The organism is Streptomyces sp. NPDC031210 (assembly GCF_055570395.1).
This window is the reverse complement of sequence record NZ_JBVIHH010000024.1, coordinates 1-48,675: the sequence shown is the minus strand read 5'-3', so window position 1 is coordinate 48,675 and position 48,675 is coordinate 1. Positions and strand designations below refer to the sequence as shown.

The 48,675-nt window shown below is 72.4% G+C and carries 48 protein-coding genes; 29 read left to right on the top strand and 19 right to left on the bottom strand.

Annotated features, from left to right (window positions below; genetic code table 11):
* Window positions 1-101: 101 nt before the first annotated feature.
* Entirely contained in the window at window positions 102-317 is a 216-nt protein-coding gene (locus tag ACZ45Z_RS31130) for a hypothetical protein (RefSeq protein WP_468369560.1), read from the top strand.
* Window positions 318-368: 51 nt separating this feature from the next.
* Here the strand turns inward: ACZ45Z_RS31130 and ACZ45Z_RS31125 are convergent, their stop codons facing one another.
* From ACZ45Z_RS31125 to ACZ45Z_RS31115, 3 genes are all read right to left on the bottom strand, one after another.
* The gene (locus ACZ45Z_RS31125; protein ID WP_468369558.1) at window positions 369-1,886 is read right to left on the bottom strand and encodes a DUF2637 domain-containing protein; all 1,518 of its coding nucleotides are present in this window, start codon (window positions 1,884-1,886) and stop codon (window positions 369-371) included.
* A gap of 180 nt (window positions 1,887-2,066) precedes the next feature.
* Entirely contained in the window at window positions 2,067-2,774 is a 708-nt protein-coding gene (locus ACZ45Z_RS31120) for a DUF3558 domain-containing protein (protein ID WP_468369555.1), read from the bottom strand.
* Window positions 2,775-3,056: 282 nt separating this feature from the next.
* A complete protein-coding gene (locus tag ACZ45Z_RS31115) occupies window positions 3,057-3,935 on the bottom strand; it encodes a hypothetical protein (protein WP_468369552.1) in 879 nt (292 codons plus the stop codon).
* A 161-nt stretch (window positions 3,936-4,096) separates the two neighbouring features.
* Here ACZ45Z_RS31115 and ACZ45Z_RS31110 point away from each other — a divergent pair, with 161 nt between their 5' ends.
* Entirely contained in the window at window positions 4,097-5,290 is a 1,194-nt protein-coding gene (locus ACZ45Z_RS31110) for an RtcB family protein (RefSeq protein ID WP_468369549.1), read from the top strand.
* Window positions 5,291-5,362: 72 nt separating this feature from the next.
* Here ACZ45Z_RS31110 and ACZ45Z_RS31105 read toward each other — a convergent pair whose 3' ends face one another.
* From ACZ45Z_RS31105 to ACZ45Z_RS31095, 3 genes are read right to left on the bottom strand one after another with little or no spacing between them, the layout of a single operon-like run.
* A complete protein-coding gene (locus tag ACZ45Z_RS31105; protein ID WP_468369546.1) occupies window positions 5,363-6,145 on the bottom strand; it encodes an SDR family NAD(P)-dependent oxidoreductase in 783 nt (260 codons plus the stop codon).
* 46 nt (window positions 6,146-6,191) lie between these two features.
* Window positions 6,192-6,527: a YnfA family protein gene (locus ACZ45Z_RS31100; RefSeq protein ID WP_468369543.1), complete on the bottom strand. Its 336-nt coding sequence runs from the start codon at window positions 6,525-6,527 to the stop codon at window positions 6,192-6,194.
* A gap of 9 nt (window positions 6,528-6,536) precedes the next feature.
* Window positions 6,537-8,174, bottom strand: coding sequence for an FAD-dependent oxidoreductase (locus tag ACZ45Z_RS31095; protein ID WP_468369540.1), 1,638 nt, complete (start codon window positions 8,172-8,174; stop codon window positions 6,537-6,539).
* Window positions 8,175-8,273: 99 nt separating this feature from the next.
* On the opposite strand from ACZ45Z_RS31095, the gene ACZ45Z_RS31090 reads away from it, so the two are divergent.
* The 4 genes from ACZ45Z_RS31090 (at window position 8,274) to ACZ45Z_RS31075 (ending at window position 11,103) form a co-directional block, all read left to right on the top strand.
* Window positions 8,274-8,969, top strand: a complete 696-nt coding sequence (locus tag ACZ45Z_RS31090) for a TetR/AcrR family transcriptional regulator (protein WP_468369537.1) — start codon at window positions 8,274-8,276, stop codon at window positions 8,967-8,969.
* A gap of 90 nt (window positions 8,970-9,059) precedes the next feature.
* On the top strand, window positions 9,060-9,701 hold the full coding sequence (locus tag ACZ45Z_RS31085) for a TIGR03086 family metal-binding protein (RefSeq protein ID WP_468369534.1): 642 nt from the start codon (window positions 9,060-9,062) through the stop codon (window positions 9,699-9,701).
* A gap of 29 nt (window positions 9,702-9,730) precedes the next feature.
* Window positions 9,731-10,291 (top strand): cupin domain-containing protein, encoded by a 561-nt coding sequence (locus tag ACZ45Z_RS31080; protein ID WP_468369531.1) that lies wholly within the window; start codon window positions 9,731-9,733, stop codon window positions 10,289-10,291.
* Window positions 10,288-11,103, top strand: a complete 816-nt coding sequence (locus ACZ45Z_RS31075; protein WP_468369529.1) for an SDR family NAD(P)-dependent oxidoreductase — start codon at window positions 10,288-10,290, stop codon at window positions 11,101-11,103. Before ACZ45Z_RS31080 ends, ACZ45Z_RS31075 begins: the two co-directional genes overlap by 4 nt.
* 81 nt (window positions 11,104-11,184) lie before the next feature.
* On the opposite strand, the gene ACZ45Z_RS31070 is transcribed toward ACZ45Z_RS31075, so the two are convergent.
* Window positions 11,185-11,745, bottom strand: coding sequence for a hypothetical protein (locus tag ACZ45Z_RS31070; protein ID WP_468369526.1), 561 nt, complete (start codon window positions 11,743-11,745; stop codon window positions 11,185-11,187).
* Between the two features lie 325 nt (window positions 11,746-12,070).
* On the opposite strand from ACZ45Z_RS31070, the gene hemL reads away from it, so the two are divergent.
* The 7 genes from hemL to ccsB all read left to right on the top strand — a co-directional run bounded on the left by hemL (window position 12,071) and on the right by ccsB (window position 19,899).
* Window positions 12,071-13,396, top strand: coding sequence for a glutamate-1-semialdehyde 2,1-aminomutase (hemL, locus tag ACZ45Z_RS31065; RefSeq protein WP_468369523.1), 1,326 nt, complete (start codon window positions 12,071-12,073; stop codon window positions 13,394-13,396).
* 81 nt (window positions 13,397-13,477) lie between these two features.
* Complete coding sequence (locus tag ACZ45Z_RS31060; protein WP_468369520.1) at window positions 13,478-14,158, top strand: histidine phosphatase family protein; 681 nt, start codon at window positions 13,478-13,480, stop codon at window positions 14,156-14,158.
* Window positions 14,159-14,301: 143 nt separating this feature from the next.
* Complete coding sequence (locus ACZ45Z_RS31055) at window positions 14,302-15,522, top strand: polysaccharide deacetylase family protein (protein ID WP_468369518.1); 1,221 nt, start codon at window positions 14,302-14,304, stop codon at window positions 15,520-15,522.
* 66 nt (window positions 15,523-15,588) lie between these two features.
* The gene (locus ACZ45Z_RS31050) at window positions 15,589-16,203 is read left to right on the top strand and encodes a TlpA family protein disulfide reductase (RefSeq protein WP_468369514.1); all 615 of its coding nucleotides are present in this window, start codon (window positions 15,589-15,591) and stop codon (window positions 16,201-16,203) included.
* A gap of 4 nt (window positions 16,204-16,207) precedes the next feature.
* Window positions 16,208-16,966, top strand: a complete 759-nt coding sequence (locus ACZ45Z_RS31045) for a cytochrome c biogenesis CcdA family protein (RefSeq protein WP_468369512.1) — start codon at window positions 16,208-16,210, stop codon at window positions 16,964-16,966.
* 3 nt (window positions 16,967-16,969) lie between these two features.
* A complete protein-coding gene (resB, locus tag ACZ45Z_RS31040) occupies window positions 16,970-18,823 on the top strand; it encodes a cytochrome c biogenesis protein ResB (RefSeq protein WP_468369509.1) in 1,854 nt (617 codons plus the stop codon).
* Window positions 18,820-19,899: a c-type cytochrome biogenesis protein CcsB gene (gene ccsB / locus ACZ45Z_RS31035; RefSeq protein WP_468369507.1), complete on the top strand. Its 1,080-nt coding sequence runs from the start codon at window positions 18,820-18,822 to the stop codon at window positions 19,897-19,899. The genes resB and ccsB overlap by 4 nt, the downstream gene beginning before the upstream one ends.
* Window positions 19,900-19,943: 44 nt before the next feature.
* Here the strand turns inward: ccsB and ACZ45Z_RS31030 are convergent, their stop codons facing one another.
* The 4 genes from ACZ45Z_RS31030 to ACZ45Z_RS31015 all read right to left on the bottom strand — a co-directional run bounded on the left by ACZ45Z_RS31030 (window position 19,944) and on the right by ACZ45Z_RS31015 (window position 23,218).
* Window positions 19,944-21,371 carry an alkaline phosphatase family protein gene (locus ACZ45Z_RS31030; RefSeq protein ID WP_468369505.1) on the bottom strand — a complete coding sequence of 476 codons (1,428 nt, stop codon included), beginning with the start codon at window positions 21,369-21,371 and terminating at the stop codon, window positions 19,944-19,946.
* Window positions 21,372-21,479: 108 nt separating this feature from the next.
* Window positions 21,480-22,148: a DUF4291 domain-containing protein gene (locus tag ACZ45Z_RS31025; protein ID WP_468369502.1), complete on the bottom strand. Its 669-nt coding sequence runs from the start codon at window positions 22,146-22,148 to the stop codon at window positions 21,480-21,482.
* A 62-nt stretch (window positions 22,149-22,210) separates the two neighbouring features.
* A complete protein-coding gene (locus ACZ45Z_RS31020; protein ID WP_468369499.1) occupies window positions 22,211-22,663 on the bottom strand; it encodes a nucleoside deaminase in 453 nt (150 codons plus the stop codon).
* A gap of 81 nt (window positions 22,664-22,744) precedes the next feature.
* Entirely contained in the window at window positions 22,745-23,218 is a 474-nt protein-coding gene (locus ACZ45Z_RS31015) for a PLD nuclease N-terminal domain-containing protein (protein ID WP_468369496.1), read from the bottom strand.
* Window positions 23,219-23,305: 87 nt separating this feature from the next.
* Here ACZ45Z_RS31015 and ACZ45Z_RS31010 point away from each other — a divergent pair, with 87 nt between their 5' ends.
* Entirely contained in the window at window positions 23,306-24,763 is a 1,458-nt protein-coding gene (locus ACZ45Z_RS31010; RefSeq protein ID WP_468369493.1) for a menaquinone biosynthesis decarboxylase, read from the top strand.
* Window positions 24,760-25,662, top strand: a complete 903-nt coding sequence (mqnP, locus tag ACZ45Z_RS31005; RefSeq protein ID WP_468369491.1) for a menaquinone biosynthesis prenyltransferase MqnP — start codon at window positions 24,760-24,762, stop codon at window positions 25,660-25,662. The genes ACZ45Z_RS31010 and mqnP overlap by 4 nt, the downstream gene beginning before the upstream one ends.
* Window positions 25,663-25,691: 29 nt before the next feature.
* Here mqnP and ACZ45Z_RS31000 read toward each other — a convergent pair whose 3' ends face one another.
* Entirely contained in the window at window positions 25,692-26,288 is a 597-nt protein-coding gene (locus ACZ45Z_RS31000) for a rhomboid family intramembrane serine protease (protein WP_468369489.1), read from the bottom strand.
* A gap of 78 nt (window positions 26,289-26,366) precedes the next feature.
* On the opposite strand from ACZ45Z_RS31000, the gene ACZ45Z_RS30995 reads away from it, so the two are divergent.
* Window positions 26,367-27,089: a UbiX family flavin prenyltransferase gene (locus ACZ45Z_RS30995; protein WP_468369487.1), complete on the top strand. Its 723-nt coding sequence runs from the start codon at window positions 26,367-26,369 to the stop codon at window positions 27,087-27,089.
* Here the strand turns inward: ACZ45Z_RS30995 and ACZ45Z_RS30990 are convergent.
* The gene (locus ACZ45Z_RS30990) at window positions 27,086-27,223 is read right to left on the bottom strand and encodes a hypothetical protein (protein WP_468369484.1); all 138 of its coding nucleotides are present in this window, start codon (window positions 27,221-27,223) and stop codon (window positions 27,086-27,088) included. The genes ACZ45Z_RS30995 and ACZ45Z_RS30990 overlap by 4 nt on opposite strands.
* A 122-nt stretch (window positions 27,224-27,345) precedes the next feature.
* Between ACZ45Z_RS30990 and ACZ45Z_RS30985 the strand changes: the two genes are divergently transcribed.
* From ACZ45Z_RS30985 to ACZ45Z_RS30970, 4 genes are all read left to right on the top strand, one after another.
* Window positions 27,346-27,804 carry an Lrp/AsnC family transcriptional regulator gene (locus ACZ45Z_RS30985; RefSeq protein ID WP_381396365.1) on the top strand — a complete coding sequence of 153 codons (459 nt, stop codon included), beginning with the start codon at window positions 27,346-27,348 and terminating at the stop codon, window positions 27,802-27,804.
* A 189-nt stretch (window positions 27,805-27,993) separates the two neighbouring features.
* On the top strand, window positions 27,994-29,157 hold the full coding sequence (gene mqnE / locus ACZ45Z_RS30980) for an aminofutalosine synthase MqnE (protein WP_468369607.1): 1,164 nt from the start codon (window positions 27,994-27,996) through the stop codon (window positions 29,155-29,157).
* Between the two features lie 90 nt (window positions 29,158-29,247).
* Window positions 29,248-29,538 carry a DUF4229 domain-containing protein gene (locus ACZ45Z_RS30975; protein WP_468369481.1) on the top strand — a complete coding sequence of 97 codons (291 nt, stop codon included), beginning with the start codon at window positions 29,248-29,250 and terminating at the stop codon, window positions 29,536-29,538.
* A 384-nt stretch (window positions 29,539-29,922) separates the two neighbouring features.
* Window positions 29,923-31,302 carry a dicarboxylate/amino acid:cation symporter gene (locus ACZ45Z_RS30970; protein WP_468369479.1) on the top strand — a complete coding sequence of 460 codons (1,380 nt, stop codon included), beginning with the start codon at window positions 29,923-29,925 and terminating at the stop codon, window positions 31,300-31,302.
* A gap of 101 nt (window positions 31,303-31,403) precedes the next feature.
* Here the strand turns inward: ACZ45Z_RS30970 and ACZ45Z_RS30965 are convergent, their stop codons facing one another.
* Window positions 31,404-32,294 (bottom strand): alpha/beta fold hydrolase, encoded by an 891-nt coding sequence (locus ACZ45Z_RS30965; protein ID WP_468369476.1) that lies wholly within the window; start codon window positions 32,292-32,294, stop codon window positions 31,404-31,406.
* A 142-nt stretch (window positions 32,295-32,436) separates the two neighbouring features.
* Here ACZ45Z_RS30965 and ACZ45Z_RS30960 point away from each other — a divergent pair, with 142 nt between their 5' ends.
* Window positions 32,437-33,105, top strand: a complete 669-nt coding sequence (locus ACZ45Z_RS30960; protein WP_468369473.1) for a TetR/AcrR family transcriptional regulator — start codon at window positions 32,437-32,439, stop codon at window positions 33,103-33,105.
* A 54-nt stretch (window positions 33,106-33,159) separates the two neighbouring features.
* On the opposite strand, the gene ACZ45Z_RS30955 is transcribed toward ACZ45Z_RS30960, so the two are convergent.
* Both ACZ45Z_RS30955 and ACZ45Z_RS30950 read right to left on the bottom strand, forming a co-directional pair.
* On the bottom strand, window positions 33,160-34,044 hold the full coding sequence (locus tag ACZ45Z_RS30955; RefSeq protein WP_468369470.1) for a MaoC family dehydratase: 885 nt from the start codon (window positions 34,042-34,044) through the stop codon (window positions 33,160-33,162).
* The gene (locus ACZ45Z_RS30950; RefSeq protein WP_468369467.1) at window positions 34,044-35,369 is read right to left on the bottom strand and encodes a 3-oxoacyl-ACP reductase; all 1,326 of its coding nucleotides are present in this window, start codon (window positions 35,367-35,369) and stop codon (window positions 34,044-34,046) included. Before ACZ45Z_RS30950 ends, ACZ45Z_RS30955 begins: the two co-directional genes overlap by 1 nt.
* A 71-nt stretch (window positions 35,370-35,440) precedes the next feature.
* On the opposite strand from ACZ45Z_RS30950, the gene ACZ45Z_RS30945 reads away from it, so the two are divergent.
* Both ACZ45Z_RS30945 and ACZ45Z_RS30940 read left to right on the top strand, forming a co-directional pair.
* Window positions 35,441-36,727 (top strand): acetyl-CoA C-acetyltransferase, encoded by a 1,287-nt coding sequence (locus tag ACZ45Z_RS30945; protein ID WP_468369465.1) that lies wholly within the window; start codon window positions 35,441-35,443, stop codon window positions 36,725-36,727.
* Between the two features lie 162 nt (window positions 36,728-36,889).
* The gene (locus ACZ45Z_RS30940) at window positions 36,890-38,794 is read left to right on the top strand and encodes an AMP-dependent synthetase/ligase (RefSeq protein WP_468369463.1); all 1,905 of its coding nucleotides are present in this window, start codon (window positions 36,890-36,892) and stop codon (window positions 38,792-38,794) included.
* Between the two features lie 223 nt (window positions 38,795-39,017).
* On the opposite strand, the gene ACZ45Z_RS30935 is transcribed toward ACZ45Z_RS30940, so the two are convergent.
* The 3 genes from ACZ45Z_RS30935 to ACZ45Z_RS30925 all read right to left on the bottom strand — a co-directional run bounded on the left by ACZ45Z_RS30935 (window position 39,018) and on the right by ACZ45Z_RS30925 (window position 39,907).
* Window positions 39,018-39,329, bottom strand: a complete 312-nt coding sequence (locus ACZ45Z_RS30935; RefSeq protein ID WP_468369460.1) for a hypothetical protein — start codon at window positions 39,327-39,329, stop codon at window positions 39,018-39,020.
* 12 nt (window positions 39,330-39,341) lie between these two features.
* Entirely contained in the window at window positions 39,342-39,479 is a 138-nt protein-coding gene (locus ACZ45Z_RS30930; RefSeq protein WP_468369457.1) for a hypothetical protein, read from the bottom strand.
* Window positions 39,480-39,703: 224 nt separating this feature from the next.
* Entirely contained in the window at window positions 39,704-39,907 is a 204-nt protein-coding gene (locus tag ACZ45Z_RS30925) for a cold-shock protein (protein WP_003984261.1), read from the bottom strand.
* Window positions 39,908-40,280: 373 nt separating this feature from the next.
* Between ACZ45Z_RS30925 and ACZ45Z_RS30920 the strand changes: the two genes are divergently transcribed.
* From ACZ45Z_RS30920 to ACZ45Z_RS30895, 6 genes are all read left to right on the top strand, one after another.
* Window positions 40,281-41,111, top strand: coding sequence for a menaquinone biosynthetic enzyme MqnA/MqnD family protein (locus tag ACZ45Z_RS30920; protein ID WP_468369604.1), 831 nt, complete (start codon window positions 40,281-40,283; stop codon window positions 41,109-41,111).
* Window positions 41,112-41,262: 151 nt separating this feature from the next.
* Complete coding sequence (locus ACZ45Z_RS30915; RefSeq protein ID WP_468369454.1) at window positions 41,263-43,083, top strand: serine/threonine-protein kinase; 1,821 nt, start codon at window positions 41,263-41,265, stop codon at window positions 43,081-43,083.
* Between the two features lie 151 nt (window positions 43,084-43,234).
* Window positions 43,235-44,434: a cyclic dehypoxanthinyl futalosine synthase gene (gene mqnC / locus ACZ45Z_RS30910; RefSeq protein WP_468369451.1), complete on the top strand. Its 1,200-nt coding sequence runs from the start codon at window positions 43,235-43,237 to the stop codon at window positions 44,432-44,434.
* Window positions 44,435-44,473: 39 nt separating this feature from the next.
* Window positions 44,474-45,175, top strand: a complete 702-nt coding sequence (locus tag ACZ45Z_RS30905) for an imidazolonepropionase-like domain-containing protein (protein ID WP_468369449.1) — start codon at window positions 44,474-44,476, stop codon at window positions 45,173-45,175.
* Between the two features lie 43 nt (window positions 45,176-45,218).
* Entirely contained in the window at window positions 45,219-45,917 is a 699-nt protein-coding gene (locus ACZ45Z_RS30900) for a demethylmenaquinone methyltransferase (protein WP_468369446.1), read from the top strand.
* A gap of 204 nt (window positions 45,918-46,121) precedes the next feature.
* Window positions 46,122-48,572 (top strand): PT domain-containing protein, encoded by a 2,451-nt coding sequence (locus ACZ45Z_RS30895; protein WP_468369443.1) that lies wholly within the window; start codon window positions 46,122-46,124, stop codon window positions 48,570-48,572.
* Window positions 48,573-48,675: the final 103 nt, after the last annotated feature.

Sequence of the window (48,675 nt, the reverse complement as noted above, 5' to 3'; positions counted from 1 at the left end):
GCGTGCGAGACTACTATCGCGCAGAGGGCCAAAACAAGGGTATCCCCACCCCCCCCCCCCCCCCCCCCCCCCCCCCCCCCGGGCCCCGTCACGCTGGGGGCATGAGAGGAATCATCGGCTTCATCGCCATGCTCCAGGGAGCGCTCGGCTTCATCGGGCAGGTCTTCTTCGACGGCGCATGGGGGCTGCTGCCCCACTGGTTCGACCTGCCTACGGCCGCCTACGCCGGGGTGTTCGCGGCCGGCGCCGCGCTCGCCGTCTGGGGCGACCTGGACAAGAAGCGCGAGGAGAAGCGGGCGGGGGGCGGGGTGGGCTGAGCCCTGCCTGCCTGGCGCCGCCGGTGCCGGTGGGCGGCGGAGTGGCCGTTGTTACGGGATGTACTCGGTCTCCATCTCCATCCGCAGCCGCCGCCGGAAGTCCCGTACGAGGCCGCGCAGGGAATGCTCGCTCAGCGGGCCGCCGTCCGGGCCGGTCACGCCGTAGAAGTCCAGCAGGAAGCGCCCGAACTGCCGCGAGTCGGGGAAACCGTTCTTCTCCGCCACATAGGCCCGGAACGCCGTGAAGTACGCCTCGTCGTGCGGGATTTCGGCGGGGAGGGTGGTGATGGGCGGGAGGTGGCCGGGGTCGGGCTCGGGGGCGGTGTCGGGTTCGGGGGCGGTGTCGGGTTCGGTGGTGGGGCCGGGGGCGCCGGGCATGCCGTAGGCGGGCTGGGGGGCCTGCTGAGGGGACTGCTGGGGGAGGTACGCGGCGGCGGTCTCCCCGGGTGCCGGTTCCGGGGTGAGGGCTTCCGGGGCCGGGACGGCCTGTGGGTGCGTTTCCTCGTACGCCGCCCCCTGCCCGTCGGCGCGCCGGCCGGGGATCGGAAGCGGGCCGACGCCCGCACTGCCCAGCGGCCGGCTGCGGCCCGGGCCCACCGGGACGGTCAACCGGGGCGCGTCGTCGGCCGGTCCGCCGCTGGCCGCATGCTCCGCCGAGGAGAGGGAGTGGCTGATCTCCGGCTCGGCGGCGCCCGTACCGACGGCCTCGGGGCCTGCCGGGCGGGTGGCGGGTCCGTCCGTGGCGGGTCCGTGCGCCGCGTCCGGCCCGGCCGGGGCGTGTGCTCCGGACGCGGCGGGCGACCCGGCCGGGCCGTGCGGCTCCAGGGCCGCCCGGGTCTCCGCGAAGCCGCCCGCCGGCGTCAGCACCGGTGGCTCTATCCCCGCCGCCGCGAGCCCGGCCGGCGCGGTCTTCGCCAGCGGCACGCCGTAGCGCGCCAGCCGCAGCGGCATCAGCGCCTCGACCGGCGCCCGCCGCCGCCAGGCCCGCCCGTAGCGTGCCCGCAGCCGCGCCCGGTAGACCAGGCGGTCCTGTTCGAGCTGGATGACCTGCTCGTAGGAGCGCAGTTCCCACAGCTTCATCCGCCGCCACAGACGGAAGGTGGACGGGAACGCCAGCAGCCAGCGGGTGAGCCGGACGCCCTCCATGTGCTTGTCGGCGGTGATGTCGGCGATCCGGCCGACCGCGTGCCGGGCGGCCTCGACGGCGACGACGAACAGCAGCGGGATGACCGCGTGCATCCCCACACCGAGCGGGTCGGGCCACGCGGTCGCGCCGTTGAACGCGATGGTCGCGGCCGTCAGCAGCCAGGCGGTCTGCCGCAGCAGCGGGAACGGGATGCGGATCCAGGTGAGCAGCAGGTCCAGCGCGAGCAGGACGACGATCCCGGCGTCGATGCCTATCGGGAAGACGACGGAGAAGCCGCCGAACCCCTTCTTTTCGGCCAGGGTGCGCACCGCCGCGTAGGAGCCGGCGAAGCCGATGGCCGCGATCAGGGCCGCCCCGGCGATGACCACACCGATCAGAATGCGGTGCGTACGGGTCAACTGCGCCGTCTGCGTCGCGGACACGCGGTCCCTCCCAGGCTCGGCGAAATGGCGGGCCTAGCGTGGCACATCCCTTCCCGGCCACCGGCGGGAGGTGCCGTCAGCCGGGTCCGGAGGTGCTTTCGCCGGGCCGGGAGGGGCGCACGGTCAGGGCTGTGGTCAGTCGTCGGCCTCGCCGCGGTCAGTCGTCGGCCTTGGTCGCGGTCAGCCGTTGGCCTTGGTCGCGGCGGCGACGGCTTCCTTGGCGGCGGCCTTGGCGTCCTTGAGCAGGTCGTCCGAGTCGGGGGTGTCCCCGCCGGCCAGACCGGCGCCGTTGTAGTTGAGCGTGACGACGATGTTGGCGGTGCGGGCGATCACCGTCGTGTTCTTGAAGGGGGTGCCGTCCTTCTTCAGGTCGTAGGTGACCGAGGTCGCCTCCTCGCCGAGGCCGGGGGTGGTGGCGGTCTTGACCTTCTTGGCACCCTCGGTGCCCTTCGCGGAGTCGACCTGCTTGGCGAAGAACTCCGTGGCGCGCTGCTCGCCGGAGCCGATGCCCGCCTGCGAGTCGTAGCGCTGGTAGGCGACGTCCAGCCAGCGGAACTGCGTGCCGTCGACGCCCTTGTCGTCCGAGCTGGCCCACGAGCAGGTGCCGTGCGCCGAGGTGTCGTCGGACTTGCCCTGCTCCCCGGAGGCGTCCTTCACCTTGGGCAGCAGATCCTTGAGGGTGCCCTTGGAGAACGCCTCGCACGGGTTCGGCAGCTTCTTGTACTTCGCGGGCGCGACGGTCGGCGACGGGCTGCCCGACTTGCTGGGCGCGCCGGCGGAGGCGTCACCGGAGCCCTCGCTGTCCGAGTCGGAGCAGCCGGCGACGAGCATCACCGGTACTGCGGCGCAGGCGAGAAGGCTGGCGAGGCGCTTGGCTGAACGGTGCATGGTTCCTTCGCTGTTCGTCGTCGTGACTGTCGTCGTGGCTGTCGTCGTGACGGTGGTTGGGGCGGTGGTCGTCACCGCCGTCGTGACGGTGGTTGGGGCGGTGGTCGTCACCGCCGTCGTGACCCCCGTCCTGACTCGCATGAGTCGTCGGGGCCGGGGCAGGGCTAGACGGCACGGTACGCGGCGGAGCGGGGTGGGTGGCCGATTCGCGCCGTTTGAGATGCCGGACGATGCCGACTTTCCGGCCTTGGCGAATCATTCGGGCCAACCGCTCGAACCGGACTATTCGCTGAGGCTCTCGGCCAGCTCCTCGGCCAGCGCACGGGCCTTGTCCTGCAGTTCCTGGCTTTCGGGCACCATCGCCTTGTCCGTGGACCACTGGTCGTAGGCGATCGTCACGATGACGTTCGACGTGCGGAAGACCACAGTCACATCGCGGTGCACCCCGGAGTCGGCGGTGGCGAGCTTGTCGTTCAGGAACGCCGCGTCGCCGAGGGCGTCCAGCACGCGCGGGGCCGTGGCGCCGCCGGGATCGGTGCTCGCCTCGGCCGGCGCGGACGGGCTGCCCGACCCCGCGCCGGTTTCCTTGCCCTGGGCGCCCTTGCCCGCGGCGGTCTCGCCCTTGTCGGCACCGGGCTTCTTGCCCTTCGAGGCCGCCGGGGACGACGGGGGAGGGGAGGAGGGCGAGGCGGAACCGCCGGCCGGGATGTCCGCCGCCAGCTCCTTGTCGCCGTAGATCTCCTGCGCCTTGTCGTCGTCGCTGACGGCGGCGTCATAGGAGACGACGCGCTGGATGTCGAGCGTCAGGTGGCGGGTGCCGGCGGTGCTCTCACGCGTCCAGCGGCAGCCCACGCGGCGGTCGGTGTCGTACGTGACGTCCGCCTGGCCGCCGTAGATCTTCTCGGCCTCCGCGCTCGACAGGTGCTGGCCGTCGCCGGGCAGCATGCCGCGCACGGTGCCGGCGGCGGGCAGTCCGCACGCTTCCGGGAGCGTTTGGTAGCGGCCGGGCTCGGCGGCCTGGCTCGCCGAGGCGGGGTCGCCGCCCTTGGCGTCGTCGGCGCCGCCGTCGCCGGTGGAGCCGCCGGTGCAGCCGGTGAGGCCGGCGGCCAGTGCCGCGGCGGCCACCAGCGCGGTGCCGGGGACGAACGACTTGCGTGGCATCGCTCGCGGCTCCTTCCCTACGAAATCTGGTTGCCGCCGGGTGGCGGGCGGTGGACACAATGTCTACCGCACGTCTTACCGCGAACGCCGGTTCGGTGTCCCGTATCCAGGGCATTGTCCGTCTTTTGCTTTTTATGCTTTTTCGGGGGAATGAGGAAGTCATGCCGTACACCGAACTGCCCGGTGCCCAGGTACCGATCCGGATGTGGGCCGACCCGTCCACGGTCGAGGGCGTCGCGATGCAGCAACTGCGCAATGTCGCCACCCTGCCGTGGATCAAGGGCCTGGCCGTGATGCCGGACGTGCATTACGGCAAGGGCGCCACGGTCGGCTCGGTGATCGCCATGCACGGCGCGGTCTGCCCGGCGGCCGTCGGCGTCGACATCGGCTGCGGCATGAGCGCGGTGAAGACCTCGCTCACCGCCGACGACCTCCCCGGCGACCTCTCCCGCCTCCGCTCCAAGATCGAGCAGGCCATCCCGGTCGGCCGCGGCATGCACGACACCCCGGTCGACCCCGGCCGGATCCACGGCTACTCAACGAGCGGCTGGGACGACTTCTGGTCGCGCTTCGAGGGGGTCGCGGAGGCGGTCAAGTTCCGTCAGGACCGCGCCACGAAGCAGATGGGTTCGCTCGGGTCGGGCAACCACTTCATCGAGTTCTGCCTCGACGACACCGGTGCGGTGTGGCTGATGCTGCACTCCGGCTCCCGCAACATCGGCAAGGAGCTGGCCGACTTCCACATCGGCCAGGCGCAGAAGCTGCCGCACAACCAGGGACTGGTCGACCGGGACCTCGCCGTCTTCATCGCCGACACCCCGCAGATGGCCGCGTACCGCAACGACCTCTTCTGGGCCCAGGAGTACGCCAAGCACAACCGGGCCGTGATGATGGCGCTCTTCCAGGACGTCGTCCGCAAGGAGTTCGCGAAGGCCCGGCCGACGTTCGAGCCGGTGATCTCCTGCCACCACAACTACGTGGCGGAGGAGCGGTACGACGGGATGGACCTACTGGTGACCCGCAAGGGCGCGATCCGGGCGGGCAGCGGCGAGTACGGCATCATCCCGGGCTCCATGGGCACCGGCTCGTACATCGTCCGGGGCCTGGGCAACGCCGCTTCCTTCAACTCCGCCTCGCACGGCGCCGGCCGGAAGATGAGCCGGAACGCCGCCAAGAAGCGGTTCTCCACGCGCGACCTGGAGGAGCAGACGCGGGGCGTGGAATGCCGTAAGGACTCCGGCGTCGTCGACGAGATCCCCGGCGCCTACAAGCCGATCGAGAAGGTCATCGACCAGCAGCGGGACCTGGTAGAGGTCGTGGCCAAGCTCAAGCAGGTCGTCTGCGTGAAGGGGTGAGCGGTACCGCCCCTGGGTTGTTCCTGGGCGCGGGGCGGGCCGCCGATTGTGGTGGGTCGGGAGTCCCCGGGGTCAACTGGTGCGGTGCACCTTGGTGTTGGAGGCCTGGGCTCGGGGGCGGACTACCAGGAGGTCGATGTTGACGTGGGAGGGGCGGGTGACGGCCCAGGTGATGGTGTCGGCGACGTCTTCCGCGGTGAGGGGTGCGGCGACGCCTTCGTAGACCTTCGCGGCTTTTTCCTTGTCGCCGCGGAAGCGGGTGGTCGCGAACTCGTCGGTCTTGACCATGCCGGGGGCGATCTCTATGACGCGGACCGGGTCGCCGCACAGTTCGAGGCGGAGGGTTTCGGCGAGCACGTGGGCGCCGTGCTTGGCGGCGACATAGCCGCCGCCACCCTCGTAGGTGGCGTGGCCGGCCGTTGACGACAGCACGACGATCGTTCCGTCGCCCGAGGCCGTCAGGGCGGGCAGCAGTGCCTGGGTGGCGTGCAGGGCGCCGAGGACGTTGACCTCGTACATCGCGCGCCAGTCGGAGGGGTCGCTGGCGGCGACCGGTTCCGCGCCGAACGCCCCGCCGGCGTTGTTGACCAGGACATCGCAGCGGTCGAGGGAGGCCGCGAAGGCGTCGACGGCGACGCGGTCGGTGACGTCCAGCGCATACGCCTCGGCGTGCGGCAGCTCGGCGGCGAGTGCTTCGATGCGGTCCTTGCGGCGGGCGGTGAGGACGACGCGGTAGCCGGCCGCGGCCAGTGCGCGCGCGGTGGCGGCGCCGATGCCGCCGCTCGCTCCGGTGACGACGGCGGTAGGGGCGTCGGCGGTGCGGGCGTCGTCGGCGGTGTTCGCGTCGGCGGTCATGGCGCTCTCCTCGGGTGCGGCGTGAGGCCAGGATAGGCAGGCGGGGTCAGCGGGGCCGGGGGGCGTACATGATCACTGCCATGCCGGCCAGGCAGATCAGTGCGCCGATGACGTCCCAGCGGTCGGGGCGGTAGCGGTCCGCGACCATTCCCCAGGCGAGTGATCCGGCGACGAAGACGCCGCCGTACGCGGCGAGGATGCGCCCGAACGCGGCGTCCGGCTGGAGGGTGGCGGCGAAACCGTAGACGCCCAGGGCGATCACTCCGGCGCCGATCCACAGCCACCCCTTGTGCTCTCGCACGCCCTGCCAGACCAGCCAGGCGCCACCGATCTCGAAGAGGGCGGCGAGGAGGAAGAGGACGACGGAGCGGGCGATCAGCATGCGGACAGCCTAGGGAGCGGTGGCGGCCGTGCCGGTGACGGTGGCGGTCGTGGTGGTGGCGGAGGCCGTGGTGGTGCCGGTGCCGGTCCAGCGGGTGAGGGCGGTGTGGAGCGCTGCGGTGCGTTCGGCCGGGGTGGGGGCGTCGGTGGCCCAGGCGATGTAGCCGTCGGGGCGTACGAGCAGTGCCGTACGCCGGCTGTCCGCCGCCCAGGAGGTGCCGATGACGCGGTCGGCCGGCAGCCGCTGTCCGTCGGCCTCGCCGGTGGGGGCGATCAGGACGAACCTGCCGTGGCGCAGGAGTTCGTAGAGGCGGCTGCCGTCGGCCAGGCGGACGTCGGGGGCGCGGCGGCCGGTGAGGGGGTGGGCACCGCGCTCGGCAGCGTAGGCGATGCCGATGCCGGAGAGGGTGCGGATCGCGCGGCGGGACAGCGGCCGTATGCGGCGCAGGAGCTGGGCGGCGAGGGTGCGCGCCGCGCGGCCGGGGGCGGAGTGCAGCAGCGCGAGCCGGACGAGGGCGCCACTGGTGCGCAGGACGAGCTTGCCGACGGGATGACGCTCGGAGTGGTAGGTGTCCAGGAGGCTGTCGGGGGCGTGGCCGCGCAGCACCGCGGCGAGTTTCCAGCTCAGGTTGGCGGCGTCCTGGAGTCCGGTGTTCATGCCCTGGCCGCCGGCCGGGGAGTGGACGTGCGCGGCGTCACCGGCGAGGAAGACGCGGCCGACGCGGTAGTGGGGGACCTGGCGTTCGTCGCTGTGGAACCGGGAGATCCAGCGGGCGTCCCGCATGCCGTAGTCGGTGCCGAGGGCGAGCCGGGTGGCCTGGCGGACCTCTTCGAGGTCCGCGGGGGTGCTGTCGTCGACCTGGCGGTGGCGGTTCCAGCCGATGACGCGGTACCAGCCGTCACCGAACGAGCCGATCAGCGCCAGGGCGTCGTTGGCGGCGTTGGCAGCGAAGGGGGAGGCGGGCGGCCGGTCCAGCCGGACGTCGGCGAGGACCAGGGAGCGGACGACGGACCGGCCGGGGAAGGGCAGGCCGAGGGCCCGGCGGACGGTGCTGCGGACGCCGTCGGTGCCGACGGCGTAGGCGGCGCGGACGGTGCCCGGCCCAGAGCTTTCGCGGACGCGGACCGTCACGCCGGCGGCGTCCTGCTCCAGTCCGAGCACCTCGCACTCGTGGCGGAAGGTGACGCCGGCTTCACGGGCGCGTCGCGCCAGCAGCCGCTCGACCTCGAACTGGGGGGTGAAGAGCACGAACGGGAAGCGGGAGCGGAGCGTGGTGGGGTCGAGGACGGCGCTGCCCAAGAGGCCGAGGCGGGTGAGCCGGTGGCCGCCGTCGACGAGCTCGTCGGCGAGGCCGCGGGCGTCGAGTTGTTCGAGCGTGCGGGCGTGGACGGCGAAGGCGCGGGTGAGGTTGCCGATCGTGCCGTCGCGGCGCTCCAGGAGGGTGACGCGGAGACCGGCCTCGGCGAGATCCCCGGCGAGCAGCAGCCCGGTGGGACCGGCTCCGACGACGATCACGTCGGCATCGGCATCGGCACCCGCACCGGGGGCGGCACCGGCATGGGGGTCCGTCTCGGCTGCGGCATCGGCCGCGGACGAGCGGGGCGTCGTCGGGTCGGTGGTGCCGGGCTTGCGGTTGATGGCCTCCATGGCCGCCTCCTATGCCAACACGTGTTGGTCAACGCTTGTTGGCAAGCGTAGGGTCGCCGATTCTGGCGTGTCAACACCCGTTGGCCTACAGTTGTTGACATGGTCGATACCGCCGACTCCCCCGACACCACCGATACGGCTGAAACCGCCGACACCGCCGACACCACCGATACGGCTGAAACCGCCGACACCGCCGACACCACCGATACGACCCTCCCCGCCGCCCCGGACGCCCCCGTCCCGCCGCGCCGCTCGGCCGTCACCCGTGCCGCGATCCTGGCCGCCGCCAAGGACCGCTTCGCCGCCGACGGCTACGAGCGCGCCACCATCCGCGCGATCGCCCGGGAGGCGGGCATCGACCCGTCGATGGTGATGCGCTACTACGGCAACAAGGAGGGCCTCTTCGCCGCCGCCTCCGAGATCGACCTGCGCGCTCCGGACCTCACCGGAGTCCCGCACGCCGAGCTCGGTGCCCGGCTCGTGCGCCACTTCCTCGAACGGTGGGAGTGCGACGAGACGCTCACCGGCATGCTGCGCGTCGGCGTCACCAACGAGGCGGGCGCCGAGCGGATGCGGCGGGTGTTCGCCGGCCAGGTCAGGCCCGTCCTGGCGGCGGTCTGCCCGGTGCCCGAAGAGGCGCCGACCCGCGCCGCGCTGATCGGCTCGCAGATCCTCGGCATGGCCCTGTGCCGGTACATCCTGCGCCTCCCGCCCGCCGTGGGCCTCTCCGCCGACGAGGTCGTCGCCTGGCTGGCGCCCACGATCCAGCGCTATCTGACGGCCGAACACCCGTAACCCCCTGAGGCCCGACCTCCCGTCAGGACACGGCCGCGGGACGCCGTGCGTGGCGTAGCCGAGCCGGGCCGCCGGCCGTAGCGTGTCGGTATGGAGGACAGGACAGGCTCGACGGACGGCGGGCGGGACGGTGCCGCGCCTCCGGAGCGCCCCGTTCCGCTCGGTGCGCTGCTCGACGCGGCGGCCGGGGGGGCGCTGCCGGTGCTGCGGGCGGTGCGCGAGGACCGGCTCGGGGCGCGGACGCCGTGCGCGGAGTACGACGTGCGGGCGCTGGTCAATCACCTCTTCCAGGTGGTCGTCGCCTTCCAGGCACCGGCCGCCAAGAAGGACATGGTCTTCGGGGAGCTCGCCGACCGGGTCGGCGAGTACGGCGCACGGTGGCCCGACCGGTTCGCCGAGGAGACCGCGCGGTTGGTCGCGGCCTGGTCGGCGCCGGGCGCGGAGGACGGCCGTACGGGCGGGATGAACCTGCCGGCGCGGACCGTCGGCGGCCTGGCGCTGCTGGATCTGACGGTGCACCCCTGGGACATGGCGCGGGCGACCGGCCAGGAGTACGCGCCCGCCGAGGAGTGCGTGCCCGAGCTGCGGGAGCTGGTGGCGCGGATGGGCCCGACCGCGCGGCAGTCGAAGGTGTTCGGACCGCCGGTGGAGGTGCCGGCCGGAGCCTCCGCGTTCGACGCGCTGCTGGCGGCCACCGGCCGCGACCCCCGCTGGACGCCCCCGTCCGCCTAAACCTGCGACCGCCGAGGGGAGGCCCCCGCATGCACCCGCCGATGTCCGACCGGCCGCTCCCGGAGGCGCTGATCGAGTTCTACGGGCTCGCGCCGCTGCCGCGGGAGGGCGGGCGGTTCCGGCGTACGTGGGCGGGCCCGGAGCGTCCCGACGGGCGGCCGGAAGGGTCGGCGATCCTCATGCTGCTGACCGCCGAGCCGGGCGATTTCGCCGCCCTGCACCGGCTCCCGGCCGACGAGGTCTGGCATTTCTACCGGGGCGATCCGCTCACCCTGCTCCTGCTGTCCGAGGACGCGGGCACGCCCACGCCGCACGACGGCGCGAACGACGGCCGGGCACCCCAGGGCGGCGGCTCGGCCCGGACGGTCGTGCTCGGCCCGGACGTCTTCGCCGGACAGCACGTCCAGTTCACGGTCCCGGCCGGCACCTGGATGGCGGCCTCGGTCGCCCCCGGCGGCGCCTGGACGCTGTTCGGCTGCACGATGGCGCCCGGCTTCACCTTCGCGGACTACGAACACGGCGACGCCGCCGAACTGGCCGCGCGCTTCCCCCGGGAGGCGGCACGGATCGCCGCCCTGAGCCGCCCATGAACGACGCCCCGGACCCCACGCCCCGGCCCGCCCCGGCCGCCCGTCCCGCCGCGCTCCCCGATCTCAGCGGCCAGGTGGTCCTGGTCACCGGCGCGGGCGGGAACATCGGCCGCGGGATCGCGCTGCGGTTCGCCGCCGCGGGCGCCGCCGTGGTGGCGCATCACCGGGGCGGCGGCGAGACCGCGCGGGAGCTCGTCGCCCGCATCATCCGGGACGGCGGCAGCGCGCTCGCGCTGCGCGCGGACCTGGCGGACGAGGGGGAGTGCCACCGTCTGGTGCGGGCGGCGGCGGCCTGGCGCGGCCGGCTGACCGCGCTGGTCAACAACGCGGGAGTGCAGCCGACGCGGGACCTGGCGTCGATGTCGCTGGCCGACTGGCGGGCCGTGGCGGACGTCAACGTGCACAGCGTCTTCGCCTGCACCCAGGCCGCGGCGGCCGTGCTGAGGGAGGGCGGCGGCGGCTCGGTGACGCATATCGCGTCCATCGAGGCGGACCGCCCGGCGCCGCTGCACGCCCACTACAGCGCCTCCAAGGCCGCCGTGGTGACGCACGCCCGGTCGGCGGCCCTGGAGTACGGGGCGTTCGGGATCCGCGTCAACAGCGTGTCGCCGGGGCTGATCGCGCGCCCCGGCATCGAGGAGGACTGGCCCGACGGCGTCCGCCGCTGGCAAGGGGCGGCTCCCACGGGACGGTTGGGGCGGCCCGAGGACGTGGGGGACGCCTGCGTCTTCCTGGCCTCGCCGATGGCTGCCTGGATCACCGGGCACGATCTCGTCGTCGACGGCGGGGTGTCGGCCCGCCCGTCCTGGTGAGCGACCGGCGGGTGACCGCCTACGCGCGAGTGCCCACGGGGGACCGCCCCGTCGCGCCCACGGCCGCACCGGGCCGTACGTCTACGGCCACACCAGGCAGTACGCCTGATGCCCCGCCTCGTGCAGCCGGTGACTGAAATCCTGCCATTCGTGCAGGAGCTGGTAGACGGCGAAGGCGTCGCGCGGGCCGCCGCGGTCGGGAACGGTGGACCAGATGAACGCGGCCGCGCCGACCGATTCCTCGCCGACACCGCGCAGCGGGTCGACCACGGTCATGGGGAGCTTGACGACGGCGTAGTCGGGGTGGAGGACGACCAGTTCGAGCGGCGGGACCTTATGGAGCGGTATGCCCTCTATTCCGGTGAGGACCATGGCGGCCATCGTCTCGGGCTTGATCTTGGTGAACATGCCGCCCATGCCGAGTTCGTCCCCGCCGAGCTCCTCGGGGCGCATCGAGATGGGGACCCGGGCCGCCGTCGCGCCGTTCGGCGCGCCGAAGTATTTGTACGTCACCCCCATGCGGCCGCCCCTGGTTTCCCCACCCGTAATGCCTTCGGTGTCCTCGCGCCGGTGGCGGCCGCGCTGGGCGCGCTCGGGACCCCGGTCATCGGTCCCCTCACCCAGTTCGCCACCGCGATGCATATCTCCACCCGACCACTCGCAGCCACCGCCGCGCAACCCGATCATCGTCTCAGAGACCTCCCCCGTCACCGGCGGGTGAAACGCCCGGCCGCACGCCCCTGTGCGCCTCTGAGACCATTGCTTGCGTGACTTACTCGTACGATGCCCCAGTTTCGCAGACGCGCGGGCTCTGAGGCCCGGTCGAGCGCGAGAGGAATCAAAAAGGGACCGAGTTGGAACCGAGCGGCACCTGAAAGGGGTCCGCGAGCAGATTCCCGCACCGTTGCCAGCGGGGCCGCGTGCACGTGCCGCCGCCCTCCCTTCGTTTACGCAGGTCAGGATCACAGTGTCTTTTCCCTATGAAGCCCCCGTTTCGCAGTCGCTGTTCGACCGCGCGTCCGTGGTGACGCCCGGCGGCGTCAACTCTCCGGTGCGGGCGTTCCGCGCCGTGGGTGGTACGCCCCGGTTCATGGTGTCCGGTACGGGTCCGTACCTCACCGATGCTGACGGCCGTGAGTACGTCGACCTCGTGTGCTCGTGGGGACCGATGATTCTCGGCCACTCGCACCCCGAGGTCATCGCCGCCGTCCAGGAGGCGGTCGCCCGCGGTACGTCCTTCGGCACGCCCGGCGCGGGCGAGGTGGAGCTGGCCGAGGAGATCGTGGCCCGGATCGAGCCCGTCGAGCAGGTGCGGCTGGTGTCGTCCGGCACCGAGGCGACGATGTCGGCGATCCGGCTGGCGCGCGGCTTCACCGGCCGGGCCAAGGTGATCAAGTTCGCGGGCTGCTACCACGGGCACGTGGACGCGCTGCTGGCCGCGGCCGGTTCGGGCGTGGCGACCTTCGGGCTGCCGGACACCCCCGGCGTGACGGGTGCGCAGGCCGGCGACACGATCGTGCTGCCGTACAACGACATCGAGGCCGTCCGTGCCGCGTTCGCCGCGCACCCGGGTGAGATCGCCTGTGTGATCACGGAGGCGTCGCCGGGCAACATGGGCGTGGTGCCGCCGCTGCCGGCCGGTGCCGGGGGTCCGGGCTTCAACCAGGGGCTGAAGGACGTCTGCGCGGCCAACGGCGCGCTGTACATCTCGGACGAGGTCATGACCGGCTTCCGGGTCAGCAAGGCCGGCTGGTACGGCCTGGACGGGGTGCGGCCCGACCTGATGACCTTCGGCAAGGTGATGGGCGGCGGCTTCCCGGCGGCGGCGTTCGGCGGCCGAGCGGACGTGATGGCGCATCTCGCGCCGGCCGGTCCGGTCTACCAGGCGGGCACCCTCTCCGGTAACCCGATCGCCACCGCCGCGGGCCTGGCCCAGCTTCGGCTGCTGGACGACGCCGCGTACGCCCGACTCGACGCGGTCTCGGCCGAGGTGCGCGCACTGGTGACCGCGGCGCTCGCGAAGGAGGGCGTCGCGCACCGGCTCCAGGTCGCGGGGAACATGTTCTCGGTCTTCTTCACGGACGCCGAGGTGACCGACTACGAGGCGGCCAAGACGCAGGAGTCGTTCCGCTTCACCGCGTTCTTCCACTCGATGCTGGCGCAGGGCGTCTACCTTCCGCCGTCCGCCTTCGAGTCGTGGTTCCTCTCCACGGCGCACGACGACGCCGCGGTCGAGCGGATCGCCGCGGCCCTGCCGGCCGCCGCGCGGGCCGCGGCCGAGGCGACGGCCTGAGCGACGGCCACCCGCCCGGCCCGGGAGCGGGCCGGGCCGGGGGACGACGACCGCACGCAGATGACGGAATGAATGGGTGACATGAGTAGCGAAGACATCACCGTGGTGCACCTGATGCGGCACGGCGAGGTGCACAACCCGGACGGCGTTCTCTACGGGCGCCGGTCCGGCTATCACCTCTCCGACCTGGGGCGGAAGATGGCGGACCGGGTCGCGGAGCACCTCGCGGAGCGGGACATCACCCATGTCGTCGCCTCCCCGCTGGAGCGCGCGCAGGAGACGGCCGTCCCGATCGCCGGGGCGCACGGTCTGGAGCTGGCCACCGACGAGCGGCTGATCGAGGCGGCGAACGTCTTCGAGGGGAAGACGTTCGGGGTCGGTGACGGGGCGCTGAAGAAGCCCGCCAACTGGCGGCACCTGACGAACCCGTTCCGGCCGTCCTGGGGCGAGCCGTACATCGAGCAGGTCGTACGGATGATGGCGGCGCTCGGCGCGGCCCGGGACGCGGCGCGCGGGCACGAGGCGGTGGCGGTCAGCCACCAGCTACCGATCTGGATCGTGCGCAGCTTCGCCGAGCGGCGGCGGCTGTGGCACGACCCGCGCAAGCGGCAGTGCACCCTGGCCTCGCTGACGTCCTTCACCTTCCACGGTGACCGGATCGTGTCGGTGGGCTACAGCGAGCCCGCGCGCGACCTGGTTCCCTCCCACCTGCTGGCGGGCGCCAAACCCGTCAAGGGAAAGAGCAAGGCTTTCGGAGCCTGACCGTACGTCAATTGGCGGAACGTCAGGCCGGGGCAAAACAAAAGATTGACCGAAACGCGGAACCGTTGTGCCCGACATGCCCTCTTCTCCAATGTCCGTTTATATGGATATTGAGTTCGTCGAGCACGGATGGGGACGACGGTATGGGCGCGATCAGTCGGCGGGGCCTGCTGGGTATGGGAGTTGGGGCGGCCGCGGCGTGGGGTGTCGCGGGCTGTTCCCTCGCCGGCTCGGACGGGGCGGACAAGCAGCGGGTGAAGAACTCGGTACAGGCCCGTCCGAAGCTCATCGGGGACGGCTCGACCGCCAATTCCGGAGCGCAGCCCAATCAGCCGAAGAAGCCCGAACGGCTGGAGCCCGGACAGACCCCGCCGCAATTCGTGATCTTCTCCTGGGACGGGGCGGGAGAGGTCGGCAACGGCCTCTTCCCCCGCTTCCTGAAGGTCGCCGAGGACCACGGCGCGGCCATGACCTTCTTCCTCTCCGGGCTGTATCTCCTGCCCGAGTCGAAGAAGCACCTCTACCGCCCGCCGAACAACAAGACCGGCGCCTCCGACATCGGCTACCTCACCGATGACCACATCCGCGAGACGCTGAAGTACGTGCGCCGGGCGTGGCTGGAAGGCCACGAGGTCGGCACCCACTTCAACGGTCACTTCTGCTCCGGCAGCGGCGCGGTCAAGCACTGGACGCCGCAGCAGTGGCGCGCCGAGATCGATCAGGCCGTGGATTTCGTCACGAAATGGCGGACGAACACCGGCTTCACCGACATAGAACCGCTGCCGTTCGACTACCGCAAGGAATTGATCGGCAGCCGCACCCCCTGTCTCCTCGGCCAGGAAAACCTCCTGCCGACGGCCAGGAATCTCGGCTGGCGCTATGACGCCAGTTCGCCCGGCGGACTTCAGATGTGGCCGAAGAAGAAGGCGGGGATCTGGGACTTCCCGCTCCAGCAGATTCCCTTCCCCGGGCACTCTTTCGAGGTCCTGTCGATGGACTACAACATCCTCGCGAATCAGTCGCAGAACTCCACGAAGGCCCCGCCGTCGAACTACCCCGGCTGGCGCCGGCAGGCCACCGACGCCTACGTCTCCGGATTCCGGCGGGCGTATGAGACCAATCGCGCGCCGTTCTTCATCGGCAACCACTTCGAGCAGTGGAACGGCGGCATCTATATGGACGCCGTCGAGGAAGCGATCAAGCGCATCGCGGACGAGCGGAACAAGGACGTGCGGCTGGTGTCCTTCCGGCAGTTCACCGACTGGCTCGACGCGCAGGACCCGCAGGTCCTCGCCCGGCTCCAGGGGCTCGGCGTCGGCCGGCAGCCGGCCGGTGGCTGGAAGACGTTCCTCTCCGCCTCCTGAGGTGCGGCGACCGGCCCCGGAGGGGGGCGTGGAAGATCCGGAAATGGCCCATGCGAAACTTTTCACATGAGTGCCTGCCGCGCCCCACGCCGCCTCACGAGCCGCCGCCGCATCACCCTGCTCGCCGCAGGGGCCGCGCTCGCGTCGCTGACGCTGAGTGCCTGCGGGGACGGCGCCTCCGGCGGCTCCGCGCAGACCCGGTTCGTCCAGGGCAAGGACGGCGTCGCCACGGTGAAGAAGGGCGAGCGGCAGCCCGCGCCCGCCCTCTCCGGTGAGACCACCACCGGCAAGCAACTGGACGTGGCCGACTACAAGGGCAAGGTCGTCGTCCTCAACGTCTGGGGATCGTGGTGCGGGCCCTGCATCGCCGAGGCGCCGAACTTCGCCAAGGTCGCCCGCGAGACCGAGGACAAGGGCGTCCAGTTCATCGGGATCAACACCCGCGACTCCGAGAAGGCGCAGGCCACCAGCTTCGAGGAAGAGCACAAGGTGCCCTACCCGAGCCTGTTCGACCCGACCGGCCGGCTGATGCTGCGCTTCCCCAAGGGCAGCCTCAACCCGCAGTCCGTCCCCTCCACGATCGCCCTCGACCGGCACGGCAAGATGGCCGCCCGCTCGATCGGCCCGCTCACCGAGGACGCTCTGCGCAAGATGGTCGCCCCGCTGATCGCCGAGAAGTGATCACGTGATCCTGCTCGCCGCCGCGGAGAACCAGACCGTCCTGTCCGGCACCCTGCTCGCCGCCGTGCCCATCGCGCTGCTCGCCGGACTCGTCTCCTTCTTCTCGCCCTGCGTCCTGCCGCTGGTCCCCGGCTACATGTCGTACGTGACTGGCGTCACCGGCGCCGACCTCGCCGAGGCCAAACGCGGCCGGATGCTGGCCGGGGCGGTCCTCTTCATCCTCGGCTTCACCGCCGTCTTCGTGTCCGGCGGTGCGCTCTTCGGGTTCTTCGGCAGGAACCTGCTGGAGTACAAGGACGTCATCTCGCGCGTCCTCGGGGTCCTGATGATCCTGCTCGGGCTGGCGTTCGCCGGCGTCCTGCGCCGCTTCGGCCAGCGCGAGCTGCGCTTCCACAAGAAGCCGGCCATGGGACTGGCCGGGGCGCCCGTGCTCGGGGTGCTCTTCGGCGTCGGCTGGACGCCGTGCCTGGGCCCCACCTTCGCCGCGGTCAACACCCTCTCGTTCTACGATGCCAGCGCCGGCCGCGGTGCCCTGCTCACCGTGGCGTACTGCCTGGGCCTGGGCCTGCCGTTCGTCGCCGTCGCGCTGGCCTTCCGCCGGGTGCTCGGTGCCTTCGGCTGGGTCAAGCGGCATTACCAATGGGTGATGCGGCTGGGCGGCGGCATGATGGTCGCACTCGGCATCCTCCTCGTCACCGGCATCTGGGACAGCCTGATGTCCGAGCTGCAGGGCTGGGCGCAAAGCTCCACCGTTGGGATCTGATTGATGTCCTCCACGACCGACACCCCCCGCGACCCGGCCACCGGCGCATCGGCCGCGGCCGAGGCGGCCGACGCGGGCAGCGATCTCGGCGCGGCCGGATCCCAGCTCTCCACGGCCCCCACCGAAGACGTCAGCTTCCCCTCGCTCGGCCCGCTGGGCTGGGCGCGCTGGTTCTGGCGGCAGCTCACCTCCATGCGGGTGGCGCTGCTGCTGCTCTTCCTGCTGTCGATCGGGGCGATCCCCGGCTCGCTGATCCCGCAGACCGGCATCGACCCGGTCAAGGTCGAGCAGTTCCGGGCCGACCACCCCACCCTCGGCGACCTCTACGACAAGCTCGGGATGTTCCACGTCTACAGCTCGGTGTGGTTCTCGGCGATCTACCTGCTGCTGTTCATCTCGCTGATCGGCTGCATCGTGCCGCGCACCTGGCAGTTCGTCGGGCAGTTGCGGGGCCGCCCGCCGGCCGCCCCGCGCCGGCTGACCCGGCTGCCCGCGTACACCACCTGGCGTACGGAGGCGGACCCCGACGACGTCCTCACGGCGGCCGGGCGGATGCTGGGCAGGCGCCGCTTCCGCACCCACCGCTCGGGCACCGCGGTCGCCGCCGAGAAGGGCTATCTGCGCGAGGTAGGCAACCTGCTCTTCCACCTCGCGCTGATCGTCATGCTGGTGGCGTTCGCCGTGGGCAGCCTGTGGAAGTCCGAGGGCGGCAAGCTGATCACCGAGGGCGACGGCTTCGCCAACAGCCTCACCCAGTACGACGACTTCAAGTCCGGTTCGTTCTTCGACACCGACACCCTGGAGCCGTTCGGTTTCACCCTCGACAAGTTCGACGCGACCTACGAGCGCACCGGACCGCAAAGGGGCACCCCGCGCGTCTTCCGCGCGCACCTCACCTACTTCGCCGGCGCGGACGGCAAGGAGCACAAGACCGCGATCGAGGTGAACACCCCGCTCGACATCGCGGGCTCCAAGGTCTACCTGCTCTCGCACGGCTACTCGCCGCAGGTCACCGTCAAGGACGGCCGCGGCAAGGTCGTCTACAAGGGCGCGGTGCCCTTCCTCCCGCAGGACCCCAAGAACTTCACCTCGACCGGCGTCGTCAAGGTGCCCGGCGCGCAGACCAAGGACGGCAAGCCCAACCAGCTCGGCTTCCAGGGCTTCTTCGTGCCGACCTTCGGCGGCAAGGGCTCCGGCTCGATGTTCTCGCAGTTCCCCGCGCTGGATAACCCGCGGCTGGTCCTGACCGCCTACCACGGCGATCTGGGCGTCCGCTCCGGCCTGCCGCAGAACGTCTACCAACTGGAGAAGAAGAACCTCAAGCAGTACCAGGACAAGGGCCGGGCGGTCGCCCAGATGATGCGGCCCGGCGACACGATGAAGCTGCCCGGCGGCGACGGCAGCATCGCGTTCAACGGCGTCAAGACCTGGGCGAGCTTCAAGATCAGCCACCAGCCGGGCAACGGCCTCGCGCTGGCCGGCGCGGTCGCCGCCCTGCTGGGCCTGGCCGGCTCGCTGTTCATCCAGCGCCGCCGGGTGTGGGTGCGCGCCGAGCGGGGAGCGGACGGCGTCACCGTCGTCGAGATGGCCGGCCTCGGCCGCAGCGAATCGGCCCGGCTGCCGGAGGAGCTCGCCGGCCTGGCCGCGACGCTGGAGCCGGACGCCCCGCTGGCCCCGCCCGCCGAACCCGCTTCCGACCCGTCCGACCCGTCCGACCCGTCCGACCCGTCGGATCCATCGGATCTGCCCGATCCTTCCGATCCTTCCGATCCTTCCGATCCTTCCGGCTCCGAAGACCCCGCGGAGCCCACCGACTCTGACGGTCCCGCTGACCCCTCTGAAGGAGCGCGCGCGTGAACATCGCGGCCGCAGCCAACGAGACGCTGGCGCACAACAGCAACCTGCTCGTCTATTCGGCGATGGCGGTCTACACCCTCGCCTTCCTCGCACACATGGCCGAGTGGGTGTTCGGCAGCCGCAGCAAGGTCGGGCGGACGGCCGCCGCGCTGACCGCCACCGCCGCCGCGCCCGCCACCGTCCAGGCGGCGAAAAGCGGGGGCACCGCCGTACTGGAACGGCCCAAGGTCATCACCAGGACCGCCGCCGGCAGCCGCGACGTCCCCGACGGCCCGGGCGCGGCGGGCGGCACGGAGAAGGGCGACCTCTACGGCCGGATCGCCATCTCCCTGACGGTCCTGGCCTGGGCCATCCACGTCGGCGGGGTCGTCACCCGCGCCCTGTCCGTGCAGCGTGCCCCCTGGGGCAACATGTACGAGTTCTCCACGACCTTCGCCGCGGTCGCGGTGGGCGTCTTCCTGCTGCTGCTGACGCTGAAGCAGAACGTCCGCTGGATCGGCCTGCCCCTGGTCACCACGGTCCTGCTCGACCTGGGCCTGGCCGTCTCCGTGCTCTACACCGCCAGTGACCAGCTCGTGCCCGCGCTGCACTCGTACTGGCTGTGGATCCACGTGAGCTGCGCGATCATCTCCGGCGCGGTGCTCTACCTCGGTGCCGTCGCCACGCTGCTGTTCCTCTTCCGCGACCGCTACGAGGCCAAGCTCGCCGACCCGGCGGGCAAGCAGCCCGGCGCCTTCGCCGCCTCCGTGCTGGAGCGGCTCCCCTCGGCCGCCTCGCTGGACAAGTTCGCCTACCGCGTCAACGCCACCGTCTTCCCCCTGTGGACGTTCACGATCATCGCGGGCGCCATCTGGGCCGAGGCCGCCTGGGGCCGCTACTGGGGCTGGGACCCCAAGGAGGTCTGGTCCTTCATCACCTGGGTCGCCTACGCCTGCTACCTCCACGCCCGCGCCACCGCCGGCTGGAAGGGCCGCAAGGCGGCCTGGCTGGGCCTGGTCGCCTTCGGCTGCTACCTCTTCAACTACTACGGCGTGAACATCTTCGTCACCGGCCTCCACTCCTACGCCGGAGTCTGAGCCTCCGGCCCCGTCGGCCCGTCCGGCCGTCCCGGCCCCGGCCCTCAGCGCCGTTTCCGCCCGCCCCGCTCCTGCCGGGGCGGGCGCTGGCCTGTCCCGGGCAGTTCCGGGGGCGGCAGCGACGCGACCTGCCCCTCGGCCCGCGCGAGCTGTCCGGCGGTGTCGCGGGGCAGGCGCGGCGGGCGGCCGGCCGCGCGGCGGAAGCCGAAGGCGGAGGTGAGGTCGCCGAACGCGGAGCGCCGCCAGTCGCTGATGTTGGGCTCCTCGACGCCGGTCCACCACTCCAGAAACCGCAGGACCGAGGTGTGGTCGAAGGGGTCGCCCGCGGCCCAGCCGCCCACCGTCCACGGCGAGATGATCAGGCACGGTACGCGGAAGCCGGCGCCGATCGGCAGGCCCTGGACGAACTCGTCCTTCGTGCCCGCGGGCGGTACGGGCGGCGGCACATGGTCGAACAGGCCGTCGTTCTCGTCGTAGTTGAGGATGAAGACGGTCTTGCGCCACACCTTGGGGTTGGCGGCGAGGGCCTCTAACTTGCGCGCGATGTAGTCGGCGCCGGCGGCCGGCAGATAGTCCGGATGCTCGGACTCGTGGCTGGCCGGGATCAGCCAGGAGACGGCCGGCAGCCGGTCGCCGAGCGCGTCGTCCTCGAAGGTGCCGGCCGGCAGCGGCCGCATCCCGCGCTCGTGGAGCGGCTCGCCCGGCCTGGCGTCCCGGAACGCCTGGAACCGCTCCAGCAGATTGCAGCCGTAGTCGTCCTCCTCCTGGTACACCTGCCAGCTCACGCCGGCCGCCTGGAGCCGCTCGGCGTACGTCGTCCAGCGGTAGGGCAGGGGCGCGGTGTTGTCCAGGACCGGGCCGCCGAGGGTGCCGCCGGGGTCGAGGGTGCCGGTCATCCAGTAGAGCCGGTTGGGCCAGGTCGGGCCGAGGACGGAGGAGAAGTAGTTGTCGCAGAGGGTGAAGGACTCGGCGAGGGCGAAGTGGAAGGGGATGTCCTCGCGGGTGTGATAGCCCATCACGTACGGGGCGTTGGGCCCGTCGGCCTTGCGGTGCGCGGGCAGCCAGCGGTCCATCCGGCCGCCGTTCCACGCCTCGTGCTGGACGGACCAGGCGTGGCTGGTGGAGGGGATGGCCTGGGCGCTGGAGGTGCGGGTGTCGAGGTGGAACGGCAGCAGATAGCCGTCCGGGTGCGCGTCGTCGGGCTGGTGGAAGACGGACCGGCCGTCGGGCAGGCACAGCGCGTCGGGGTCGGCGAAACCGCGGATGCCGCGCAGGGTGCCGAAATAGTGGTCGAACGAGCGGTTCTCCTGCATGAGCAGGACGACGTGCTCGATGTCGTGCGGTGAGGCGTGACGTGGGGGTCCGGCGGCGACGGCCTTCCGGACGCTGGGCGGCAGGAGCGACAGCGCGGCGGCGCCACCGATCGCGCCGGCCGCGGAGCCGAGGAGTCTGCGTCGGGTCATATCGGGCATATGTGCCACTCTTCCTGAGGCGCGTCGCGCAAGCCGGGAGGGCGGCCGTACGGCGGGCCGTGTGGCGCCCTCCTCGGGGGCGTCCCCCCGTGCGCCGATGACGGGCCGTCAGGCGTCGGGGCTCAGGCCGGGAGTGCCCGCGGGCGCCGGATAGGGGCGTTCCACGGGCAGCAGCGCGGCGGCGCCGGCGGTGTGCCCGGAGCGCACCAGCGCGTGGATCTCGCGGGCCAGCGGCGTCACGTCCGTGATCGCGACCGTCCACTCATCGGCGTAACGCCGCGCGGCCTCGCCCGCCAGGCCCAGTTGCAGCGACCGGTACGGCAGCGCCCGCAGCCGCAGATCACGCTCGGGGTCCCACTGGATCCGCGCCGGCGACGCCTTCAGCCGCCGCTGCCAGGCGGCCCGGTCGGGATGCGCGTCGTGGTCGTGGTGGGAAAGGCAGGCGTGGGTCAGGGCCCAGTCGAACCCGGCCCGGTCGATCTCGATGGCGAGGACGGTCTCCTGGTCGCTCTTGGTGCCCCAGCCGCAGCGGTACATCATCCACAGGAACGACGGCTTGATCCACGTCATCCGGCCCCGCTTCCAGGCGGCCGGGAAGCGGCCCTCGCGCGCGGCGGGACCGCCGAGCGCGGGCGCGTACGCCTGATAGACGGTCACGGTCCGCTCGGTGTGCAGGGCCCGCACGCGGCGGAGCGGTTCCGTGGCGAGGGCCGGCTCGGCGAGGGCCGGCCGGTCGGGGGCGGTGGTGTCGGGCGCTGGGGACGGGCCGGAGTTCATGACGGGTCATCCTGGCCGACGACCCGGCCGCGGGCCAGCGCTTTTCGGGTGGACGACGGGGCTCAGTCGTCGCCGATGTCCTCGTTCCACAGCGCCGGGCGCGCCCCGATGAAGTCGCGCATCATCGCCGCGCACTCGGCGTCGTCGAGCAGCACGATCCGTACGCCGTGCCGGGCGAGCCAGTCGTGCCCGCCGTGGAAGGTCCGCGCCTCGCCGATCACCACCCGGGAGATGCCGAACTGGCGGACCAGGCCGCTGCAGTACCAGCAGGGCGACAGCGTGGTCACCATCGTCGTGCCGCGGTAGCCGCGCTGCCGGCCGGCCGCGCGGAACGCCTCGGTCTCGGCGTGCGCGGAGGGGTCGTCGTTCTGGACGCGGCGGTTGTGGCCGCGGCCGAGCAGCGCGCCGTCCGGGCCGTAGAGCGCCGCGCCGATCGGGATGCCGCCCTCGGCCAGCCCGGCGCGCGCCTCGGCGAGCGCGGTGGCCAGCATGTCCTGCTCGGATGCCTGCTCCATGCCGGTCACTCTCCCCGCCGCGGGCCGTCCCGGCAACGTGCCGGGGGCCGACATCACCGCGACGGGCGGCGGCCGGCGGCCTCAGCTCTTGGCGGGCGGCGGCGTGTCGTCGGGGCCGGCGCCGCCGGACGTACCACCGGACGTGCCGCCCGAAGCGTTCCCAGAGGCATCGTCAGAGGTGCCGTCGCCCTTGCGGCGCAGCTCCTCCTCGCGGCGCCGCAGATCGGCCTCCCAGTCCTTGAGCAGCGCCTCGTCCTTCTTGCTCTCTTCCTTGAGGGACTTGAGGAACTCGGGATTGTCGTCGGGCGCGACCCAGCGCGCACGGTGGTTGCGGTGCCACTCGGAGGGGGTGCTGCCGTCGGCCGCCACCCGGCGGTTCTTGCCGGCGACCAGCCAGGCGACGGGGCCGATGAGCACCTCGCCGAACAGCAGGATGATGAGCACCCAGACCACCTTGGGCAGTCCGCGGACCTGCGCTTCGGGTGTGTTGACGCAGTCGATGAAGGCGTAGATCCACAGTGCCAGCACCAAGAGGAACGGCAGATACCTGAGCATTGCGGAACGGCCCCCTGCGAACGGTGGCGGGCCCGCGGCGGGGCCCGGTGACCCGTACAGGGTAGTGCGTACCGGATACTGGAACGCATGGCTTATGACGATCTTCGCTCGTTCCTGCGCGCGCTCGACAGGGAAGGCGACCTGAAGCGCATCAAGGCCGAGGTCGACCCGTATCTGGAAGTCGGCGAGATCGTGGACCGGGTGCAGAAGGCCGGCGGTCCGGCGCTGCTGTTCGAGAACGTCAAGGGCTCGGCGATGCCGCTGGCCATGAACGTCTACGGCACCGACCGCCGCCTGCTCAAGGCGCTGGGCCTGAAGGCGTACAGCGACATCAGCGACAAGATCGGCGGCCTGCTCAAGCCGGAGCTGCCGCAGGGCTTCGTCGGCATCCGGGAGGCGTTCGGCAAGCTCGCCGGCATGACGCACGTACCGCCGAAGAAGGTCAAGGGCGACAGCGCGCCCGCCCAGGAGGTCGTGCTCACCGGCGACGACGTGGACCTCGACGCGCTGCCCGCGCTGTTCACCTGGCCCGAGGACGGCGGCTCCTTCTTCAACCTGGGCCTGACGCACACCAAGCACCCCGAGACCGGTGTGCGCAACCTCGGGCTCTACCGCCTCCAGCGCCACGACAAGCGCACCATCGGCATGCACTGGCAGATCCACAAGGACAGCCGCAACCACTACCAGGTCGCCGCCAAGCGCGGGGAGCGGCTTCCGGTCGCCATCGCCTTCGGCTGCCCGCCGTCGGTGACGTACGCCTCCACCGCGCCGCTGCCCGGCGACATCGACGAGTACCTCTTCGCGGGCTTCGTGCAGGGCAAGCGGATCGAGATGGTCGACTGCAAGACCGTCCCGCTCCAGGTGCCGGCCCATGCCGAGGTGGTCCTGGAGGGCTGGCTGGAGCCCGGGGAGATGCTGCCCGAGGGCCCGTTCGGCGACCACACCGGTTTCTACACGCCGCAGGAGCCGTTCCCGGCGCTGACCATCGACTGCGTCACGATGCGGCAGCGGCCGCTGCTCCAGTCGATCGTCGTGGGCCGCCCCCCGACGGAGGACGGGCCGCTGGGCCGGGCGACGGAGCGTTTCTTCCTGCCCCTGCTCAAGATCATCGTCCCGGACATCGTGGACTACCACCTGCCGGAGTCCGGGGGCTTCCACAACTGCGCGATCGTCTCGATCGACAAGAAGTACCCCAAGCACGCGCAGAAGGTCATGCACGCGATCTGGGGCGCCCACATGATGTCGCTGACCAAGCTGATCGTGGTCGTCGACGCGGACTGCGATGTGCACGACCTTCACGAGGTCTCCTGGCGGGCGCTGGGCAACACCGACTACGCCCGCGACCTGACCGTCGTCGAAGGCCCCGTCGACCATCTCGACCACGCCTCCTACCAGCAGTTCTGGGGCGGCAAGGCGGGCATCGACGCGACGAAGAAGTGGCCCGAGGAGGGGTACACGCGGGACGGGGGCTGGCCGAACATGGTCGAGTCCGACCCGCGTACCTCCGAACGGGTGACCAAGAGGTGGAAGGAGTACGGGCTGTGAGCAGCGCAGCGGCGGCGATTTCGCGGCCTGGCCGGACGAGGGCGTTCCTGCGCCTGGTACTGATCGAGCACTCCGTCTTCGCGCTGCCGTTCGCCTACATCGCCTCGCTGACCGCGATGTTCCAACTGGACCGCACCGTCCACTGGGGCCGGCTGCTGCTGGTCACCGTCGCGATGGTGGGGCTGCGGACGTTCGCGATGGCCTGCAACCGCATCATCGACCGGGAGATCGACGCCCGTAATCCGCGGACGGCCACGCGGGAGCTGGTGACCGGCGCGGTGTCGGTGCGCTCCGCCTGGACCGGCGCGCTGATCGCGGTCGTGATCTTCCTCGGGGCGGCGGCCCTGCTGAACCCGCTCTGCCTGGCGCTCGCGCCGATAGCGGTCATCCCGATGGTGGTCTATCCGTACGGCAAGCGCTTCACGAACTTCCCGCACGCCATCCTCGGACTCGCCCAGGCGATGGGCCCGGTCGGCGCCTGGATCGCGATCACCGGCGAGTGGTCCTGGCAGGCGGTGGTCCTCGGTCTCGCCGTCGGGGTCTGGATCGGCGGTTTCGACCTGATCTTCGGGACCCAGGACGTCCAGGCGGACCGCGCGCACGGCGTGAAGTCCGTCCCGGCCCGCTTCGGCATCCCCGCCGCGCTCCACGGTGCGCGCGCCTGCCACGCCGTGACGACCGCGCTGCTGGTCTGGTACGCGCTGGCCACGGGCGCGGGCGTGTTCTTCTGGGCCGGGCTGGTGGTCGTCGTCGGGGCCTTCCTCTACGAGCACACCATCGTCAAGCCGCACGACCTCTCCCGCCTCAACCGTGCCTTCTTCACGGTCAACGGCTTCATCGGCATAGCGCTGTTCGTCTGCGCGCTGCTGGACCTGCTGGTGCGCGGCCTGACGGTCTGACGCCCCACGGCCCACGGCCCGCGCCTCCGCTACGGGAACCGTCCGGCGGTGGCGCCGGCCGTGCCGCCGGTGCGGGGACGCTCGCGCAGGGCGAAGGCCGCGAGGACGCCGCCCACGAGCCCGAAGAGGTGGCCCTGCCAACTGATCCCGCTGTCGGTCGGCAGGGCGCCCCAGATGAGGGAGCCGTACACCGCGCCGACGACCACGCCGATGCCGATGTCGAGGGGCTTGCGTTCGATGAAGCCGCGCACCAGGAGGTAGCCGAAGAGGCCGAAGACCACGCCGGAGGCGCCCGCGGTGTTGCTGTGCGGCGGGGCGGTCAGCCAGACGCCGAGGCCGCTGACGAGGACGACCAGCAGGCAGACGGCCAGGAAGCGGCGCACGCCGCCGCGCAGCGCGGCGACGAAGCCGAGCAGCAGCAGGGGCAGGGTGTTGGCGGCGAGGTGGCCGAAGCCGAAGTGCAGGAAGGCGGCGGGCACGACGTCGACGAGCTCGGCGGGGTCGCGCGGCTCGATGCCGAAGGAGTCCAGGGCATGGCCGGTGGCGAGGTCGACGCCTTCCAGCAGCCACAGCAGCGCGACCCAGCCCAGCATCAGGCAGATCGCGGACTTCGCTCGTGTGGTCATCTCGCGGCCCTTCCGTTCGGCGCACACGTAACAACGGCCGTGACGGGGTCGGTGGTTCCGGCCGATAGGCTCGATGTCGTGGAGCCGCCGCACAACGACACCAGTAAGCAGGACCCCGGCCGCCGCCGTCCGTGGGTCGTGGGGATCTCCGGCGCGTCCGGGACGCCGTACGCGGCGTCCGTGCTGCGCGGGCTGCTCGCCGCGGGGGAGGCGGTGGATCTCGTCGTCAGCCGCGCGTCGCGCCTGACGCTGCTCGATGAGACGGGCATCGCCTTCCGGGACGCGCATTGGCGTGATGACCTGCGTCAATGGCTGGCGCGCGGGGCGGACGGCAAGCCGGAGACGTTTCCGGTGACGGGGGCGGCGCTGGCCGATGTGCGCTATTGGGCGGCCGGTGATCTGGCGGCCGGTCCGTCGTCGGGTTCGTATCCGGTGAAGGGGATGCTGATCGTTCCGGCGAGCACGGCGTGCGTGGCCGGGGTGGCGCTCGGTCTGTCGAAGGACCTGCTCCAGCGGGTGGCGAGCGTGACGCTCAAGGAGCGCCGGCGGCTGGTGGTCGCGGTGCGGGAGACTCCGCTGAACGGTCCGACGCTGAAGCATCTGGTGGCGCTGGACGAGGCGGGCGCCGTGGTGCTGCCCGCCTCTCCCGCGTTCTACGCGGGCGCGACGCACATTCAGGATCTGGTGGATTTCGTCGCCGGCCGGGTGCTCGACGCGGCCGGGGTGCCGCACGGGTTGTACCGGCGGTGGGAGGGGGAGCTGCGGGGCGGCTCCAAGGAGGAGGCCCCAGACGCTCCCTAGCGCTTCTCGGCGGCTGCGGCGGCGCGGCCGAAGCGGCGCCGGGCCCGCGGGGTGGCGGGCTTGTGGGCACGTGAACGATTGGCCTGGTCCTGCAGCTCGCGCATGCGGGCGTAGGCCATCTCGATCGAGTACACGGTGACAACTCCTGTGAAGATGCTCGTTGATCGTTTGAAAGATTCGCAGGGCTTCAAGCCCTGATGCCTTAGATTCTACATGTAGAACACGGAAAAGCATAAAGATTGGAAGGCTTGAGGGCATGGACGCGGTGGATAGGCAGCTCATCCAGGCACTTCGCGAGAACGGCAGGGCCTCCTACGCGGAGCTCGGCCGGCTCGTCGGCCTCTCCGGGCCCAGCGTCACGGACCGGATCAACCGCCTCGAAGCGGCCGGCGTGATCACCGGATACCGCGCGACCGTCGACGCCGCCTCCCTGGGGCTCGGCGTCACCGCGCTGGTCGGCATCTCGCTGTCGGACGCCGCCGACCACGAGGACGTCGCCCGCCGGCTGCGCGACCTCGCCGAGATCGAGGACTGCTGGTTCATCGCCGGCGACGACTCCTACATGCTCAAGGTGCGCGTCGGCGACGTCGACGGCCTGGAGCGCACCATCCGGCGGCTGTCCGGCACCCGGGGCGTCTCCCGTACGCGCACCACGATCGTGCTCTCCACCAAGTGGGAGAACCGCGTCGGCGAGCTGCCCGAAGAGGCGGAGTAGGCGGCGCACCGGAGCCGGCGCCTCGCCGAACGCGCGCCGTGGGCGGGCCGCGCCAGGGGGCCCGGTCCGCCCCGGGGGTGGGGGAGTAGGCTCGGCGAAGCTCGTTTTTGGCACGAAAAACGCCGGATATCGCCGAAGACACGGCACGGATACGGCTGAGACATGGGAGGCGACCGGATGGCTGCGTCGATGGATGTGGGCCTCAAGCGCGAGCTGGAGGCGAAGGTCCACGCCGGGGAGCGGCTGACCCGCGAGGACGGCATCGCCCTCTACGAGTCCGACGACCTGGCGTGGCTGGGCGGTCTCGCCCATGAGGTGCGTACCCGCAAGAACGGCGACGCGGTGCACTTCAACGTCAACCGTCACCTCAACATGACGAACGTGTGCACCGCCTCGTGCGCCTACTGCTCCTTCCAGCGCAAGCCGGGCGAGAAGGACGCGTACACCATGCGCATCGAGGAGGCCGTCCGCCTCGCCAAGGCGATGGAGGGCGAGAACCTCACCGAGCTGCACATCGTCAACGGCCTGCACCCCACCCTGCCGTGGCGCTACTACCCGCGCTCGCTCAAGGCCCTCAAGGAAGCCCTCCCGCAGGTCTCCCTGAAAGCCTTCACCGCCACCGAGATCCACCACTTCGAGACCATCTCGGGTCTCTCGGCGTCCGAGATCCTGGACGAGCTGATCGACGCGGGCCTGGAGTCGCTGACCGGCGGCGGCGCCGAGATCTTCGACTGGGAGGTCCGTCAGCACATCGTCGACCACGCCACCCACTGGGAGGACTGGTCGCGCATCCACCGCCTCGCGCACGAGAAGGGCCTCAAGACCCCCTCGACCATGCTCTACGGGCACATCGAGGAGCCGCGCCACCGCGTCGACCACGTCCTGCGCCTGCGCGAACTCCAGGACGAGACCGGCGGCTTCCAGGTCTTCATCCCGCTGCGCTACCAGCACGACTTCGTGGACATGAAGGACGGCAAGGTCCGCAACCGGCTCCAGGCCCGCACCACCATGGCCAGCGGCGCCGAGGCCCTCAAGACCTTCGCGGTCTCCCGGCTGCTCTTCGACAACGTCCCGCACGTCAAGGTCTTCTGGGTGATGCACGGTCTGCAGACCACCCAGCTCGCGCTCCAGCACGGCGCGGACGACATGGACGGCTCGGTCGTCGAGTACAAGATCACGCACGACGCGGACAACTTCGGCACGCCGAACAAGCTCACCCGCGACGATCTGCTCGACCTGATCCGCGACGCCGGCTTCCGCCCCGTCGAGCGCAACACCCGCTACGAGGCCATCCGCGAGTACCCGGGCCCGGACCCCGAGCGCCGCGAGGCGCCGCAGCCGATGCGCCTTTGACGGGTGCCGGGGGCCGGGAAGATCGCCCCGGCCGCTGTGCTTGACTGGAAGGCGACCCTTTCGGTTGCCGTTGAGAAGAAGGTCCCGTCCGTGAGTAGCCAAAAGTTCGCCACGCTCCGCTACACCGCCCTTCGCATCGGCCTCTTCGTCGCCTCTTTCGCCGTGGTGTGGGTGCTGGCCTACTTCCGGATCATTCCGCTCGGCATCGGCAGCGCCAACACCATCTGGCTGCTGCTGCTCGCCATCGTCATCTCCGCGCCGCTCAGCTTCGTGCTGCTGCGCAAGCAGCGGGACGCGATGTCCGAGCAGATCGTGGCCAAGGTCGACCGCCAGCGCGAGCGGCTCAGCGCCAACCGCAGCCAGGAGGACGGGCTGCTCTAGGCGCGCGGCGCCGCGGGGCCGCCCGGCGGTCCCGTAATCCGTCTCACATTCCTCCAGGCGCCCGGCCGGTGAAGTGCCCCTTCACCGGCCGGGCGCCTGTCGTATGCCCCCGCCGCCGCGCGCCCGGCCGTCCCCGACCCAAAGATCTTCTTTGGGTTCCTCAAAGTTCGAGTGTTACCGTACTTGGCATGAAGACCGCAGCCGCGCCCCCGTCTCGCATGAGCGTTCCGCTCGTGGCGCGCCTGCACGTCGATCTTTGCCGCTGTATGTCCGCGGCCTGTTGCCGCCGCTGACCTTCCTCGCAGCGGCCGGAGATCCCCTTACGGACCTCCTGGCGCCCCACGCCGTTTTCCCCACGTCTTGACCGTTCCCGGAGTGTGTCCGTTGTCCACGTCTGCCCAGACCTCCGCCTCCCCAGAGGCGCCGAAGACCTCCAAGTCCTCCCGAATACCCGCCTTCCCCTTCTGGGCCCAGATCCTGGCCGGCCTGGTCCTGGGCGTCCTGCTCGGCTGGATCGCCAAGAGTGGCGACATCGGCTGGCTCACCGCCACGCTGGGGCACGTCGGTGACCTCTTCGTCCAGTTGCTGAAGCTGGCCGTCGCCCCGCTGGTCTTCTTCGCGATCCTGGTGTCGATCACCAACCTGCGGCAGGTCAACAACGCCGCCCGGCTGGCCACCCGCACCCTGCTGTGGTTCATGGTCACCTCGCTCATCGCCGTCGCGATCGGCCTGGCGATCGGCCTGCTCACCAACCCCGGTGCGGGCACCGGCCTGACCCCCAAGGACGGCAAGCTCCCCGAGCACGCCGGCTCCTGGATCGACTTCCTGACCGGCATCGTCCCCACCGACATCATCACGCCGTTCACCGAGCTCAACGTCCTCCAGATCGTCTTCATGGCGGCCGTCGCCGGTATCGCGGCGCTCCAGCTCGGCGAGAAGGCCGAGCCGGTCCTCAAGATCAGCCGCTCGGTCCTGGAACTGCTCCAGAAGGCGCTGTGGTGGGTCATCCGCCTCGCCCCGCTCGGCACCGTCGGCCTCATCGGCCACGCCATCGCGACGTACGGCTGGAACCTCATCGGCAAGTACGCGACCTTCACCGTCGACATCTACGTCGGCTGCGCCCTGGTCCTCTTCGGCGTCTACCCGCTGCTGCTCGCCACCGTCGCCAAGGTCAACCCGCTCCAGTTCTTCAAGGGCGCCTGGCCCGCGATCCAGCTCGCCTTCGTCTCCCGCTCCTCGGTCGGCACGATGCCGGTGACGCAGAAGGTCACCGAGCGCCTCGGAGTCCCGAAGGAGTACGCCTCCTTCGCGGTGCCGTTCGGCTCGACGACGAAGATGGACGGCTGCGCCTCGATCTACCCGGCGATCGCCGCGATCTTCATCGCGCAGATCTTCGACGTCCCCCTGGGTATCGGTGACTACGTCCTGATCGCCTTCGTCTCGGTCATCGGCTCGGCCGCCACGGCCGGTCTGACCGGCGCGACGGTCATGCTGACCCTGACCCTCTCCACCCTGGGCCTGCCCCTGGAAGGCGTCGGCCTGCTGATGGCCATCGACCCGATCCTGGACATGATGCGTACGGCCACCAACGTGGCCGGCCAGTCGGTCATCCCGATACTGGTCTCCGCCCGGGAGAAGATCCTCGACCGCGACGCCTACGCCCGCACCACCGGCGGCAGCCTGGACGGCGACGCCGAGGCGGCCGACGCGGGACCGGAGCGCACGGTGGGCGCGGTGCCGGCCGCGGCCGCCGCCGCGAGCTGACCGCTCGCCCGCTCAGCCGCCGGGATCCGTACCGCGCGCACGACGTAGTGCCCCCGCATCCTCTCCGAGGGTGCGGGGGCACCGCGCTTTCTGGCGGACCGTCACCTCGGTGCCCCGGCCCGGACCGCCCCGGTGTGGGCCAGGATCGCCCGGGCGAGTGGGGCGTGTACGGCCGGCGGCAGGGCGTGGCCCATGCCGGGGATCTCGACGAGGCGCGCGCCGTTGACGACCTGGGCCAGGTGCTGGGGGTGCGGGGGCGGGAAGACGGGTTCGGCGAGGGCGGCGATGACGAGGGTGGGCACCTCGTTCGCGGCCAGTTCGTCGGTGCGCAGCATGCCGGAATCGTCGGCGCGGCCGTGGGCGGTGGAGACGGCGTGGGTGCCGGTGTGCTCGATGACGCGGCGTTCGAGGGCGCGGAAGTGGTCCGCGTCGAAGGGGAGCCGGTTTCCGCCGAGTGCGCGCCAGTGGGCGACGCGGCGGTCCAACTCCGCTTCCGGGCCGTGGTCCTCGACCGGGCGGGCCCACAGGTCGAGGATTTCGGGCGCGATGCCCGGGAGTTCGCCGGGTGGGACCTCGGTGCCGTCGGGGCGGACGTAAGGGGCGGTGCTGAGGGCGCAGGTGCCCAACAGGGTGGCGCCCAGGACCCGGTCGGGGTGATCGGCCAGGGTCATCTGGACCAGCAGGCCGCCCAGGGACATGCCGACCAGGTGCGCGCGCTCGATGCCGAGGCCGTCCAGGACGCGGAGCACGTCGGTGGCGAGGTCGGCGACGGCGTACGGCTCGCGGTCGAAGGACCAGGTGGAGCGTCCGGTGTCGCGGTGGTCGTAGCGGATGACGCGGTGGTGGGCGGCGAGTAACGCGACGAGCGGATCGGGCCAGCCGAGGCCGGTCGCCTGGGCGCCCATGACCAGCAGCAGCGGGGGTGCGTCGGCGGGGCCGTGCTGCTCGGTCCACAGGCGTACGCCGGGGGCGGCGGTCACGAAGCGCTGCATGGGATGCCTCCTGGAAGAACGAGGGAATTGGACGAGACGTATCGTCTCGTCATGTCCGGGATCACGTCAAGCGCACGGGAATGTGAGGGCGGGATCGTAAACTTACTTCGGGGTAAAGGGGCGGGATGGAAGGGCATTCAGGGTGGGAACGGTGAAGAGCAAGCGGGTGCCGCGCGCGGTCCGGGAGCAGCAGATGCTGGACGCCGCGGTGCTGACCTTCGCGCGGTGCGGCTACCGCGCGGCCTCGATGGACGAGATCGCCGAGGTGGCCGGCGTCTCCAAGCCGCTGGTCTACCTCTACCTCAACTCCAAGGAAGAGCTGTTCAGTACGGTCATCCGGCGGGAGTCCGAGGCGCTGGTCGCCGCGGTCATGGCGGCCGTCGAGCCGGGGGTGGCGCCCGACCGGCAACTGTGGAGCGGCCTGAAGGGCTTCTTCGCGCACACCGCCGCCCATCCGGACGGCTGGGCGGTGCTGCACCAGCAGGCCCGCACCCAGGGGGAGCCGTTCGCCCACGAAGTGGCCGCGATGCGGGCGGAGATCGTGGAGTTCGTCACGGGGCTTATCGGTGCGACGGCCAAGGAGGCGGGTTGCGAGGGCGAACTGGCCGACCGGGAGGTGGCCGGGCTCGCCCACGCCCTGGTCGGCGCCGCCGAATCACTCGCCGAATGGGCCAACGCCCGCACCGACGAGGACGTTTCGGGCGAGCCGGTCCGCCCGGCGGCGAAGGACACCGCGGCCACCTTGATGAACTTCGCCTGGAGCGGGCTGGGCCGCCTCGTGGGGGGCGAGCGGTGGGCGCCGGGGGATTAGCGGGGTGTCCACGCGCCCCTGTGTTCCCTCCTGGCTCACCCCTCTCCCAGCTCATCACCCCTCGTAGCGCACCTCGCCCAGCAGATGCACCCGCGACCGGTGCGCCGGTCCGCCGCGGAGCTGGAAGGCCACGCCGCCGGCCCGGTCCTCCCGCGCGAAGGAGACCACGGCCGGCAGCAGGACCGGCGCGCGGAACTCCGCGGTGACGCGTACCGCGCCGGCGCCGGGCGGCACGGCCTCGGCGGCGCAGCGGGCGAAGGTCCACATGCCGTGGGCGAGAGCGTGGGAGAAGCCGAACGGCCGGGCGGTGACGGCGTGCAGATGGATCGGGTTGTAGTCGCCGGAGACGGCGGCGTGGCGGCGGCCCAGGTCGGCGGGCAGCCGCCATTGCGCGCGTACGGGCAGGTCCGGGGCGGGGGTCGGCCCGCCGCCGCGCGGTTCGTCCGGCACCCGGTGGCGCGCCAGATAGCTGCTGCGGTCCGACCAGACCAGAGCGCCCCCGCGCCGGGCCTCGGTGACCATCACCACCTCCGTGCCGCGCCGGTGCGTGCGCAACCCGTCCGCGTACACGGTCAGGTCGAGCCGGTCGTCCAGCCGCAGCGGGGCGCGCTGGTCGATCTCGATGGCGGTGTGGACCAGGCCGGCCATCGGCAGCGGGAAGGCGCGGGCGCTCATCAGGCGGGCGGCGAGCGGGAAGCCGAGGAGGTGCGGGTAGGTCACCGGCAGCGGCTCGGTGTCCGGGAAGCCGCAGAGCCGCGCGTACGCCTCGACCTTCGCCGGGTCGATGCGGGCACCGGCCAGCACCAGGCGGGTGGCGGGCGGTGCGGCGTCCGCCCGAGGCCGTTTGCCGACGCCGGTCAGGGCGCCCTTGAGCAGGGCCGGCATCAGGCGCGGCGCCCGGCGCAGCACCTTCTCGCGCATCACCGCGTCGTCGCCCATCACGCCCCCAGCAGGCTCTGGCCGCAGACGCGGACGATCTGGCCGTTGACGCCGCCGGAGGCGGGACTCGCCAGCCAGCACAGGGTCTCGGCGACGTCGACGGGCTGCCCGCCCTGCCCGAGCGCGCTCATCCGGCGGCCCGCCTCGCGGATCAGCAGCGGCACCGCCGCGGTCATCCGCGTCTCGATGAAGCCGGGCGCGACGGCGTTGACGGTGACGCCGTGCTCGGCGGCGGCGCGCGGCGCCAGCGAACGGACCAGGCCGATCACCCCCGCCTTGCTCGCCGCGTAGTTCGTCTGCCCGGTGTTGCCCGCGATGCCGGCGATGGAGGAGGTGGCGAGGATCCGCCCGGTGCCACGGCGCAGCGCGCCCGCGGCCAGCAGGTGGTCGGTGGTGCGCAGCACCGCCCCGAGGTTGACGTCGAGCACCGAACTCCAGGTCTCCTCCGGCATGTTGGCGAGCCGCCGGTCGCGGGTGATGCCCGCGTTGTGGACGAGGATGTCCAGGCCGTCGGCGGGCAGCGCGGCCGCGATCCGTCCGCCCGCGTCGGCCGCGGTGATGTCCAGGGGCAGGGCGCTGCCGCCGAGCCGCCCGGCGACCCGCGCCAGGTCGGCCTCCGCCTGCGGCACGTCCAGGCAGATGACCGTGGCGCCGTCGCGGGCCAGCGTCTCGGCCACCGCTTCCCCGATGCCCCGAGCCGCGCCCGTCACCAGGGCGGTACGGCCGGCCAGGGGGCGCGCCCAGTCCTCGGGGGCCGTGTCCGGTGACGCGCCGATCTCGATGACCTGGCCGCTGACGAAGGCGGACCGGGGGGAGAGCAGGAACCGCAGCGTGGATTCGGCGGGCTCCGCCGACTCCCCTGCCAGGCGCAGCAGTTGGGCGGTGCGGGCCCTGCCCAGCTCCTTCCCGAGCGAGCGGACGAAACCCTCCAGGGCCTGCTGCGCGGCTGCCTGGTGATGGTCGAGCGGGTCGGGGACGGCGCCCAGCACGACGACCCGGGCGTGCTCGCCGAGCGACCGTAGGACGGGGTGCAGCGCGCGGTGGACCTCGCCGAGGGTCTCCACCTCGCGCACCCCCGTGGCGTCCAGGACGACGGCGGCGTAGCGGGTGTCCTCGGGCGCGGTGTGCACGGTCAGCCCCGTACGGGCGAGCACCGCCGCCGGGCCGGCGGCCGGCTGTCCGGCGCTCAGGTGCAGGACCGGCCCGTCGAGGCCGGGATGTCCGGGGGACCAGCGGCGCAGGGGAGTGGGCCGGGGCAGGCCGAGCCGGCGGGCGAGGAAGCCGCCGGGGGCGGAATTGGTGAGACGAAGGTAGCGATCGGGCATTGGCCAACTCCTGGTCCTCGCGTAAATTTACTTCTAAGTAAGGTTACTGTCGGGTCAGGAGTTGGTCGAGGATGCGAGATCTGGCAACTGGCGGCGGCGTCCGGCGCGTTGCGGTCATCGGCGGCAGCCGGATCCCCTTCGCCCGCTCCGACGGCCCCTACGCCGCGGCCTCCAACCAGGGCATGCTGACCGCGGCGCTCAACGGCCTGGTCGGACGCCACGGCCTGGACGGCGAGCTGGCCGGCGAGTTCGTCGCCGGCGCGGTGCTCAAGCACAGCCGCGACTTCAACCTCGCGCGGGAGACCCTGCTCGGCTCCCGCCTGGACGCGCGCACCCCCGCCTACGACCTCCAACAGGCGTGCGGCACCGGTCTGCAAGCCGTCATCGCCGTCGCCAACAAGATCGCGCTGGGGCAACTGGAGTGCGGCATCGCGGGCGGCACGGACACCGCGAGCGACGCCCCGCTGGCCCTGGACGACTCGCTGCGCAAAATCCTCCTGGCCACCCGCCGGGCCACGTCCCTCGGCGACCGCGCCCGGCAGCTCGCCCGCATCCGCCCGCGCCACCTGATCCCCGAGATCCCGCGCAACGCCGAGCCACGCACCGGCCTGTCGATGGGCGAGCACGCCGCCCTTACGGCGAAGGAGTGGGGCATCGGACGCGAGGCGCAGGACGAGCTGGCGGCCACCAGCCACCGACGCCTGGCCGCCGCCTACGACCGCGGCTTCTTCGACGACCTCGTCGTCCCCTTCCAGGGCCTGGTCCGCGACCAGAACCTGCGCCCCGACTCCACGGCGGAGAAACTCGCCACGCTCAAGCCGGTGTTCGGCACCGCGCTGGGCGGCGCCACCATGACGGCCGGCAACTCCACGCCGCTCACCGACGGCGCCGCGACGGTCCTGCTGGCGAGCGAGGAGTGGGCCCGCGAGCGGCGGCTGCGGCCGCTGGCCTACCTGACCGCGTACGAGACCGGCGCGGTGGACTTCGTCGACGGCGCCGACGGCCTCCTGATGGCCCCGGCCCACGCGGTGCCGCGCATGCTGGAGCGAGCCGGCCTGGGCATCGAGGACTTCGCCCTCGTGGAGATCCACGAGGCGTTCGCCTCCCAGGTCCTGGCCACCCTGGCCGCCTGGGAGAAACACGGCCTCGCCCCCGTCGACCGCGCCCGCCTGAACACCGCCGGCTCCTCCCTGGCCACCGGCCACCCCTTCGCCGCCACCGGCCCCCGGATCGTCGCCACCCTCGCCAAGCTCCTCGCCGAACACCCGCCGGCCCCGGACGCCGCCCCCGTCCGCGGCCTGATCTCGCTCTGCGCGGCCGGCGGCCAGGGAGTGACCGCGGTGTTGGAACGGGCGTAGGGGGCGACCGGGCCTTCCCGTACGGGCGGGGCGGCTCCCGTACTCCCCGGATGCGCAGCCCTCGACGCACCCTCCTCATCAGCCGTCCTCATGAGACGTCCCCACGAGCCCCACTAAGCGAACGCACCCACCCCCCTCCCCCGAGGACCCGAGGAGCCGCTAGTGCCACCCACCCCGGCAAACCCCCAGCCGAACGCCTCCCTCGAACCGCGAAAATCCCTGCTCAACGGCGTTGTCCGCGAGGTCTCGCTCCCCCCGCTGGTGCCGCCCGTCCCCACCGGCTCACTCGCCGACATACCCTTCGCCAACGCCGCCGAGGCCCCCACCGACCCCGTCCTGGCCCGCAAGCAACCCAGCGGCGCGTGGGCCGACATCACCGCCGCCGAATTCGCCGCCGAGGTCCGCGCCGTCGCCAAGGGCCTGCTCGCGCACGGTCTGCGGCCCGGCGACCGCCTCGCGATCATGGCCCGTACGACCTACGAGTGGACCCTCGTCGACTTCGCCGCCTGGGCCGCCGGCCTGATCACCGTCCCGCTCTACCCCACCTCCTCCGCCCACCAGGCGCACTGGATCCTGCACGACTCCGGCGCCGCGGCCTGCGTGGTCGAGGACGTCGCGCAGGCTCGCATGATCAGCGGCCTGCGCACCGAACTGCCCGGCCTCGCGCACCTGTGGCAGTTCCACACCGGCGCCGTCTCCCTCCTGGCCGCCGCCGGCCGGGAGATCCCCGACGAGGCCGTCGACCAGCGCCGGGCCGCCGTCGGCCCCCACGACCTCGCCACCCTCATCTACACCTCGGGCACCACCGGCCGCCCCAAGGGCTGCGCCCTCACCCACGCCAACTTCTTCGCCGAGGTCGACAACGCCATCGAACTGCTGCACCCGGTCTTCAAGTCGGTCAGCAGCGAGCCCGCCGCCACCCTGCTCTTCCTGCCCCTCTCCCACGTCTTCGGCCGGATGGTCGCCATCGGCTGCCTGCGCGCCCGGGTCCGCCTCGGCCACGCGCCCAGCATCGAGACCGACGACCTGCTCGCCGACCTGGCCGGCTTCCGCCCCACGTTCCTGCTGGCCATCCCCTACGTCCTGGAGAAGGTCTACAACACCGGCCGGGCCACCGCCGAGAAGATGGGCCGCGCCGCCTCCTTCGACCGCGCCGCGCGGATCGCCCGCGCCTACGGCGAGGCGGTCGAGGCCAGGGAACACGGCACCGGCCGCGGCCCCTCCACCGCCCTCAAGGCCGCCCGCAAGCTCTACGACCCGCTGGTCTACCGCCGTATCCGCGCGGCCCTCGGCGGCAAGGTCCGCTACGCCATCTGCGGCGGCTCCCCGCTGGGCCACCGGCTCGCCGCCTTCTACTCCGGCGCCGGCATCGAGATCTTCGAGGGCTACGGCCTGACGGAGACCACCGCGGCCGCGACCGTCACCCCGCCGCTGCGCCCGCGCATCGGCACCGTCGGCTGGCCCCTGCCGGGCGGCGGCGTACGCATCGCCGACGACGGCGAGGTGCTGCTGCGCGGCGGCCACGTCTTCGCCGGCTACTGGGACGCCGCCCTGGGCGCGCCCCGTCCGGCCACCGGCCAGGGCTGGTTCGCCACCGGAGACCTCGGCGCCCTGGACGCGGACGGCTACCTCACCATCACCGGCCGCAAGAAGGAGATCATCATGACGACGGGCGGCAAGAACGTCGCCCCGGCCCCTCTGGAGGACCGGCTGCGGGCCCACCCCCTGGTCGGCCAGTGCATGGTGATCGGCGACAACCGCCCCTACATCACCGCCCTGCTCACCCTGGAGGCGGACGGCCTCTCCCACTGGCGCCAGATGAACAAGAGACAGGACGTGCCCCTGGCGGATCTGATCCACGACGAGCGCCTGCTCGCCGACCTCCAGCACGCCGTCGACGACGCCAACGCACTGGTCTCCCGCGCCGAGTCCATCCGCCGCTTCGCGGTCCTCCCGACGGACTTCACCGAGCGAACCGGACATCTCACCCCCTCTCTGAAGCTCCGGCGGGCCGCCGTCACCCGGGACTTCGCCAAAGAGATCGAGGCGTTGTACGAACGGAACTAAATCCACTCTGGAGCCAGGGGCCCGCGCACGTCAGACTGGAACCCCCGTGTCACCTCTGTGGGGGAGGTGGCACGGGGTCTGCGCGCCCCGAGACTCTGCGTACGGATGGTGACGCCCAAGGCGCCCGGTCCGGCGCTCGTCATGCCCGTCCCCGCCTGGGGCAGCTTCATCGCGGCCGTCAAGGCCGGCTCGCTCAGCGCCTGAACAGCGCCGCCCGGCCCCCTCACCCCGGGGGTAGGGCGACCGCCGTCCGCAGGTCGCAGCCGTTGCACCAAAACGCCCACCCGTTGGCGTCGACGGACCGTGACCCGCAGGCCAGGCACGGGTCGCCGACGAAGCTGGCCGCCACCCACGAGCCGGCCGACGCGGCGCGGCGGCCGGCGCTGGTCCGCTCGTCGGCGTAACAGGCGATGCACACGCCCGCGTCCCGGCCGGGCAGTTTCATCGGCCGCATCCCGCAGGTGGAGCAGGGCAGAATCCCGACGTATTGCGGGTCCAGGCCGACCGGCCTGTCGTTCCCCTTGAAGGCCGCCATCGCCTGTCTCCTCTACGCCAGGACGGTCCCGGTGCCGCCGCATCCGGAGCACTGCGTGGTGACGCGGCCGCCGTTCGGCGTCTCCCACTCCACGGTGCCTTCGCCGCCACAGTCGGGGCAGGTCTTCTGCGGGGGCATCGTCTCGCTCATCGCGTCCACCGTATGCCGCTCCCTGTTCCCGTGCGGGCACTTTCCGTGATCGCTGCGAGGGGGAAGCCGGGGAGGAACCGGGGAGGAACCGAGGAGGCGTTCGTCCTTGTTTTCGAGCGTGCGTGCGCGTGCCCGCAAAAGGCAGGAGCCCCTCTCCCCACCGAAGTGGAGGAGCGGGGCTCCTTGGGTATTGCTAAGTCGACCTAAAGGTCTGACCGGGCAACTCAGACCGGCGTAACGTTCTCCGCCTGCGGGCCCTTCGGACCCTGCGTGACGTCGAAGTTCACCTGCTGGTTCTCCTCCAGGGAGCGGAAACCAGAGGCGTTGATCGCCGAGTAGTGGACGAAGACATCCGGGCCGCCGCCGTCCTGGGCGATGAAGCCGAAGCCCTTTTCAGCGTTGAACCACTTGACGGTTCCGGTAGCCATAAGCCCTCCTTGGGCCAAAGGGTTGCCCTGCTCCAGAACCTGCAAACAAGTCTGAAAACTACAAAAGCCTGCGGGTCACATGCTCCGCAGGCTCTGTACTGCAAGGGAAACCAAACTGCAACTTGCGCTGAGCGTAGCATGGGGCGCTCGTGAGGCGGAAGAGCCAAAGATCACGTTTAGCCGACACCCCGAGCGGCCATATGGCGCCCCGCCGCCTTCCGTCGCGCCCCGCGGGTCTAGCCTCCGGCATGTGGACAATTCAGCCTTCGGAGACGCACCCGCAGGATCCGCAGCGGCGGACCCCGTAGCCGCACCGGCCGCCGCGGTACCGGCCGCACCAGCCGGCGGCGACCACCGTCGCGTCCGGCCGCGGGTGGGCCACATCCAGTTCCTCAACTGCCTGCCCCTCTACTGGGGCCTCGCCCGCACGGGCACCCTGCTCGACCTGGACCTCACCAAGGACACCCCGGAGAAGCTCAGCGAGCAGTTGGTCCGCGGCGACCTGGACATCGCGCCGGTCACGCTCGTCGAGTTCCTGCGGGCCGCCGACGACCTCGTGGCCTTCCCCGACCTCGCCGTCGGGTGCGACGGCCCGGTGATGTCCTGCGTGATCGTGTCGCAGAAGCCGCTGGAACGGCTCGACGGCGCCCGGGTCGCCCTCGGGTCGACCTCGCGCACCTCCGTACGGCTGGCCCAACTGCTGCTCGCCGAGAAGGTCGGCGTCCGGCCCGAGTACTACACCTGCCCGCCCGACCTCGGTCTGATGATGCGGGAGGCGGACGCGGCCGTGCTGATCGGCGACGCCGCGCTGCGCGCCAATCTGCACGACGGACCGCGCCTGGGCCTCCAGGTGCACGACCTGGGCCAGATGTGGAAGGACTGGACGGGCCTGCCGTTCGTCTTCGCGGTCTGGGCGGCCCGGCGCGACTACCTGGAACGCGAGCCGGTCGTGGTGCGCAAGGTGCACGAGGCGTTCCTGGCCTCCCGCGACGTGTCGCTGGAGGAGGTCGGCAAGGTCGCCGAGCAGGCGGCCCGCTGGGAGACGTTCGACGAAGCGGTGCTGGAGCGCTACTTCACGACGCTCGACTTCCGCTTCGGTCCCGAGCAACTGCGCGGCGTCACCGAATTCGCCCGCCGGGTCGGCCCGACGACCGGATTCCCGGCCGATGTGCGGGTGGAGTTGCTGGGGAGCGACGGCGGCTAGCCGGGAGCGGCCGGCCGGCCGGTGGGGCCTCCGGCCGCAGACCGAGCGGCCGTTCAGGGGGCGCGGGGTGGTCCGGACCCTGAGGCGCGCGACGGTCCGGGTCCTAAGCTGAGGGCGTCGCGTCGCGCGGTGACGAGGGGGAGGCAACGCCATGGAGCCGCTGACCGGGGACGACCCACGGGTCCTGGGCGGGTACCGGCTGCTGCGCCGGCTCGGCGCGGGCGGCATGGGGCGGGTGTATCTGGGCCGCAGCGCGGGCGGACGCACCGTCGCGGTGAAGGTCGTGCACGCGCACTTCGCGGCCGACGACCAGTTCCGGGCCCGCTTCCGGCGGGAGATCGAATCGGCGCGGCGGGTGGGCGGCGCCTGGACCGCTCCGGTGCTGGACGCCGATGCCGACGCGCCCGTCCCCTGGATCGCCACCGGCTACGTCGCGGGCCCCTCGCTCGCCCGGGCCGTCGCCGAGGACGGGCCGCTCGCCGACCATTCCGTACGGGCCCTGGGCGCCGGGCTGGCCGAGGCGCTGGCCGCCGTGCACGCCCTCGGGCTGGTGCACCGGGACGTCAAACCGTCCAACGTGCTGCTCACCCTCGACGGCCCGCTGCTGATCGACTTCGGAATCGCGCGCGCCACCGAGGGCACCGCCTCGCTGACCTCGACGGGGGTGTCGGTCGGCTCGCCCGGCTACATGGCGCCCGAACAGATCCTGGGCAACGGCGCGGCGGGCGCCGCCGACGTCTTCTCGCTCGGCGCGGTGCTGGCCTTCGCGGCCACCGGCGTCAGCCCGTTCGCCGGGGACTCCTCGGCCGCGCTGCTCTACAAGGTCGTCCACGAGGAGCCGGAACTCGGTTCCGGGCTGACCGGCGATCTGCGGGACCTCGTGGCCGCGTGCCTCGCCAAGGACCCCGCATCCCGGCCCCGGCCGCAGGACCTCGCCAGGCGCCTCGCGGGCGACGGCGGCGCGGCGGCGCTGGTCCGGGCCGGCTGGCTGCCCGGTGCCCTCGTCGAACGGGTCAGCCGGCAGGCGGTGGCGCTGCTCGACCTGGACGGGGACGGAGACGCGGACGCGGCCCGGGACGGGGTGGCGGCCGCGGGGAAGGGGGCGGGCGCGCCGGGCGGGGCGTTCGGGCCGCCGGATCCCTCCTACGGGGCGGGCGCTCCGGTGTCCGGCCTGGTGCCGTTCGACGCGCAGGCGCAGTGGGCGGCGCCACCGTCGCCGCACACCCCCTGGCCGGAAGCGGGGGCCGCACCGTCCGCCGGGGCGGGCGCGGAGCCCGGCCACCAGGCCGCCCCGGGTGGGGCGCCGAGCGGCCACCCGGCGACCGCCCCCGCCCTCGCCGACCTCCCCACCGGGTCCGCGACGGGCCCCGGGCCCGGGGGCGCGCCGGCCAAGGAGCGCCGGATCGCCCTGACCGGCGCGGTGGGCGGCAGGGGGGACCGGCCGCGGCGGGTGAGCTGCGCGCTGGTGTTGTCGGTGGCCGGGGCGCTGGCGGTCGCGACGACCGCCGCGTTCGTCTTCCAGTTGCTGCCGGGCGGGGCGAAGAGCGGCGACAGTGCCGCGCGGCCGCCCGCTGACAGGTCACCGTCGACCGCGCCGGACGACGGCGACGGCGCGCCCTCCGTGGCCAAGGGTTTCCTGGGCCGGTGGACCGGCGGCGTCAAGATGGCCAACGGCATCCCCAACGGGACGATGACCAGCGTGATCACGTCCGGGGGCAAGGGCGATTACGTGATCCACACGACGTATGACGTGGCCGGTCTGCTGCGCTGCGAGGCCAAGGCGAAGCTCGTGTCCTCCACCGCCGACGAGCTGGAGCTCACCGAACGCTCCGACGGCAAGCAGGGGCCCGGCTGCACGGGCGCCAAGTCCCGGGTGACGTACACCCTCGGCAAGGACGGCACGCTCGGCTTCACCTCGGACGACGACGCGGGCGGCAACCCGCACGCGACCCTCACCAAGAGCGGCGGCTGACGGCCGCACCGGCCACCGGACACGGCCCACGCCCGCCCCGAGCACGGCCGGGCCGGTCCCGCGCGCGACCCGCCCGGCCGCCCCCTGGCCCGTCGGACCCCTGGCGTAGGCTGGTTCGGTCGTTATGCCCGCCTCCGAAAGGGACGCCCCGGTGACCGAGAACGCCGACCTCCAGTCCGTACTCGACCGCGCCGCGCAGGGCGGTCGCATCACGCCGGAGGAGGCGCTCGACCTGTACCGCTCCGCGCCGCTGCACGCGCTGGGACAGGCCGCCGACGCTGTACGCCGCCGCCGCTACGCCGGCACCGAGCACATCGCGACGTACATCATCGAGCGCAACATCAACTACACCAACGTGTGCGTGACGGCCTGCAAGTTCTGCGCCTTCTACGCCGCGCCCAAGGACACCGCCAAGGGCTGGACCCGCGACCTCGACGACATCCTGCGCCGTTGCGCGGAGACCGTCGAGCTGGGCGGCACGCAGGTCATGTTCCAGGGCGGCCACCACCCGGACTACGGCGTCGAGTACTACGAAGAGCACTTCTCCGCCATCAAGAAGGCCTACCCGCAACTGGTCATCCACTCCCTCGGCGCCTCCGAGGTCGAGCACATGGCCCGCATCTCCAAGGTGTCGCCCGAGGAGGCGATCCGCCGGATCCACGCCGCCGGGCTCGACTCGTTCGCCGGCGCCGGCGCCGAGCTGCTGCCGGCCCGCCCCCGCAAGGCCATCGCCCCGCTGAAGGAGTCCGGCGAGCGCTGGCTGGAGATCATGGAGACGGCGCACAACCTGGGCGTGGAGTCGACCTCCACCATGCTCATGGGCACCGGCGAGACCAACGCCGAGCGCATCGAGCACCTGCGGATGATCCGCGACGTGCAGGACCGTACGGGCGGCTTCCGCGCCTTCATCCCGTACACCTACCAGCCGGAGAACAACCACCTCAAGGGCCAGACGCAGGCCACGCTCTTCGAGTACCTGCGCATGATCGCCATCGCCCGGCTCTTCTTCGACAACATCGCGCACATCCAGGGCTCGTGGCTGACCACCGGCAAGGAGGTCGGCCAGTTGTCGCTGCACTACGGCGCGGACGACCTCGGCTCGATCATGCTGGAGGAGAACGTCGTCTCCTCGGCCGGCGCCAAGCACCGCTCCAACCGCATGGAGATCATCGACCTGATCCGCACGGCGGGCCGGGTGCCGGCGCAGCGCGCGACGACGTACGAGCACCTCCTCGTCCACGACGACCCGGCCAACGACCCGGTCGACGACAGGGTCGTCTCGCACTTCTCCTCCACCGCCATCGAGGGCGGCACGGCCCACCCGGAGCTCAAGCTCGTCCAGGCCAACTGAGCGCCGGACGGGACGCGGTGAGGGCGGGCTGAGCCGGCCGTGCTGACGATCCATGCCGCCGACGCGGTGTACGCGCCCGCCGACGGCCTCGGGGCGCCCGCCGCGCCCGCCGTGCGCGCGGCGGCGGTGGCCGTCGACGGGGGCACGCTCGTCGGCGTGGGCACCCTGGCGGAGCTGACGGCCGCCCACCCGCGCGCCCGCGTACGCCGCTGGCCGGGCCTGCTGACCTCCGGCCTGGTCAACCGCAGGGCGGGCGCGCTGCTCGAAGCGGCCTACCACCCCGATCCGCGCGAGGCCGACACGCTCGGCACCGAACCGCTCACCGGCGACGCGCTCGCGGCCCTCGCCCTGGACGACGCGCGCTGGGGCGCGAGCGCCCGGCGCGGACTCCAGCGGATGCTCCAGCACGGCACCACGGCCGTGGCCGGGCCCTTCCACCGGCCGGCGGTCCGCAGCGCGGTGGCGCGCTCCGGCCTGCGGGTACGAGAGCCTTACGGCGTGCCGGAGCCGGGGGACGGCCGAGAAATGGCCCCCACCCTGGACCCGTTGGCCGGCCGTCCCCTCGACGCCGTCCTGGACAGCGAGCTGCTGGTGGGCGGTCCCGCCGACTTCGCGGTGTTCGACGTGCCGGTCGGCGACGGCCCGGAGGCCGAGGCCCCCGCCGCGGCCCTCGCACTGCGCGGGGCCGCCACCTGCGTGGCCACCGTGCTGGCCGGCCGCCTGGTCTTCCGGCGGCGGTGAGGCCGGTCGCCCGGTGCGGCGGGTGACGGTGGACAATGGCCCGGTGACCCGAGCATCCCTGGACAAGCAGCCGCACGAAGTCGCCGCGATGTTCGACGGCGTGGCGGCGCGGTACGACCTCACCAACGACGTCCTCTCCCTGGGCCAGGCCCGCCGGTGGCGCAAGGAGGTGGACCGGGCGGTGGCCGCCCGGCCGGCCGAGCGGGTGCTCGACCTCGCGGCCGGCACCGGCACCTCCTCGCTGCCGTTCGCCCGGACCGGCGCCTACGTCGTGCCCTGCGACTTCTCGGTCGGCATGCTGCGCGAGGGCAAGAAGCGGCACCCGTGGCTGCCGTTCACCGCCGGTGACGGGACCCGCCTGCCGTTCGCCGACGGAGTGTTCGACGCCGTCACCATCTCCTTCGGCCTGCGCAACATCCAGGACACCGACGCCGCGCTCGCCGAGCTGTACCGCGTCACCAAGCCCGGCGGGCGGGTGGTGATCTGCGAGTTCAGCGAGCCGACGTGGGCCCCGTTCCGGACCGTCTACACCGAGTACCTGATGCGGGCCCTGCCGCCGGTCGCCCGCGCCGTCAGCAGCAACCCGGACGCGTACGTCTATCTCGCCGAGTCCATCCGCACCTGGCCCAACCAGCCCGAACTCGCCGCCCTGATGCGGGGCGCGGGCTGGACGAAGGTCGCCTGGCGCAACCTGACCGGCGGGGTCGTGGCACTGCACCGGGGAACGAAGCCGGCCGGCTGACCGGGGCGGGCCGGGCGGCGGCCGGACTCGCTCGGGTAACGTCCCTTCACAGGGAGTGAAAGCCCGGGAACCATGCGTGCGACAGCGGTGTCTGTACGTTCGCCGACGGCAGCCGACCGCGCTGCCCCCTGATTCCCGGAGCCCGCCTTGTCATCGTTCTGCCCGGACTGTGGTTCCTCCTCGCCGCCCGAGGCGCGCTTTTGCATGGGATGCGGCCGGGAGCGGCAGGCCGCCGCGCCGCCCGCGCCCGACGGACCGCCGCCGCCCCCGGGACCGCCGCCGGCTCCGGCGGCGCCGCCCGGCCACCCGCCGTACGCCGCGCCCGGCCGCCCCTCGCCCGTGGGCGCCTTCCTCGCGCGTACGGCGAAGGGCGACTGGATGACGCCCCTGAAGATCGCCGCGTGGCCGACGCTGGTGCTGCTCGTCCTCGCCTGCGTGCTGGGGATGTTCTCCTCCGAGGACACCGACGAGGCCGGGCTCGGCTGGGGCATACGGATGCGGATCGCCCTGGCGGTGCTGCTCCAGAGCGTCGGCGGCGGCTTCACCCTCTCGGGCAACGCCGGCCGGGCGCTGGGGGAGTTCGGCGAGGGGTTCGCGGGGGAGGCGTCGCTGTCGCTCGTGCCGCTGGTGGTCACGGCGGTGTGGGGGGTGGCGCTGGCGGTCGCCGCCCGCCGGGCCGGTCGCGTGAGGCGGGACGCATCGGTCCCGGCCGTCCCCGGCTCGGCCGACTCGCGCACCGACGTGGCCGGGACCGTGCTGCGCATCGCGGCGCTGTGCGGCCTCGGCGCTCTGCTGCTCGGGCTGCTGGCCCAACCCTCTTTCCGCGGCGTGGAGTTGTCCTCCGCGCCATGGCTGACGCTGCTGTGGTCCGTCCTGCTCGCGGCCGTCGTGTCCGGCGCGGTCCTCGGGCGCGCGCAGGCCGGCGCCTGGCTCGCGGCCCGGCCCGCCTGGCGCGCCGCCACCGGGGCGCTGCGTACCGCGCTGCTGGCCCTGATGCTCGTCCTCGCGGTGGCGAGCGCCGTCGCCTTCGTCGTCGCGCTCGCCACGGCGGACGACCTCGACGGCGGTGACGTGCTCACCCTGCTGGTGCTGCTGCCCAACCTCGGCGCGCTGGCGCTCGCGGTGGCCTGGGGCGCGCCGCTGAACGTCGAGTGGAACCTGCCGGACCTGCCGTTCCTGGAGTCCGGCCGCGAGTCGATCGGCTACTCCGACCTGGCGCATCTCGGCGGCGGCTGGGCGCTGTTCGGCGTGATCGTCGGCGGTCTGGTCTGCGCCCTGCTGGTGGGCCTGCTTGTCGTACGGCGCTGCGCCGACCGGCGCGAACAGCTCCTGGCGGCGGGCTTCTTCGTGCTCGCGCTGGTGCTGCTGGTGCTGGCCGCGGGTGCGAGCGTCAACGCGATGTTTCACGACCCGAGCGGCGGCGGTGACGGCTACGGCTCCGGTTACGGCGGCTATGGCGGATACGGCGGCTACGGGGGCGGCCGGGGCGACGGTTACCGCGTCGCCGCCCATGGCGAACTGGCCGCGGACGGCGCCGAGACGCTGCTCTTCGCGCTGCTGTGGACCTTCGGCGCGGTGCTGCTCGCGCCGTATCTGCTGATGATCGTCGGGCGCGGCGGTCCGTCCGCACCCGCGGGCCCGACCGGCCCCGCCGCCGCGTACGGCCCGCCGCCGGCCATGGCGCCGACCGGTTACGGCTACCTTCCCGCCGCCGACACCGCCCCCGCGCAGCCGGCCCCTGAGGGGAAGCCCCAGGCCGCCGCGCCTCCTCACCCCGCCGCGCAGCCGGCGGTGGCTCCCACCACCCCCACCCCCACCCCCACCGCACCCGACCTGCCCCACGTCCAGCACCTCCCGCACCCCGCCCCGCCCGCGGGCGGCCCGGCACCGGCGCCCGTGCCCGCCGCTCCCGAGGAGCCCCGGCCGCGCCGCCGCGCCCTGAAGTGGCTCTCCCTCGCCGTCGCCGCCTTCCTGATCGGCGGCGGCGGGACGGCGGGCGCGCTGTACCTCAAGAACCACCAGAACGCCTCCGACGCGAAGGACGACAAGCCCGCAGCGGTCAAGAGCGGCGAGCCCACCGGCGGCCCGAGCCCGTCCGGGACACCGTCGCCCACCGGCACGCCGTCCCCCGACGCCTCCGCGACCCCCTCCGGCGATCCCTCGGCCGAGCCCACCGGCGGCGCCACCTCGCCCGGCGCGGACCTGCCCGCCGGCTTCGTGCGGAAGGACGACCCCAACGGCTTCTCGCTCGGCGTGACGCGCGGCTGGCAGCGCTCGCAGAAGGGCACCCAGACCGACTACAAGGCCCCGGCCGGCGACGCGTACCTGCGCATCGGCGTCATCGCCGACGCCCCGCAGTCGTCGTACGACAACTTCCTCAGCATGGAGAAGGGCGCTGAGAAGCGCACGGGTTACCAGCGGACGGAGCTGACCCGGAACACCTTCCAGGGCCGGGCGGGCGCCCGCTGGGAGTTCACCTACGTCAACGACAGCGGCACCACCGTCCACGCCATCGACCAGGCGTACCTGGCCGACGACGGCACCGAATACAGCATTTACTACGAGTGCCCGGACGCCCTCTACGACGCGGAGAACGACCAGGTCTTCAGCACCGCGCTGAGCAGTTGGTCGGTGAGCGACGTGGACGTGGACTGACCGGGGGCGGGGTGGGGGGGGGGGGGGGGGGGGGGGGGGGGGGGGGGGGGGGGGGGGGGGGGGGGGGGGGGGGGGGGGGGGGGGGGGGGGGGGGGGGGGGGGG

Coding starts and splice junctions, on each gene's coding strand:
- ACZ45Z_RS31120 (WP_468369555.1), bottom strand. CDS start 2,774: ATGCACCGTTCAGCCAAGCGCCTCGCCAGCCTTCTCGCCTGCGCCGCA.
- ACZ45Z_RS31085 (WP_468369534.1), top strand. CDS start 9,060: ATGGAGGACAGGACAGGCTCGACGGACGGCGGGCGGGACGGTGCCGCG.
- ACZ45Z_RS31020 (WP_468369499.1), bottom strand. CDS start 22,663: ATGGAGCAGGCATCCGAGCAGGACATGCTGGCCACCGCGCTCGCCGAG.
- mqnE (WP_468369607.1), top strand. CDS start 27,994: ATGGATGTGGGCCTCAAGCGCGAGCTGGAGGCGAAGGTCCACGCCGGG.
- resB (WP_468369509.1), top strand. CDS start 16,970: ATGTCCTCCACGACCGACACCCCCCGCGACCCGGCCACCGGCGCATCG.
- ACZ45Z_RS30895 (WP_468369443.1), top strand. CDS start 46,122: ATGGGATGCGGCCGGGAGCGGCAGGCCGCCGCGCCGCCCGCGCCCGAC.
- ACZ45Z_RS31075 (WP_468369529.1), top strand. CDS start 10,288: ATGAACGACGCCCCGGACCCCACGCCCCGGCCCGCCCCGGCCGCCCGT.
- ACZ45Z_RS30915 (WP_468369454.1), top strand. CDS start 41,263: ATGGAGCCGCTGACCGGGGACGACCCACGGGTCCTGGGCGGGTACCGG.
- ACZ45Z_RS30930 (WP_468369457.1), bottom strand. CDS start 39,479: ATGAGCGAGACGATGCCCCCGCAGAAGACCTGCCCCGACTGTGGCGGC.
- ACZ45Z_RS31060 (WP_468369520.1), top strand. CDS start 13,478: ATGAGTAGCGAAGACATCACCGTGGTGCACCTGATGCGGCACGGCGAG.
- ACZ45Z_RS31025 (WP_468369502.1), bottom strand. CDS start 22,148: ATGAACTCCGGCCCGTCCCCAGCGCCCGACACCACCGCCCCCGACCGG.
- ACZ45Z_RS31130 (WP_468369560.1), top strand. CDS start 102: ATGAGAGGAATCATCGGCTTCATCGCCATGCTCCAGGGAGCGCTCGGC.
- ACZ45Z_RS31100 (WP_468369543.1), bottom strand. CDS start 6,527: ATGCTGATCGCCCGCTCCGTCGTCCTCTTCCTCCTCGCCGCCCTCTTC.
- ACZ45Z_RS30965 (WP_468369476.1), bottom strand. CDS start 32,294: ATGCAGCGCTTCGTGACCGCCGCCCCCGGCGTACGCCTGTGGACCGAG.
- ACZ45Z_RS31055 (WP_468369518.1), top strand. CDS start 14,302: ATGGGCGCGATCAGTCGGCGGGGCCTGCTGGGTATGGGAGTTGGGGCG.
- ACZ45Z_RS31080 (WP_468369531.1), top strand. CDS start 9,731: ATGCACCCGCCGATGTCCGACCGGCCGCTCCCGGAGGCGCTGATCGAG.
- ACZ45Z_RS31105 (WP_468369546.1), bottom strand. CDS start 6,145: ATGACCGCCGACGCGAACACCGCCGACGACGCCCGCACCGCCGACGCC.
- ACZ45Z_RS30950 (WP_468369467.1), bottom strand. CDS start 35,369: ATGCCCGATCGCTACCTTCGTCTCACCAATTCCGCCCCCGGCGGCTTC.
- ACZ45Z_RS30925 (WP_003984261.1), bottom strand. CDS start 39,907: ATGGCTACCGGAACCGTCAAGTGGTTCAACGCTGAAAAGGGCTTCGGC.
- ACZ45Z_RS30935 (WP_468369460.1), bottom strand. CDS start 39,329: ATGGCGGCCTTCAAGGGGAACGACAGGCCGGTCGGCCTGGACCCGCAA.
- ACZ45Z_RS31110 (WP_468369549.1), top strand. CDS start 4,097: ATGCCGTACACCGAACTGCCCGGTGCCCAGGTACCGATCCGGATGTGG.
- ACZ45Z_RS31050 (WP_468369514.1), top strand. CDS start 15,589: ATGAGTGCCTGCCGCGCCCCACGCCGCCTCACGAGCCGCCGCCGCATC.
- ACZ45Z_RS31070 (WP_468369526.1), bottom strand. CDS start 11,745: ATGCATCGCGGTGGCGAACTGGGTGAGGGGACCGATGACCGGGGTCCC.
- ACZ45Z_RS31015 (WP_468369496.1), bottom strand. CDS start 23,218: ATGCTCAGGTATCTGCCGTTCCTCTTGGTGCTGGCACTGTGGATCTAC.
- ACZ45Z_RS31095 (WP_468369540.1), bottom strand. CDS start 8,174: ATGGAGGCCATCAACCGCAAGCCCGGCACCACCGACCCGACGACGCCC.
- ACZ45Z_RS31090 (WP_468369537.1), top strand. CDS start 8,274: ATGGTCGATACCGCCGACTCCCCCGACACCACCGATACGGCTGAAACC.
- ACZ45Z_RS31010 (WP_468369493.1), top strand. CDS start 23,306: ATGGCTTATGACGATCTTCGCTCGTTCCTGCGCGCGCTCGACAGGGAA.
- ACZ45Z_RS30945 (WP_468369465.1), top strand. CDS start 35,441: ATGCGAGATCTGGCAACTGGCGGCGGCGTCCGGCGCGTTGCGGTCATC.
- ACZ45Z_RS31000 (WP_468369489.1), bottom strand. CDS start 26,288: ATGACCACACGAGCGAAGTCCGCGATCTGCCTGATGCTGGGCTGGGTC.
- ACZ45Z_RS31115 (WP_468369552.1), bottom strand. CDS start 3,935: ATGCCACGCAAGTCGTTCGTCCCCGGCACCGCGCTGGTGGCCGCCGCG.
- ACZ45Z_RS30985 (WP_381396365.1), top strand. CDS start 27,346: ATGGACGCGGTGGATAGGCAGCTCATCCAGGCACTTCGCGAGAACGGC.
- ACZ45Z_RS31030 (WP_468369505.1), bottom strand. CDS start 21,371: ATGCCCGATATGACCCGACGCAGACTCCTCGGCTCCGCGGCCGGCGCG.
- ACZ45Z_RS30955 (WP_468369470.1), bottom strand. CDS start 34,044: ATGGGCGACGACGCGGTGATGCGCGAGAAGGTGCTGCGCCGGGCGCCG.